This window comes from Hymenobacter glacieicola (assembly GCF_014640315.1).
In the GTDB taxonomy this organism is placed as follows: Bacteria; Bacteroidota; Bacteroidia; order Cytophagales; family Hymenobacteraceae; genus Hymenobacter; species Hymenobacter glacieicola.
Genome location: NZ_BMGS01000007.1, coordinates 1 through 57,671, shown reverse-complemented (window position 1 = coordinate 57,671; position 57,671 = coordinate 1). Strand labels below are relative to the sequence as shown.

The window sequence follows — 57,671 nt, the reverse complement described above, 5'->3', positions numbered from 1 at the left end:
GCAGCCCGGCATTGCTGCCCACGAAAACCGCTGGATTATCGGCTTTATCGTCTTGTCGACCCTGCTGTTTGTCACCATTGGTAAGCCCGTGAGCGTGCTGCTGTGGGCCGGCGCCCTGAACGGCTTCATCCTGCCCATCACCCTCGGCACCCTGCTCGTGGCCGCCTACCGCCCTAGCGTCATCGGCCGCTACCGCCACCCGCTCTGGCTAACCGTGTTTGGGGTGCTGGTAGTGGGCATCATGACGCTAATGAGCGGCAAGGTGCTGCTGGACCAGCTAGCCGGTTTATGGAAATAAATGAAGAACAATTAGCTAGGCCGAGTGGATAGTCAGGGCTTATAAATTCCACAAGGTCGTCATGCAGAGTCGGAGGCACCTTGCTTGGCTGACATGTGGTAACTACCTCAACCTCAGCCAAGCGAGATGCCTCCGGCTCTGCATGACGGCCTTTCATAAACCAAAAGATTATACTGTCCACACAGCCTAGAAGAACGATACTAAAACTAGTTCCCCTCTCCTTTTCCGGAGAGGGGCTAGGGGTGAGGCGAACTACCGCTAGGAAACTATACGCTAAACTAACGTTCAACGCTCCGCTCAACCACCCCCAACCTAGCTCTCGAACCTTCTAGTATACTAGCGTGATGAAACTGCTACCCCGCCTGCTTGGCGTAACCCTGCCCCTACTCGCCGCCGGCTGCGCGGGCCGCCAAACCCAGCCAGCCTACGACCTGGTCATTACCCACGCCAACGTGGTGGACGTGGAAACCGGCCGGGTGCGCCCGGATCAAACGGTGGCTGTTTCGGAGGGGCAGATCCGGCAGGTAGCCAATACCAGCCGCCAAGCCCCCGCCGCCAAGCGCGTGATGGATGGCACCGGAAAATACCTGATTCCGGGCCTCTGGGACATGCACGTGCACTTTCGGGGCGGCGACTCGCTGGCTGCGGCCAACCGCAACCTGCTCCCCCTGTACCTGGCCCACGGCATCACCACCGTGCGCGACGCGGGCGGCGACCTGACGCCGAGCATCTTCGCGTGGCGGGAACAAATCCGGGCCGGGCGGCTGGCCGGGCCCACCATCTACACCTCGGGGCCGAAAATTGACGGGCCGAAAGCCTTTTGGGCCGGCTCCCTGGAAGTCGAAAATCAGGCTCAGATTGACCAGGCTCTGGATTCCTTGCAGCGCCTGAAGGTCGACTACGTGAAGATTTACGAAAGCACCATCTCGCGGGAAGCCTTTCTCAACACCATTGCCGCCGCCGAAAAGCGCGGCATGACCACCACGGGCCACATGCCCTACACTGCCACCCTGCGCGAAGCCTCGGAGCGTGGCCTGGATGCCTCCGAGCATCTGTACTACGTGTTCAAGGCCTGCTCCAGCAAGGAAGACAGCATTACGGCGGCCGTGCAGCGCAGCCTCAGCACGCCCAAACCGCTGGGCCTGTTTGCGGTGCTACCCGCTGTTTACCGCACCTACGATGCGGCCACGGCGGCCCGCCTCTACCGGACGCTGGCGCAACACAAAACGGCCGTTGTGCCCACCCTCTACATTCAGAAGCTGCTGGCCGAGCTGCCCGAAACCGACCACTCCCGCGACACCCTGCTGGCCTACATCGACCCCAAGATTCAGGCTACCTACGCCCGCCGCCTGGCCGGGGCCCAGGCTCAATCGGCCGCTACCCGCGCCTTCAATAAGCAGCTCGGCGCCAAGTTTATGACCCTGGTGCCAGCCCTGCAGCAGGCCGGCGTGACGCTGCTGGCCGGCTCCGACAGCGGGGCCTCCAACTCGTACGTGTACCCCGGCACCTCCCTGCTCGGTGAACTGGAGCTGCTGGTGCAGGCGGGCCTTACGCCCGCCCAGGCCCTGCAAGCCGCCACCATCAACGGGGCCCGCTTCCTCAAAGCCGACCAACACGCCGGCACCATCCGCGCGGGCAAAGACGCCGACCTGGTACTGCTGAATCAGAATCCGCTGGTCGACATCCGCAATCTGCGCCAGATCAACGCGGTAGTCACGCGCGGCCGCGTGTACACCGCCGCGGAGCTGCGCCAGATGCTGCAGGCTGTGAAACACCGGTAGCGGGGGCTCTGCTGGGGAGGCGCCCTGGCCGGCTGTATGATTTGCGCCACGACCCTACTTCGCTGCAAACACAGCTGGGCGGCGGTGCGGGCTAGCCCTCTCATTCCTCTCGGCTGGTGGGTTGGGCGGCGTGCCTGGCATGTGCTTTACAAAAAGTTGTCCTTCCGAGCGAAGCGAGAAATCTGGGTTCACCATCCAACGGCTAATTCAGATTCCTCGCTTCGTTCGGAAGGACAGCTTTTCGATTTATGACTGCTTAAGAAACGGCCTATCTACTACGCAGAACCGGCCTGTTACGGCACGGGGCTAAGGGGTTGCAACCGGACCACGCGGGCTTTCCGGGGGGCCGAGGTAGCTGGGTTTCAGGCCGCCGAGGTCAAGGACGAGTTTTTCCAGTACCACGCCGGGGTCTACGCGCCAGAACCGCAGCACATGCTCGCCGGGCGCGGCCACGGTGTGGGTGGACGTTTTGATGATGATGTTTTCCGCCACGGCCTTCTCCCAGGGCCGGTTGCCGTTGTCGGCTACCAGGCCGGTGTGCAAGTTGACAATCTGGGGAGCTTCGTTATCAAACGACACGGCGTAGCGCAGGCCGCCCTGGTTGTTGAAGTCCAGGGTGGGGGCCAGATAGGCGTGCACGGTTACGGGGCCGCGGCTGGTGAGCTGCACCCGGTATTCCAGGCAGGGGCCGCCGGCGGTCGGGTTCTGGGCCGGCGCGGTGGGCGGGAACGTAGTGACGCCCGAGAGCGTGCGGCCCAGGTCCGGAATCGTCTGCCAGCTGACTGGGCCGGCGTTTATGGCCCTGCTGTAGTGCTCAGCTTCCATGCTCACGTAGCCATCCGCTTCCACGAAACCCACCCCGGATACGGCGGCAGGCTTGGGCGGGGCGGCGGGGGTAGGCGCGGGTGCGGCGGCCGACGCGGTGGTGGCAGCCAGTGTTTTCACTTCGGGCATTTTTTGCTCGTTGGGCTGCTGCCAGTAGGTGTAGCCGATGTGGGTCTGGTCCATCATATGATTCCACTTGCCCCCGGCCAGGGCGTGGTAACGCTTCGTAATTTCTGCATCCTTGGCGTACAGGGCCTTGGCTTTTTCGGCTAGCTCGTTGGTGTTGGCCTGGCCTTTCTGGGCCGCGTCGTGGTTCAAAGCTACGGTGTAGTACAGCTCGTTGAGGTTGGCGCAGGCCGCCACCGGGTGCAGCACCAGCTGGAAGTAGGCGTCCTGGTGCTGGGCGGGCAGTTGCCGGCCGATTTGCTCAGCCTGGGCTAGCAGGGCCTGATAGTCAGCTACTACCGTCTGGAACTCGTGGTAATTCGTGAGGCTATAGGTAGTAGGGCTCAGCAGCTCCGGCTTCCGGCGGGCATTATACTTGGCGTACTGGGCCAGGATATTGGCAATACCAGCCGCGTGTTTCTGCCCGAACTGCTGGGTTGCCCACTGCCGGGTGTAGGCGCCTACTTGGCCGGCGGGCAGGCGGGCGGGGTTCCAGGCATAGTCCAGGAAGAAGCTGATGGGCAGCTCCATGGGCTTCAAGTCGCCCACGTTTACAATCCAGATTTGGTTGGCGCCGTATTCGTGGGCCAAGTGCATTTGCTCCCAGATGCGCGGTAGCGGATTCGTATTCAGCCACTTGTAATTGCGCGGACCGCCCACGTAGTCGAAGTGGTAGTAGATGCCGTAGCCGCCAGCGCGGGGCGTTGAGCCGGGCTTGGGCAGCTTGCGCAGGTTGCCCCAGTTGTCGTCGCAGAGCAGCAGGGTCACGTCGTCGGGCACGCGCATGCCCTTGTCGTAGTAGTCCTGCACTTCCTTGTAAAGGGCCCAGAGCTGGGGCGTTTGCTCGGCGGGCTTGCCGGTGGTTTCGGCAATAATGCGGCGCTGGTCGGCCACGATGCGCTCCAGCAGGGCAATGTTGCTTTCCTGACTCATGGGCTCGTCGCCGTCGCCGCGCATGCCAATGCTGACGATGTTTTCGCGGGTACCCATGCGCTGCATGCCCCCGCGCCAGAATTCCTGGAGCACCGCCGCGTTGGTCTGGTAGTTCCAGGGGCCTTTGCCGGCGTGCTTCCACTCCTCGTGGGCTCGCGTGAGCGGCTCGTGGTGGGAAGTGCCCATTACAATGCCGTACTCATCGGCCAGCACCGGACTTTGGGGGTCGTCCACGTTAAACATGTTGCCCCACATGGCCGGCCAGAGGTAGTTGCCCTTGAGCCGCAGAATCAACTCAAACATGTGGGCATACATTTTCGAGTTGACGCCGCCGAACTTCTCTCTCGACCAATTCTGCAGGGCCGGTGCTTCGTCGTTGATAAAGATGCCCCGGTACTTCACCTGGGGCGTGCCCTGCGTATGCTTGCCCGCCGCTACGTACAGCGCCGACTGAGGCTTGGTAGGCACGTCGGCCCACCAGTACCAGGGCGAAACCCCAATCTGCTGGGAGAGGTCGTAGATGCCGAAGATGGTGCCGCGCTTGTCGCTGCCGGCAATGACCAGGGCCTGCTCTACGCCCGGCAGGGGCTTCTCCACCACTTCCACCACAAAGGTTTCCCACTTGCCGGCCACGCCCGCCACGTTCAGCTTGCCCGCCTGCACCAGCCCGTCAATCAGGGGGCTTTTGCCGAGGGTGCCGATCAGCACTACCTGCTTGCCGGCCGGCGCCTTATCGGTCGTTAGCGAGGGCGTCAGCGTGGTCACGCGGTTAATATCGGCCTGCAAATCCCGGGCGGCCCGGAGCACACCGGGCCAGTCGGCGGAGCTGGCGTACAGGGCCGCCGCGCGGCGGCTAGCTACCAGCGGGAAGCTGCCCTTACTTTTTTTACCGGAGACGTAGGCCTCCGCCCCGGGCACGGTGGGCTGGGCCCAGGCCGCTGGGCTAGCCAGCAGCAACAGCAACGCCACCAGCGCCCCCCCAAACCGGCGGGCAGCAAACGGGTAGCGGAAAGAAAGAACGGACATGATGGGTAGGAAAGGGGTTGACTGATCGGGCAAAGCGTGGCTACGTCTAGCTTGTCTCTCGAGTAAGGAGGCAAGCTAGCGGCTAGAACTTGACGACTTCCCAGTAGGCTTTCTTGGGCTTCTGGTTCTGGTCGAAGAGCAGAGGGTAGTTCTTGCGGCCCGCCACGGGGTAGGTATCCAGCCAGCTGTACTTGTCCGACACGTTCCAGAAAGTAACGCCGGTCAGCACGTTCTTGTAGTCGCGGAAGACCTTGAAGAACATCTTGTACTGCGCGGCCTGCTTCTGCTCCAGCTCGGGCGTGTAGGCGTCCGACTCGCCGGGGCGCTTGGCGCGGCGCTCCTTTTCCCAGGGGTAAATGGACACGTCCAGCTCGGTAATCTGCACCTTCAGGCCCAGGGAGGCGTACTGGTCAAGGGCCTGGCGCAGCTCGGCCTCGGTAGGCTCCTGCAAGGACCAGTGCCCCTGCAGCCCCACGCCGTCGATGGGCACGTTGGCGTCCTTGAGCTTTTTGAGCAGCTTCAAGATTCGCTCCCGCTTCTCGGGCCGCTCGGTGTTATAGTCGTTGTAAAACAGTTGGGCCTTGGGGTCGGCTTCGTGAGCGTACTCAAAGGCCTTGGCAATGAAATCCTCTCCGCAGATCAGGTACCACTCGGAGTTGCGCAGAAATTCCTGGGGGTTGTCGGCAATGGCTTCATTCACCACGTCCCAGGCGTAAATCTTGCCCTTGTAGCGCTTTACTACCGTGAAGATGTGGTCATGCAGGCGCTGGAGCAGCACTTCTTTGCTGACTTGCTTGCCCTGGGCATCCTTGAACAGCCACTTGGGCGTCTGCTCGTGCCAAAGCAGGTTGTGGCCGCGCACGCGCAGCTTGTTTTTCTGGGCGAAGTCCATCAGGGCATCGGCATCGGTCCAGAAGTAGCGGTTTTCCTCCGGATGAATGGGGCCCATCTTCATGGCATTTTCGGGCGTGATGCTGTTGAAATGCTGCTTGATCAGCTCGCCCTCGGCCCCCTGGATGGACTGCCGGCCCACCGCCACGCCCACGGGAAAGTAGTTTTTGTAATAATCTTTCAGGCCTTTGTCGGCGGCGGGGCGCTGGCTGCTAACCAGCCCGGCGCTGCTGACCAGCAAAGCCGCCAGGGTAAATTTTCGGATGGAGAAGACAGACGTTTTCATATTCTCAGAAAAAAGCGGGAACCGGTGAAAAATGTGGCGGCAGCAGGCCGCACGGCGGCCGTCCTGGTGCCAGCGCGGCAAGGAAAATGGGGCGGCCTACCCCGCCGGGCGCGGGACATACGCAATAAAAACCTCGTTCCGGGCAGTAGGCGCGGGCCTGGCTGCTGACTCCGGAAAACAGGCGCGCAGCAGAGAAGCGCCCCAAGTTGCGCCTCCCTGCTGCGCGGCCGTTGTTGCCTACCGGTTTTACCGGCAGGCTTGCCGCTTTACCCGCGGCTTACCAGTAAATGGTGTAGAGCACCGTGAGCAGCACCATGATGACCATGGACCCGATGGCGAAGTTGCGGTCGGTTTTAAACATGCTCCGGTCTACTTCCAGACCGTTGGTAACCACGCCGCGGCTGGTTTGCACCAGACTGATAATCACCATCATCACCACGCAGATCAGGAATACGAAGCCCATTCGGTCGAGGAAGGGGATTTCGTAGACGCCGGCTGCGTTGGGTACGGCAAAGCCCAGGGGCGCCAGGAAAGACAGGTCGGCGAAGGTGGGCAGGAACTTGAACAGCACCGACAGCAGGAAGCCGCCAATGGTAGCAAACAGGGCCGCCGTAGAGGTCGTTTTCTTCCAGAAGAAGCCCAGAATGAACATGGCAAAAATGCCCGGCGACACAAAGCCCGTGTACTCCTGAATGTACTGGAAACCACCCTTCTTGTCGATGCCCAGATGGGGAGCAATCAGCACGCCCAGAATCATGGCCACGATAACGGCAATCTTGCCTACGTTCACCAGCTTCTTTTCCGAAGCCTGGGGGTTGAGCACTTTCTGGTAGATGTCGAGGGTAAAGATGGTGGCAATGGAGTTGGCTTTACCGGCCAGCGAGGCCACTACGGCCGCCGTAAGGGCGGCAAAGGACAGGCCCTTCAACCCCACCGGCAGAATGTTCAGCAGCACGGGGTAAGCCCGGTCGGGGTTCAGGTCAGCCCCCTGGCCAAACTCGGCGGCTCCGAATACATCTTGCTTGTAGAGCACGTAGGCGGCAATGCCGGGCAGCACCACGATAACGGGCATGAGCAGCTTCAGGAAAGCAGCAAACAGCAGGCCACCGCGGGCCGTGGGCAGGTCGGCGCCCAGGGCGCGCTGGGTGATGTACTGGTTGCAGCCCCAGTAGTTCAGGTTTACAATCCACATGCCGCCCAGTAGCACCGTGAGGCCGGGCAGGTCGATATAGTTCGGGTTGTCGCGCTTGAAGATCATCTGGAAATGGTCCCCAGCCTGCTCGGTCATCAGATTGAAGCCGGCCAGCACGCCCGACTGCCCGTAGTGGTCAGCCACCATGTTCAGGGCCAGGTAAGTGGTAGCTAACCCGCCCAGAATCAGGAAGAACACCTGAATTACGTCGGTGAAGCCGATTACCTTCATGCCCCCCAGGGTAATGAGCACGGCAAAGAAAGCCAGCGCGTACAGGCAGAACTCCAGGTTGAGGCCGGCGATGCTGCTGATGGCAATGGCCCCGAGGTAGAGAATTGAGGTCAGGTTCACCACCACGTACAGGGCCAGCCAGAATACGGCCATAATCATGGCCACCGTGCCGTTGTAGCGCTGGTGCAGGAATTGCGGCATCGTGAAGATTTTGTTCTTCAGGTACACCGGAATAAAGAACACGGCCACGATGATGAGCGTCAGGGCCGCCATCCACTCGTAGGTAGCAATGGCCAGGCCCATCTTAAAGCCCGAACCCGACATGCCCACGAACTGCTCGGCCGAAATGTTGGAGGCAATAAGCGAGGAGCCGATGGCCCACCAGGTCAGGGAGCCTTCCGCCAGGAAGTAGTCCTTGGAATCACCCTCGGCGGTGCCGTCGTGGCCGGTTTTGCGCCGGTAGATCCAGATGCCGTAGCCGGAAACAATTAGAAAGTAAATGAAAAAGACAACGTAGTCGAGGGTCGCAAGTTGATGTTGCATGTGGGAGATAAGCAAACCCCTCCGAGGAGCGGTTAAGCGAGAAACAAGTGAAATACCGCCTCCAAGCTACCACCTAAGGCGGCGTTTGGCAACAGGCTCGCAAACATTCCCGGCCGGCCCCTTCCCTTGGGTTCCCACACCCTACAGTAGACCAGCCGGGTTTGTTTGAGTTGTTAGCAGGTAGCAAGTAGCTGGTTGTCAGTTCTTCGGTAGAAGCGGCGGGAACTGGTAGCGGCTAAATCGACGCCACTCTTGCTAACCACCTCCCGTTAACCATCAACTGACACCCGGCCACCAATAACCTACCCCACCCCTCTTAGATGTACTGGTTGATGATGGCCTCCAGCCACTCCTGCTTGCCGCTGCGCAGCACTGGCTCGCCGCTTTCGTGGGCAATGCGGCGCAGGTCTTCGAGCGTAAGCTGGCCCTTCTCGAAGGCGGCGCCGTGGCCGGCATCAAAGGAGGCGTAGCGCTCCTGGCGGAACTTACGGTAGGGCGACTTTTCCAGGATGTCGTTGGCCACTACCAGGGCCCGGGCAAAGGTGTCCATGCCGCTGATGTGGGCAATGAAGATGTCCTCCAGGTCGGTGGAGTTGCGGCGGGTTTTGGCGTCGAAGTTGATGCCGCCCGGGGTAATGCCGCCGTGCTCCAGAATGATGAGCATCGACTCCGTCAGCTCGTTGAGGTTGTTGGGGAACTGGTCGGTGTCCCAGCCGTTCTGGTAGTCGCCGCGGTTGGCGTCCATGGAGCCCAGCATACCCGCGTCGGCGGCTACCTGCAGCTCGTGCTGGAAGGTGTGGCCGGCCAGCGTGGCGTGGTTTACTTCCAGGTTCAGCATGAAGTCCTTCTCCAGACCGTACTCCTTCAGGAAGCCGATTACGGTAGCAGCATCGAAGTCGTACTGGTGCTTGGTGGGCTCGGCGGGCTTGGGCTCAATAAAGAACTTGCCCGTGAAGCCCTGCTTGCGGGCGTAGTCGCGGGCCATAGTCAGGAAGCGGCCCATGTGCTCCAGCTCGCGCTTCATGTTCGTGTTGAGCAGGGTCATGTAGCCCTCACGGCCACCCCAGAACACGTAGTTTTCGCCGTTCAGGGCAATGGTAGCGTCCAAAGCATTCAGGACCTGGGTGCCGGCGTGGGCTACTACCTGAAAGTCGGGGTTGGTGCTGGCCCCGTTCATGTAGCGCGGGTTGGAAAACACGTTTGCCGTGCCCCAGAGCAGCTTCACGCCGCTTTCCTGCTGGTGTTGCTTGGCGTACTCCACAATGGCCTGGAGGTTGCGCTCGTACTCGCTCAGCGAGGCGCCCTCGTCCACCAGGTCAATGTCGTGAAAGCAGTAGTAGGGCGTGCCGAGCTTGGTGAAAAACTCAAAGGCGGCGTCCATCTTATCTTGGGCGCGGCCGATGGCCTCGTGGTGGGCGTCCCAGGCAAACTGCTTGGTGCCGGGGCCGAACGGGTCGCCGCCGGTGCCGGTGAAGGTGTGCCAGTAAGACACGGCAAAGCGCAGGTGCTCCTTCATGGTTTTGCCGGCTACCACGCGGTTCTCGTCGTACCACTTAAAGGCCAGCGGGTTGTCCGATTCGCGCCCTTCGTACTTGATGGGGCTGATACCCGTGAAGAATTCCGTTTTAGAAAGCGTGCTGAGCGACATGGTGGGTAGAGCTAGTGGGTGAAAGAATCTGTTGGGTGAGGGCCTGGTGCCAGTGGGCATAGGCCGAGTGGTACTGCTCCTGCAGCGCCGGGGTAGGCTCCAGTGTTAGGATGCGCTCCAGGCCAGTGAAGGCTTCGGCGGGGCTGGCGTAAAGGCCAACCCCTACCCCGGCGCCGCGGGCCGCGCCCTGGGCGGCATCGGTGTTGTAGAGCTCCAGCTCTACGTTGCCACTGTTCACAAAAGCCTCGCGGAACACCGGACTCAGGAACATGTTGGCGTTGCCGGCGCGCACCTTGCGCACCTGCACCCCCGACTCGCGCATGATGTCCATGCCGTAGTTCAGGGCGAAAACGATGCCCTCCTGGGCGGCGCGCAGCACGTGGCTCCGGCCGTGAATGTTGAAGCTGAGGCCGCGCAGCTCGGCGGTGGTAGGGCGGTTTTCCAGCACCCGCTCGGCCCCGTTGCCGAAGGGCAGGAACTGCAGCCCCTCCGCGCCTACCGGGGCCTGGGCCGCCAGCTGGTTCATTTGGTCGTAAGGGATTTCGCCGACGACCTTGCGCAGCCAGCTGTTGAGAATGCCAGTGCCGTTGACGCACAGCAGCATGCCGTTGCGGGGCTGGGCCGGGGTGCTGTTCACGTGCGCAAAGGCATTCACGCGGGAGCGGGCATCCACCACCGGCTGGTCGCTGATGCCGTAGACGACCCCCGAGGTGCCGGCCGTGGCGGCTATTTCGCCGGGCTGCAGCACGTTGAGGGAGAAGGCGTTGTTGGGCTGGTCGCCGGCGCGGTAGGCCAGGGGCGTGCCGGCGTGCAAGCCCAGCTCCTGGGCCGCTTCGGGCGTCAGGCGCCCCTGCTCGGCGAAGGTGTCGACTATCTCGGGCAGCAGCTCGCGCGGGATGCCGTAGTAGTCCAGCAGCTCCTGGGCCACGGCCTGCTCGCGGAAGTTCCAGAACACGCCCTCCGACAAGCCCGACACCGTGGTGCACAGGCGGCCAGTCATGCGGAAGGCAATAAAGTCGCCGGGTAGCTGAATTTTGTGGACCTGCTCGAAGATGGCGGGCTCGTTTTCCTTGACCCACTTGAGCTTGGAAGCCGTGAAGTTGCCGGGCGAGTTCAGCAGGTTCTGCAGGCAGTACTCCTCCCCCAGCGCCTCGAAGGCCTGGTTGCCGTAGTCCACGGCCCGGCTGTCGCACCAGATAATGGCGGGGCGCAGCACGTGGCCGTTTTTATCCACCAGGACCAGCCCGTGCATCTGGTAAGTAATGCCGATGCCGGCTACCAGCGACGCGTCGAAGCCGTAGTTCTGCTTCAGCTCGTGGGTGGCATTGACGACTTCCTGCCACCACCGCTCGGGGCGCTGCTCGGCCCAGCTGGCCAGGGGCGCCGAAATTTCCATTTCCTTTTTAGGGGAAGTGACGCTGGCCAGGCAGCGGCCAGTATCCGCATCCAGCAGCGCCACTTTAATGGAGGAGCTGCCAATATCGTACCCGAGGAGGTAGTTCATGGTGGGAAGGGTAAGGAAAGTTCGGGGAAGAAAGTCAGGGCGTACGTTAGGTTGAACGACGGGCAGTTCGAAGAGGAATAGTTCTATTTAGGCTTACTGGCTAGGGTGCCGAAACCGTCCAAGCCCAACAATAAGCGGGCATCCATTTTAAGCTACTATTCTCCGAATATACAGTGAGTGGCTACACACCCACTACCGTCAAATCGGCTCCCATTCATTGTTTTCCAAATAAACCTATCGAAACCGTTTTCGAACACGGTTTCGATAGCCCGCAGCGCTTAATTTTATTTTCTTACTTATTATCTAAATAGTCAAATAGCCGCTTCAGCTGGCATTACGGCGGAAACAAGTGCTTTAGCTGAAAAAATTCTATTCGTTTACATGCAGCTAGCACGTCGTGAGGTTTCTCCTAGGCTGTGTGGACAGTAAGAACATTTGCTGTCAAAAAGGCCGTCATGCAGAGCGCAGCGAAGCATGACGGCCTTTTGAGTCACTGTCCACACGCCCTAGTTCGTAGTAAGCTTCCGAAATTGTATGGCTCCGAGGTGGAGTGTGCTAGCAGGCTCCCCCTCTCCAAAAGGGAGAGGGGGAGCCTGACGTATTCAGGCCTAGGAGGTACGCTGCCAGGGGTGTTTTGGGGGCGGTTATTGGTGCCGATGCCTGCCCTTATTCTACCAGTAGCTTGCCGGTGGTGAAGCCTTGTGCGTCGTGCAGCTGCACAAGGTAGAGGCCAGCAGCTACGGGGAGCTGTAAGTTGATGGTTTCCTGACGGTTTACGAGGCGTTCCTGCACCAAGCGGCCCTGCAGGTCCAGTACGCGCACGGTGGTCAGGTGGCTGGCGCCGCTAAGGGTGAAACGCCCGTCGGCGGAGGGGTTGGGGAAGATGTGCACGGCCGTGGCGCGCGCCGATTTGGCGGCTAGCACCGTGGCTTGCACGTAGCTGCGCAGCCACACCAGGGCCGAGCGTTCCGTGTTGTCGGCGTTGGCCAGGAAGGCGCCCTGGGCCGTGCGCCAGTGGCCGGGACGGTAGCCCCAGAGCGTGATGCCCTTCACGGCCGGGTGGGTCCAGAGGGCCGGAAAGACCCGCTGATATTCAGCCAACTGCACGGCATCGTCGAGCTGGTTGGCGGAGTTGACGCCGTCAATATCCAGCTCCGTGATGTAGAGCGGCTTGCCGGCCGTGGCCAGCACACTCAGGTTGGCTTGCAGGGTAGCGGCCGGAATGTTGCGCGTCTCGAAGGCGTGGCCCTGAATGCCTACCCCATCGAGCAGGTTGCGGGCCGTGAGCAGGTTGATGAGGGTGAGGTAGCGCTGGGCGTTGGTGGCGGTGGTAATAACTCCGTAATCGTTGATCAGAAGCTGGGCGTTAGGGAAATGCTGCCGCGCCAGCTGAAACGACTTGATAACCCAGTCCCAGCCGGTGGCGCCGGCCCCGCCCAGGGCCTCGTAGTAGTTGCCGGCCCCGCTGCCGGGGGTGTTCGGGCCGTTGGGGCCGGTGGAGCCGTTGAGGGGCAGGTCGTTGAGCGCCTCGTTGACCACCTCAATCTGGTCGAGGTTGGGGTAGCGCTGGGCCACGGCCGCAAACCACTCGTTGATTTCGGCGAGCTGCTCGGCCGCCGGCAGGGTTTCAATCCAGACGGGTTGCTGCTGCCCCCAGATCAGGGTGTGCATCTTAAAGGGGTAACCTTTGGCGCGGGCCAGGGCGTAGGCCGAATCCAGCTCGGTCCAGTTCATCTGGTTGCGGGTGCCCTCCACGCTGCCCCACTTGCCGGCATTTTCGGGCGTCACCTGGTTGAAGTAGGCGTTGAAAAACGTCTTCTGGGGCTGGCTATACACCCCGCCCAGAAATTTGGGCTTGCCGGTAGCCAGGGGAGGTCCGGCGGGCGTGAATACCACGGGCGGCGTGGTAGCGCCCTGGGTGCCAGCGTCCAGGTTGGCTACCGTAAAGTAGAGGCCCGTGGCCCCAAACACCAGCTTGTCGATGTCGAGGCCGTCTTCCCGGGCTCCAATCTGGAAGGTTTGGGTGAGGCTGCCGGCAGCCACCGTGAAGCTGACAGGCGCCTCGCCCCCGTTGAACTTCGACAGGTTTATCCACTTCCACACGTTGTTGCTGGCCCCGCCGCCGCCGTCCACGGCCACGTTGCCGCTGGTGTAGCCCACCGAGTTCAGGTTGTTGACGGTAATCCAGTTGGTGTCGTCGGCGGGCAGCTTGGTACCGAAGCCGTTGCCGTAGAAGAAGCTGTCGTCGTTGGCGGCGCCGGCGCCTACCCGCATGCGGGCGTACAGGTCGTAGGAGCCTGCCCCCGGAAACGCGACGGAGTAGGTAATGACGCGGGCCGCCGTGCCAGGGTTCTGGGAGTTGATGGTAGCCGTGGGCGTAACCGTAACGTACTGCACCCCGGCCTGGGTCGGGCTGGTCCAGTCGGCGCCCAGGGTGCCGGTTTCGGCTTGTTGGGATACGGGCGCGTTCTGCGCCAGGGCGGCCGGGCTGCCAAGTAAGGTCAGCAGCGCCCTTGTAAGGAGAGTAGAGGTTCTGAACATGATAGATAGGAAAGGATGGGTTGTTGGGTTACGGTTTCGTTCTGGCGGGATGCCTCACCCCTAGACCCTACCCTCGCTTGATGCGCGACATGAGGGAGAGAGGACTAGTTTCTATGAGGGAGAAGGCAGTAGGGCACACGTTAGAACTAGTCCCCTCTCCCTTTTCGGAGAGGGGCTAGGGGTGAGGCAACTAGAGCTAGAACACTAGTTTCTACCGCACCGTCAGGGTGGCGGTGGCGGGCTTACTGGCCCCCAGGGTCTGGCTGCGGGCCGAGGGTAAGGAACCGCCCACCGCCACGCTCACGGGGCCGGTCGGGGCCACCGACTTGCCCTGAGCATCAATCAGGGCAAGTTGCTCGGGAGTAAGCGTGAACTTGACGGTAGTGCTGGCACCGGGCTGGAGCTGCACGCGGCGGAAGTTCTTGAGGGCGTAGCGCGGAATCTGCTGGCCCTGGCGCGGGGTGTGCGTGAGGTAGAGCTGCACGACTTCCTCCCCGGCCACTTTGCCGGTGTTGCGCACGGTAGCCTCCACTTCTACCGGCTTGTTTTTGGCCGCCCGCTTCGGCAGCTTCAGCCCCGAATACTCGAATTTGGCGTAGCTCAGGCCGTAGCCGAAGGGGTACATCGGCTCCTGACTCATGTAGCGGTAGGTGCGGCCCAGCATGCCGTAGCTTTCGTAGGCGGGCAGCTGGTCGAGGCTCTTGGGGAAGGTGATGGGCAGCTTGCCGGAGGGCGACACCTTGCCGAACACCACGTCGGCAATGGCGTTGCCGCCTTCCTCACCGGGATACCAGGCTAGCACCACAGCATCGGCCAGTTCGTGCACCTCGGCCAGGTTCATGGGCGAGCCGCCGGTGATGATGGCTACCAGGGGCTGGGTGTTGTTTTTGCGCAGGCCGCGCAAAAAGTCAATCTGATTCTGGGGCAGGTTGTAGTCGAGCCGGTCGCCGAACGTGGGCGAGGAAATGGATTCGCCCTCCTCCCCTTCCAGCAGCCCGTTGATGCCCAGCACCACAAACGTGGCGTCGGAAGTGCGGGCCGTGCCGCTGACCCAGTCCACGCCGTTCTGGTTGGGCCGATCGAGCAGGGCGCCGGGGCGGTACTGCATCTGGCTGGCGGGGCTCACCCCGGCCACCAAGCCTTCCAGAATGGTTTTCATTTCCGGGTTCACGCCGTAGTAGTTGCCCAGCAGGGCATCGAGGTTGGCGGCGTTGGGGCCGGTCACGAAGTACTTGGCCAGGTCGTTGCGCAGGGGCAGCACGCCGTTGTTCTTGAGCAGCACAATGGATTTTTGGGCGGCCTCCCGGGCCAGGGCGCGGTGCTGGGGGCTGTTGATGACGCTGGCGCCCAGCTGGTCATAGGGGCTGCTGCCGGGCGCATCGAACAGGCCCAGCTTGAACTTGGTGCGCAGCAGAATGGCCAGGGAGCTGTCCATCTGGGCTTCGGTGGTTAGGCCTTTGCGCACGGCTTCGGGCAGGGATGGGTACACGCTGCCGCAGTTCAGGTTCACGCCGCGCTGCAAGGCCAGGGCGGCGGCCTCGGCGGGCGTTTTCACCACTTTGTGACCCTGGTAGAAATCCACCAGCGCCCAGCAATCCGACACAATGTGGCCCTTGAAGCCCCACTGCTTGCGCAGCACATCCTGGAGCAGGTACTGGTTGCCGCAGCACGGCTCGCCGTTGGTGGCGTTGTAGGCGCACATCACGGCTTCCACGTCGGCATCCACCAGTTGCTTGAAGGCGGGCAGGTAGGTTTCCTGCAAGTCCTGGGGCGAGGCCACAGCGTTGAACTCGTGGCGCAGCTTCTCCGGGCCGCTGTGCACGGCGAAGTGCTTGGCGCAGGCCGCTACCTTCAGGTGCTGGGGGTCGGGTCCCTGCAAGCCCTTCACGAAGGCGACGCCCAGGCGCCCCGTGAGCGTGGGGTCCTCGCCGTAGGTTTCCTGGCCCCTACCCCAGCGCGGGTCGCGGAAGATGTTGATGTTGGGCGTCCAGAACGTGAGGCCGCTGTACTGCTGGCGGTAGCCCTTGGCCACGGCCGCGTTGTACAGGGCCCGGGCCTCGTCGGAAATGGCCGTGGACACGCGCAGAGCCAGGTCGTCATCGAAGGTGGCGCCGAGCCCGATGGCCTGGGGAAACACCGTGGCCGCACCCGCCCGACCCACGCCGTGCAGGGCTTCGTTCCACCAGTTGTAGGCCGGGATGTTCAGCCGCTCAATGGCCTTGCTGTTGTACATCATCTGGTCGGCCTTTTCCTCCAAGGTAAGGCGCGAAATCAGGTCCCGCACCCGCACGTTAACGGGCTGGCGGGGGTCGAGGTAGGCGGCTGGGGCTTGCTGGGCGTGCGCCTGGGGCAGGCTAAGGCAGGCGAGCAGCCCGGAAAAAATCAGATGTTTCTTCATAGGGTGGGAAGGGTGGAAAATATGAAGGGATAGGCCTGGAAGTGGTGGCTTTGAGGGAAGTGGTAGCTGTGGGGTGCGCCACTGGGTGTGTAGAGACGCGACCTTTCGCGTCTCAAGCGTCGCGGAGCTTGTTTGTCATTCCGACGCAGGAGGAGTCTGGGTCAAGCCCTTGGAGTCCAACCCAGATTCCTCCTGCGTCGGAATGACCGGTGGTCTTGGTTGTTCTCGGCCAGGGGTTCTGGCGCCGAGACGCGAAGGGCTGCGTCTCTACAGCGGGTCTGCTGTTACTTCTGGCACCTCAATAGCCAGTAGAGTTGGTCTATAATTAAATCAAGACTGTCATGCAGAGGCGCAGCCGAAGCATCTCGCTCGAATCGTTGGGGTAGCCGGGCAACATCAGCCCGCGAGATGCTTCGGCTGCGCCTCTGCATGACGTTTCGCTACCTGTTGGTCTTATGTTTTAAGGAATGTCCACAACCCTAAGGCAGCACCGGTGCTAGGCTGGCTTGGAAGGAGGAAGCGGGTAGCCCTTCTTTATTGTAAAGATTCGCCCCTTCCGGGTTGTCGGCCCAGGCGTAGCGCACGGCCACGGGCGCCGGCACGGCATCACTCCAGACCACCACGGTGTTGCCGTCAATCTGGGCCTGGGCCCAGACGAATTTCTTGTCGGGGCCGGCCACGGCGAAGTGCCGGAGCGGGCCGCCGCCTTTGGCCATCAGGCCGCTACCCACGCTAGAAAAGCGCAGCGTGACCTTGTTGCCACTGACCTGCATGGATTGGTAGAGCGGCCCGGAGGCCACTCCCTTTTTCTCGCCGTAGGCTACCTGCTGGGCCGCCAGCGCCAACCGGTGCCCCACGGTTTGCTTGTCCAGGGGGTGAATGTCGTTCCACTCGCCCGCGTCCAGGGCCACGGCCATGCCGGTGCGCGGCACGGCCAGCGTCCGGCGCTGGGCCTCGCGCACTTCGGCCCAGCCACTCTCGCCGGGCTCCGACTTCACGGCCATGAAATTGGCCAGCTGCACGTAGAGAAACGGCAAATCGGGCCGCTGGAAGTGGGTGCGCCAGTCGCTGATCAGGCTGGTCATCAGGGCCTGGTAATCCTGGGGGCGGCCCGCGTTCGACTCGCCCTGGTACCAGAGCACGCCCTTGAGGGCGTAGGGCAGCACGGGCGCAATCATGCCGTTGAACAAGGCCCCGGGCTGAAACTGAAACGGCGTGGTACCAGGTGTGGGCGGCAGGGTAGCGCCCAGCTTGTACTGCCACGGCCCGCGCAAATCGATGGTTTGGCCGCCCGCCCGCAGCTGGTAGTTCTTGTCGAGGGTGAAGCCGCCGCGCCCGCCGTTGCTGATCAGGCGCACGACCACCACATTTTTGCCGGCCTTCAGCACGCCGGGCTTCACCTCGTACTTGCGGGGCGGGTACTGGTAGCCCGTGGTGCCTACCAGCTGGCCGTTGAGGTAGGTAGAATCGGCATCGACCAGGGTGCCCAGTTCCAGGCGGGACGGCTGGCCCACCATGGCGGCGGGCACTTCTACCTCTTTCCGAAACCACACAACTCCGTTCACGGGGCCCAGCGGGGTTTGGTTGGCCCAGTAGCCGGGCACGTTCATGCTGGCCCAGCCGCGGGCATCATACTCCGCAGCCGACCACTTTTGCTGGCCGCGGGCCTCGCCCTGGTCGGCCTGGTAGAGGCGCTGGTACCAGCTGGTTACGGCCGCGCCTTCCTGCCGCCGTTGCTCGGCCACTTGGGCGCTGTCCCGGTACTTATCAGCCTGCTGCACGTACTTTGGAAACTGGCGCAGCGCGTCGGCGCTCAGCCAGGCTTCGGCCGGCGAGCCGCCCACCGCGTCCTTAATCAGGCCCACCGGCACCTGGTATTTGGCGTTGATTTCCTTAGCAAAGAAGTAGCCCACCGCCGAGAACTGCAGCACGGTCTGGGGGTCGGCCGCTATCCATTTGCCCCCGGCGACGTCGGTGCGCGGCTTTTGCAGGGTGTAGGCCATGGGCACCTCGTACTGCCGGATGCGCGGGTTGGCAGCCTGGGCAATAACTTCCGGAAACTTGTCGCGCAGGCGCAACATGGGCGTTTCCATGTTCGACTGCCCCGACAGCAGCCACACGTCGCCCACCAGCACATCCTTCAGGGTGATGCGGTTGCTGGCCGTAATATCCAGCTGGTAAGGCCCCCCGGCTTTCAGGGCGGGCAGACTGAGCTGCCATTTGCCATCCTTGCCCGCGGCGGTTTGGTAGGTCTGGCCGTTGAACTGCAGGACCACCTTCTCGCCGGGCGCGGCCCAGCCCCAGATGTTTACTTTGGTGTCGCGCTGCAGCACCATCCCGTCGCTGACCAGCCTGGGCAGGCGCACCTGCGCGTTGGTTTCGGTGGGTACCAGCAAACAGCTACCGAGTAAGGCAAGCACCAGGCCCTTCTGACCCAAGGTAACTGGCCTGGCAAGCATAGGGCTAGAAAAGAGAGGATGTATCATATGAGTGGTTTATTAATCCGTGTACCGTTCGATTTGCCGCGCGGGGGACTTCCGTGCTCAGCCCTCGGGCGACCCTAGCTACTTCACCGGCGCTACGCCCTCGGTCGTCTGCACTATTTTCTGGATGGTGCCGTCGGGGTTGTAGCGCAGGTAATCCACGCAGATGGAGCGCCGGTAGCTGCCGCCGGTGGGCAGGGCACCGTTGTGGTAGAAAAAGTAGCTCTTGCCCTTGTAGTCGATGATGCCGGGGTGCGTAGTAAAGCTGTTGGGCACATTTTCCTGGATGATGCCTCGGTACGTCCAGGGCCCGGTGGGGCTGGGAGCCGTGCAGTACTCTATCATTTCGGGCTTGGTGCCGGCGCTGGCGTACACCAGGTAGTAGAGCTTTTTGCGCTTATACACCCATGGGCCTTCGATGTAGTTTTTGGGCGTAATCACCTGGATGGGGCCAGCCAGCTCGGTCATGTTATCCTTGAGCTTCACCCAGCGGCAGCTTAAGTTGCCCCAGTACATATACACCTGCTGGTCGTCGTCCACGAAAACGGTCGGGTCGATGTCGTCCCAGGCGTGGGGCTTGTCCGTGGTCATTTCATTCACGACAAGCGCCTTGCCAATGGCATCCTTGAATGGCCCGGTAGGCCTATCCGACACGGCCACCCCAATGGCTGCGCCGCCCTGGCTGTGGTCGTCTTTCTTGTGAAACGTGGAGACGAACCAGTAGAACTTGCCCTTGCGGTAAACGCACTGCGCCGCATAGGCATCCCCGGTAGCCCAGGCAAACGTGCGCGGTGACAGGCGCTTGCCGTAGTCTTTCCAGTGCACCATGTCGGTGGTGGAATAGATGCGCCAGTCGGGCATTTTGTAATTGGTTTCGCTGACGGAGGCCGTGTCGTGGCCGGCGTAGAGAAACAGCGTGTCGCGGTACACCAGCGGCGCCGGGTCGGCCGTGAATACGTCTTTGATAATCGGGTTTTGCGCCGGCGCCGGCAGGTAGGCCACTAAGCCAAGCAGGGCGACGAGCCAGGTCTTTTTCATGGGGGTCAGGTAGTGGGTGGGAAGACTACATCGGCTCGTTAGGGCCGCTTGGCTGGTGGGCGGGCTAAAACAGCCCCTGGGCAAACAGGTACAAATCGTGGCGCCAGACGGGCCAGGTGTGGCCGCCGGGGTACTCGCTGTATACATACCGGATGCCTAGCTCATCCATTTTGGCCCGCATCACTTTGTTGTTAGCGTAGGCTATATCGGCTGGCCCACCCATCGAGAGCCAGAGCTGCTTTAGGTTGGTATTGATGGTGCCGGCATTGGCTTTCATAAACGCATACTGCGGGTCCGACAAGGCCGTATTATTGGCAAAAAAGCCCGAGCTGAATACGCCCAGGTGCGCAAACAACTCCGTGTTTCTGATGCCGGCATAAAGCGTTTGCAGGCCCCCCATCGACAGGCCGGCCAGCGCCCGGTTAGTAGCCCCCGCCGCCACCCGATAGTTGCTTTCCACCACGGGCAGCACGGTTTGCTTTAGCTCGTCTTCGAAGCGCTTCAGCGTACCCTCATTGAAGCCCGCCAGGCCACCGGGGCCGCCCATGTTGCCGTCCAGCATCACCACGAGCATGGGCTTGGCCTTTTTCTCGGCAATCAGGTTGTCCAGAATCAAATCGGCTTTGCCTTGGCGGGCCCAGCCGGTTTCGTCCTCGCCCCCGCCGTGCAGCAGGTAGAGCACCGGGTACTTGGTGGCCGTATTGGCATCGTAGCCCGCCGGCGTGTACACGTAGAACTGCCGCCACGAGTTGGTGACCTTTGAATAATAGCGCCTCATCCGCACCTCGCCGTGGGGCACGTCGCGCAGGGCGTAAAAGCTGGTGCCGCGGCCCGGAACCTCGATGCCGCTGGCCATGCGGCCCATGCCGTAGAAGGTGGCGCTGGCGGGGTCGGCGATGGGCAGGCCGTCGAGCACCAGGGAGTAGTAGTGCAAGCCCCGGCTCAGGGTATCGGTCGTGACGGTCCAGGTGCCGCTGCTGTCTTTCATCATATCATACTTGCGGCCCAGGTCCAGTTGAGCCTGCTGCACACCGGGCGCTTTCAGGCGAAACACGGCGCGGTTATCGGGCAGAATCTGGGGGTACTTGGCGTTGCGCACGTTGGTAGCGGCGGGGGCGCCCAGCACGGTGTAAGTGGGCAGCGCGGCCACCTCGACGGGCTTGAACAGGAACTGCGAGAACATGTACAGCCCGTTTTTCCAGACCTTAAAATCGTGCCCGCCGGCCTCCAGGTAGTACACGTGTGGCACCCGGTGCTCGTAGAGGTAGTCGTGGGTGCGCTGGCTGATGGGCAGCAGGCCATCCTGGTCGCCGCAGGAAATCCAGAGGAGCTTGAGCTGCTTGGCGGCTTGGGCGGGGTCGGGCACCAGCTGCTCGGGCAGCTTGGTGTTGGGGGCCGACGAAAAGCCGCCTACCCAGGCAAACCTATCCAGGTTGCCCAGCCCAAAGTTCAGCGACTGCCCCCCTCCCATCGACAGCCCGGCCACGGCCCGATTTTCGCGGTTCCTGAGCGCCGGGTACGTCTTTTCGATGTAGGGAATGAGGTCAGTCAGCAGGTCTTTTTCGAAGTTGGCAAAGGCGGCTACCTTATCCGGCCCGTAGATATTGCCAATGGGCCGGTCGTCTGGCATGGCGCGGCCGTTGGGCATTACCACCAGCATGGGCTTGAGCTTGCCCGCCGCGTACAGGTTATCCAGAATCACCTGCGGGCGCCCGCCCCTGAGCCACTCCTTTTCGTCGCCCCCAATACCGTGCAGCAGATAGAGCACCGGGTACTTCTTCCGTTTGGAATACCCCGGCGGGGTGTACACCAGCGCCTTACGCACCGTGCCTACCGTTTTCGAGGGGTAGCTGATGCTGTCTATTCTGCCCGCAGAAATACCGGCCGTGGGCTGGTCGAAGCCCTTGGGCGCTTCCTTCACAGTCGGTTGGGCAAACGTGCTGCCTCCGCTCAGCAGAACCACACCCAACATGATAAGCAATACGTTTCTCATGGCTTAAAAGGCCTTGCAGGCTTAGGTAGCGGGTAGGTGGGAAATCAGACGGATTGCGAGTAGGAGCTTTTTACCTCCTACTCGAATTTCACCCAGTCAATTTCAACGGGCGTGCTTGTTTTGGCGGAAACGACCAGCGCATGCGTGCCGGGCTTGAAGGCAGCTACCGGGGCTTTTACCTCCTGCCACTGGCTGCCCTTGGGCACGGTTACCTGGGCGAGCAGCGGGCCGGTGGCCCCGTCGGTGCGCAGCTGCACCGTGGCGCCAGTGGCGGCCTGCACGCGCAGCATCACCGTTTTAGGGGCCTGCTTGCCGAAAGCCACGCCGTTGTACTGCACCCAGCCCTGGTTATCGGCCAGCACGGTTTTCCAGCCTTGGAAGGGGTTGGCCGGGTCCAGAAAGGCAATGGCAGCGCCGCGGCTGCTCAGGCGGCTGTAGCGGTCCAGCTGAATTTTCTGGCGGGCATCCGTCAGGCCGACGCCGCGCAGGGTGGGCACCACTTTGCGGATGGCCCCATCAGGCTCGAAAAACAGGCTATCCAGCCGGACCGACCGGCTCTTGTCGAAGGCCGGCGACAAGTCGTTGTGGTGGTAGAACAGGTACCACTGGTTGTTAAAGGGCAGCATGGAGTGGTGATTGGTCCAGCAGCCGGTCGGCGACTCGTCCATGATGACACCCTTCACCGTGAACGGCCCCAGGGGGCTGGTGCTGGTGGCGTATTCGAGGCGCTCCGTCTTGTTTTCCACGTGCGGATACGTGAGGTAGTAAATGCCCTGGCGCTCAAACACAAACGGTCCTTCCTTCAGGCCTTTGGTGGGCAGCTCGCCCAGCGTGACGGGCTCTGAGGCCAGCTCCAGCATGTTGGGCTTGAGCTTGGCGGCGTAGATGTTGCCCTGCGACCAGTAGAGGTAGGCCTGGCCGTCCTTATCAATCAGCACGTTGGGGTCGATGCCGCGCACTCCCTTGATGGGTTGCGGCTGCGGCACGAAGGGACCAGCAGGTTTATCGGCCACGGCCACGCCTACCGTAAAGCCCTTGTTGATGGTGGTATCCCGGGGGGTGGTGGGGAAGTAGAAGTAGTACTTGCCGTTGCGGGCAATGCAGTCGGGCGCCCACATGCTGTAGCTGTCGGGCTTCACCCACGGCACCTGGTTCTGGGTCACGATGACGCCGTGGTCGGTCCAGTCGGTAAGGTTCGCCGACGAAAACACGTGATAGTCCTCCATGCAAAACCAGCCGACCTTTCCGCGCTCCGGGGTAGCCAGAATGTCGTGGGAAGGATACACGTACACCCGCCCGTTGAACACCCGCGCCGTCGGGTCGGCGGTGAATTGGTTGGTAATAAACGGGTTCTGGGCCTGCGCAGCGCCTCCCAGCAGCAGGACCAGCCCGCTCAATATCTGTGGTAGTTTACTAGGTAGCATGGGGCCAGGGGTTTACTTGGTTCCGGTAGTGGTGTCCGCAATGCGGAAATAGTCGAAGTCAGCGTAGCCGTCGGCCGTCTTGGTGGCGTAGGTGAATAGCCCAAACCGGTAGCCCATAAAGTGGGGCAGCGTGTAAGCCATTTTGAGCGGGCCGCCAATGGCTTTCCACGTTTTGCCATCGAGACTATAGTAGAACGTGGCCACGTCCTTGCGCTCCGTAAAGTCACATTCCGCCTTGAAATAGACGGTGTTCTGCGTGAGCGGCAGGCGTTGCAGTTCCACAGGTTTCTCCGTTTCGGCGCTAACCATGAAGATGGACTTGGCGCCGTTGCGGGCCTCTACCCCCACCAGGCCGTACCGTTTTTGCAGCAGGGCCAGGCCCGCAAAATCACCTTCTTTCAGGTGCGACACATCCAGGGCCGTGGTGCCGGCGCAGGTTGGCCCGATGGTGCGCTGAGTCAGGGTGTTGCGGGCCAGCAGGAAGGTGGTGTCCAGGCGGCCGGTTTTCAGGCGCAGGTAGCCCGGCCGGTCGGTGAGCGACCAGAGGGAGTTTTCGGGATTATGATTCCACTGCCACACCAGCGGTAGGGCAGGCTCACCCTTACGCCGGGCAAACTCATCCGACGCTACCAGGCCCGGAATCAGGCCTTTGCTGGGGGGTAAGGGTAGCGTCTGGGGCACTTTGCCGGCCGGGCTTCCCAGCACGGGCCAGCCATCCGTCCACGTCACGGGCACCAGGTACGGAATGCGACCTACGGCCCCGTAGTCGCGGAACAGATAGGAAAACCACTGGCCATCGGGCGTGTCGATGAGGCCGCCCTGCGCCACGCCCAGGTCTTGCAGCGCCACCCGGCCTTCGTAGGGGCCCGTGAGCTTGTCGGAGCGGTGCACCACCACGGTACGCATGCCGCCTTTGGGCCAGGTGATGTTGAAGAGGTAGTACTTCCCGTTGATTTTGAACAGCTGGGAGCCTTCGGCGGGCAGGCCGAGGTTGGGGCCCGCCGGGGCACTGGCGTTTTCAATCAGCACCTGCTCCGTGGCGCCGGGCTTCACGCCGGAGGCGTCGGCCGTGAGTTCGATTAGCCGCAGCTTGCCGGCACCATACACCAGGTACACGCGGCCGTCGTCGTCAAAAAACAAGGAATGGTCGTGGTAGCTGGGCTTAAACGCCGCCACTTTCCAGGGGCCTTTTTCAATATTCCTGGTGGAATACACGTAGGTTTTGCCCGTGGTTTGGGCGAAGGTCGAGACGTAGTACGTGCCCTGATGAAACCGTAGGCTGCTGGCCCAGGAGCCGCGGCCGTAGGTGCTCTTGCCGTTGCGGAGCGCCAGCTCATCCAGGCTACCCAGCGTATCGGAGGCGTAGCTGACCAAGTGCCAGTTCACCAAGTCCGTCGACTTCATAATGGGCACGCCCGGACTCATGTGCATGGTGGTGCTGCTCATGTAATACGTCTTGCCCACCCGAATCATGGCCATATCCGGCACATCGGCGAAGATGACCGGGTTTTGCGCCGGCTTCACTTGCGCAGCGAGCGGCGAAACCGCAGCTGAGGCAAGGACTAGCCCGAGGACGAAAGCACTGCGCTTGATGAAGTAAGACATGGCAAAAGCTACCGGGGCAAATGGGTTAGTGATGGGGCGCGGGCTTGATAGCCTGGTAGTTACCGCTCAGGTGCAGCAAGCTAAACAGGTACAGCAGGCCGTCGTAGTAGGGGTCGAAGTAGCCGTCTTCGTAGGGCGCTAGCTTGGCGTTCCAAAGGGCGTGCACAAAGTCGAGCTTCTGCTTGTCCTGACTGGCCAGGGAGGCTGCGGCGGAGGTGGCTACCAGGCCCAGCGAATGCCGGAGCTTCTTGACGTCGCCGGCTTGCAGAATAAAATTGGGCCGGGAGCCATCCACGTTGAATTGGTCCTCGAAGGTGGTGAGGCCCTTGCTGCGCAGAAAACCCTGGAAACGCTGGGCGTACTGCTCTTGCCACGCTTTGTCCTTGCCAAACCACACGTAGTCCATGGCAATGTTCATGGGCACCCGCCAGGAGTCGTAGCGGAAGGCCGGCGGCGCCCACTTGGTAGCGTGGGGCTTGCCGCTGAACTCGGTGTAGTCGTAGTTGAGGCCGGTTACGGGGTTGCAGGCGCGGTGCAGAAATGCCCGCGACGTATCGGCGCAGGCCCGGTAAAACGGCTCGTGCCCATCCTTGGCATACTCGGCCCACACCTCCAGAAAAGCCGGCAGGTGGTACGAGGGGTCGGTCCAGGTATACATGTCCCCGACCGGCACAAAGGATATCTGCTTGTGCTGGGTGTTGATCAGGTTGTACACGTCGCCGGTGCCATCCTTTTTCCACATGGCATCCAGGATGTTACGCGCCTCCTGGTAGTAGTTGATGCCGGTCGTGTTTCCCCAGCGGTTGGCGGCGAACAACAGGCTGGTCACGAAGTACAGCTCGCCATCAGAGGCCGGCCCTTCAGAGTTGAGCTTCATGGTGGTGGTGCTGAAGCTCCAGGCAAAATAGCCCTTCAGGGGCCCTTCCTGGTGCTGCAGGTACTTCTTCGACCAGCGCCAAATGCGGTCAAACACCTCCTTCTTGTTCAGCTGCACCGCCACCATCAAGCCATACGAAACCCCTTCGGTCCGGACGTCGTGGTTCTTCAAATCCGACACGTAGGCCATGGAGTCGCCCACCTCGAAGTACACCCGGTTAGGCCCCTCGAACACGTCGTGGTAGGCCTGCTTCACCTTCTGGTTGATGTCGGCCTGACTATAGCCCGCTTCCCGCAGCAGATTCGGGTACTGCCCCGTGTAAAATGCGCCTTTCCGGGCTGCCTTCGCCGGTTTGGGCTGGCGTTGCGCCATGCTATTGTCTAGGCCTATGCACAGCACACACAGCAGCAGGCAGATGCCCTTACTGCGTTGAAGAAATTTGAGGTAGTAATTCATCGACTAATCAGCTGAATATTACTGCGTGTGCTATTCCGTGAGTGGCCTACTGGCGGCGAGCGTTCAAGTGAGCAAGCCACCGATATAGGCCTAGGGCTGGACGACAAAGCCGCCCCGCGCCGGCAGCGTCACGCTGAGGGTGGGGCCGGTCACGGCCTGGGTGCGGAAGCTGCGGTTGGTAGCGCCGTCGGTGATGAGCGTGCCCTGTTGCAGGCCTAGCTGGCGGAGGTCGAGCCGGATGGTTTGGGGCGCGTCGGTGCCGTTGATGCCGGCCACGTACCACGCGCCGCCGGGTGCCTGGCGGGCCAGCACGGCGTACTGACCGGGGTAACCAGCCAGAAATTTGACGTCGGCCCAGCGCGGCGGCAGCTGTTGCACGAACTCCCGCACGTAGGCCGGCTGCGCGGCCATGCCCTCGGGCACCTCCGCGTAGTGCTGAATGCCCGACTGAAACAGCACCGCCAGGGCCAGCTCAAAGGCATTGGAGGTGCGGCGCTCCTTACCCCTGATTTCGGAAAACGCCATGGGCGTAAAGTCCATGGGCCCCACCGCGTTGCGGGTGAAGGGCAGCACGGCGCAGTGGGTAGCCTCCTGGTCGGTGTTGGCCTGGTCGAAGGTCAGGAACTCGAAGCCGCGCACGGCTTCCATGGTCACCAGGTTGGGGTAGGTGCGGTTCCAGCCGCGTGGGATGGTAGCGCCGTGGAAATTCACCAGCAGCCCAGCCTGGGCGGCATCCACGAGCAGGTCCTGGTAGTAGTTCATGAAGGACTGCCCATCCCCACCGAAAAAGTCGATTTTCACCCCCGCCACGCCCATTTGCTTAATGCGGGCAAATTCCTGGCGGCGGCTTTCGGGCTCAAACAGCACGTTGGTAGGTGTTTGCGGGGCCTGGTTCCAGTGGCCGTTGGAGTTATACCACACCAACAGGCCTACGTTTTTGCTGCGGGCGTATTGGGCCAGCTCCTGCATCTTGTCGTAGCCGATTTGCTTGTCCCAGAGCGCATCGACCAGGCAGTACCCCCAGCCCATGCTAGCCGCATAGTCGATGAAGCGGCGCTGCACGTCGTAGGTGGTGTTTTGGTCACCCATTAGCACCCAGGACCACGACGATTTGCCGGGTGCTTCCGTGAGCACCGGCGTTGTAGCGGGGGCGCTCAGATCCGTCGTCAGCGTCGATTCTACGATGGGCCGCAAGGAGTTGCCCACTACCAGCACGCGCCAGGGTGTGCGCCAGGGTAGGCGGCTTTCGGGCAGCAGCGCGGCCTCGGGGGTAGTGCGCTCCGGGGCCTGCGGAAAGGCGACGCTGTACTCCGCATCGGGCGACTCGTGGGCCAGGTGGGTGCCGCTATAGGTACGGCCCATGCCGGCTTCGGTGAGCAGCACCCAGTGCCCGCCCACCTCAAACAAGGCCGGAAACGACCACCCCTGCCCTATTGTAGACGGCGTGCCGGCCGCAATGCCGCGCTGGTAGTATTCCTCGTACGAGGGCTGGGTGTTGGCAAACCCAGTCTGGGCTTTGGCGTGCGGGTGCAGCCAGCCTTTCGCACTGGCCGGCAAGTGAAACGTGGTGGCTTCCGCTGTAATACGCTGCACTTCCTGGCTGTTGCCTTCCACCAGGTACTGAAACGCTACCCCATCGTCGGACACCTGAAACACCACGCTCAACTGCGGCCCTGTGGCCTGGCGCTGGAAGTGCACCACGCGCCGGTTGGCCCGGTAGCGGCAGTTGGCCCGCTTGTCGGTGGCGAGCTGGTAGTCGTCGGTTACGGCCGTTTGCTGGTCGGCTTTCGTCAGCTTGAGGCCCTGCGTGAGGTCGGCGCTGGCGAGCTGCAGCCCCAGGCGCGAGGGGCGCAGCAGCTCCGCCTGCCGGTAGCGCACGGCGTAGGTCGGCTGGCCCTGGGGGGTTACGTCTACGGTCACCTGCACCGCCCCATCCGGACTCGTAATGCGGATGGGCTTGGCGGCCTGAGCCGCGGCGAGGGGTAGCACAAGCAGGCAAATGAGTGGGGTTAAGCGCATAGAAGCAGGAGGATGGAAGCGTAGCTAGCGGGCCGCGGATTACTTCTTGTACACGGGGTCGTGGCCCTCGTACTTCAGCCACGTAAAGGAGGCGGTATTGGTGGTTGGCTGCCCGGCCGAGGTGCCATACATGCCGTACAGGCAGCCGATAAAGCCTCCCGCTACCTGCGTGCTCAGAAAGCGCGCATCCACCTTGTCTTTCAGCACCGTGTAGGTTTTGCCATCCTCCGAAAAGCGGAAGCTGTAGGTGTCACCGTCGGCATTGATACGCAGCTGCACCTTGCTGGCCGCCGCCTTCAGGGGCGCTTTCGCCAGCAACTCCGGGTTCTTGATATCGGCCGTGCTCTTGAACAGCTGCACGACGGGCTTGCCATTCTCTACCGATTTGCAGAGGTAGTAGAAGTGCTTCTCGTCTTGGAAAGCTACTAGGCCAGCCGTTTCATTCGGCGCCTTAGCTGCAAACGTCAGCTCGGTTTCGGCGCTGCCAACCATGTGCTGCTGGCGCTTGCCGATGAAGGCAGGGTTACCGAGTTCGGCGCACGTTTCAGGTTTCAGCTTCAGGGTGAGGCCTTTCGCCTTACTCAGGGAGAAACTGGAGCTATCCACGGTGCGCAGAAACAGCAGCGCCGGGTCCAGCTGCTTCTCGAAGGTGAGCGTGTAGCCAAAGTTGCCGCTCTGCGGCCGGGCGCCGGGCTGCTTCACCTCGGGGAAGTTGGCTTGGTAACTGTACTGTACGCCGTTAGGCCCCGGGTCCATGACGGGCCACTCGTCTTTCCACACCACGGGCACAATAAAGGTTTCGCGCCCCGTATTGTAGAAATTTCCCTCGTAGGGCCGTACGGCCAGGAAGATGGCGTAGGTCTTGCCATCCGGCCCTTCTACAAACTGCGCGTGCCCCGCCGAGGTGATGGGGTTTTTGCGGTCTTTGGGCAACTCGCGCTGCGAGAGAATGGGGTTTTTCTCGTAGGGCACAAACGGCCCCAGCGGCGCCTTGCTGCGGAACACTACCTCCGTGTGGTTAACCGACGTACCGCCTTCCGCCGCGTAGAGGTAATACCAGTCGCCTCGCTTCATCAGGTGCGGGCCCTCAATCCAGACGGGCTTTTTGCTCAGGTCTACCCCACCGTTGACCACCATTTTGGCTTCACCCACGGTTTGCAGCGTTTTGGGGTTCAGCTCAATCATCTTGATGGAGCGGTGACCGTCGTAGAGCGGCTTGTTGTCGGGCGGGTCGCTGTTGTAGATGACGTACGCCTTGTCGCCCTCAAAGTACAGGGAGGGGTCGATGCCCTTTACCTCGGGCAAGAAAATGGGGTTGCTCCACGGCCCGGCGGGGTTTTTGGCCGTCACCACGAAGTTGCCCTTGTGGTCGATGAGCGTGCAGGTGACGTAGTAGGTGCCGTTGTGGTACTCAATGGCCGGCGCAAATAACCCACGGGTCATCCGGTCGCCCATGAAGGTCATTTGCGAAGGCCGGTCAATCACGTTCCCTACCTGCTTCCAGTTTTTCAGGTCGCGGCTGTGCATGACCGGGATGCCCGGAAAGTAGGAAAACGTGGAATTCACCAGGTAGTAATCCTTGCCCACCTTAACAATACTCGGGTCGGGGTAAAAACCCGTCAGAATGGGGTTAACTAACTCAATCGATTGTGCAACTAAACTGGTGCTGTGCAGGAGTACGGCAGCAGTAATACCCAGCCACGCTTTCATGTTGGTTTGTCTCATATACTCTCTAGTGGGAAGTAACGGCAATGGGCTTGGTGCCTAGGCCACTGTAACAGTACCGGGGCCACAAGCAGGGTGCAGAAAAACTACTACCTGCTCAGGCCTTGATAGGCAGAATAAACATATTGCCGACAGTACCCCTGAGCCGCGCGAGTTCGGGCTCAGTACTACTGCCGGCAATACATTACGCTAGCGTACTAGCTACTAACCAGACTATTGCGGATAGCCAGGGTTCTGCGTGATTTTACCACCCGTGCGGTCAATTTCCTGCCGCGGAATGGGGCGCAATACGTGGTAGGGCTGGATGTTAGCGGCAGCGTTAGAGCCGTAGTTATCCGTTACCCCGGGGATGGGGGAAGGCTTGGAGTTGATCAAAGCAGGCACATATTTCTTCACGCGCTCCACCAACTTGCCCGTGCGCACCAGGTCGTACCAGCGCAGCTGCTCGCCGGCCAACTCACGGGTGCGCTCATCCAGGATGAAATCAATATTGAGCTGGCTTGCCGTAATTTCCATCTGAGCGGCTCTACCCGGAGCGGCAGCCCGGCGGCGCACTACGTTGATGAAGTCGCGGGCTTTGGTCATATTACCCAGGTACATATTCGCCTCGGCTGCAATCAGGTAGGTTTCCGACAGACGCATCAGAATCAGGGGCCGGTCTGAGCTTGTGTTAGCAGCCGGGCGTGTGGTGTCATCAAACTTGTTGATGAACGGCGAAAAGTTGGTGGTATAGGTGCTGGGAGTACCTACCACGAACGGGCCGTTGGGACGGGCCGCGATGCGCGCACGCTCGGCGGCCGTAAGCTCACGGCCCGCATACCAGGCAGCGGTATCTCCTACTACTCTATTCGGATTGAAGTTCCGGCCACCGTTGATGAAGGTCGTGTTATTCACCAACCACAGCGTGGTGAACCACTTGCTGTAGCGGGTGTCGGTCGTGCGCCACTGCCGGGGGGTAGTTTCCGAAGGCAGAATGTACGATTCCAGCAAGTACGGGGTAGAGGTAAGGCGACCAAAGGGCCGACCATAGACAATGCTACGCTCTACGTTGGGCAGCAAGTCGTAGCGGCCGCGAAACAAGTAGTTGGTTTGGTTCTGACCGGCCCCACCGGCCCCATTGTCAGATATACCCGTAAAAGTAGGGTCGGTGTTGAACTGTACGTTCATCAGAATCTCCTTGCCGTTTTCGTTACCCTCTCTGAACACATCAGCTGGGTCGGCCTCCAATCCTTTCCCGTACTTAGTGGACGCGTCCCGGATGAGCTCTTCCGCAAACTGCGCCGCTTTAGCGTAATCGTCGGCTTGCTTGGCCGTGGAGGTAGCCCGAGTAAGGTGCACCTGCGCCAGCATGTGCAAGGCCGTAGCCCGCGTTACACGCCCGGGCTGCGCGGCCGTGTTAGCAATTTTTGTCAATGCGTCGTTCAGATCCGCCACAATAGCATTGTACACATCGGCTATAGGAGCCCGCGTATAATCCTTCGTAGGCTGATCCACGAAAGAGAGCGTCAACGGCACATCCCCAAAGGAGCGTACCAGGCGGAAGTAGTACCAGGCGCGAAGCACTTTGGCTTCTGCTTCCGCCTGCGCAACAACAGCCGGTGAGACTCCCTGGGCCTGGGACGCATATTGGATAACGCCGTTAGCCGTATTGATGGAGCGGTAGTAGCTGCTCCAGGTATTGGCTATGTTGCCGTTGGTACCGTTAAGCTGGCCGGCATTGTAATCCTCGAATCCTTCCGTGGCGGCAAAGCCCCGCATGAACTCATCGGTGCCCTGGGAGATAAAAATGGAGCCACCTTGGTCGGCGGTAGCATTGCGCAGGCCGGAGTACACGCCCGCTAAACCGGCCTGAATACCTTCAGGCGTACCGAGGAAGCTAGGCACCAGAATGGAACGCGGGGTTTCGTCCAAGGTGTCTTTGCTGCAGCTGCTGGCGGCTAACAGGAGCGCCAGTGCCGAACCAGTAAGCAGAATCTTTTTCATATAGTTGAGTACGCGCGCGGCGTCGAGAAAAGTTTACGATTAGAAACCTACATTCAGGCCCACAATGAAGGCACGGGTGGTGGGGTAGTTGGTGCCCGCCAAGCCATCAAAAGAAACCCCGCCGTTAACAGAGGTATTGCCGCTGAATCGGGTCGAATAGGACAGGGCGTCCGGGTCAATGGCCTTGTTTTTCTTGTAGTACTCCACTGGCGACCAAATAAGCGGGTTCTGCACTTGCAGGTAGATGCGCGCGGTGCTCATTTTGGCTCTTTGGATGATGCTGGCCGGCAAAGTGTAGCCCAGATCAATGCTACGCACCTTGATGAAGGTGCCACTCATGTACGACAACGTTTGTGCGTTCAGCACGAAATCGTTGAAGTAGTTCTGGTTCGGCTGGGGGTAGCGGTTCTCCGGCGTAGCGGGCGTCCAGTACGGTAAGTTGAGCTGATTGCGGCGCCCACTAAAGGTTGTGATGTAGTTAGAGGGAAACAACAGCGGATCCACCACGGTAGCCCCCACGCGGGTTAGCCCCACAGCCGTCAGGTCGAAGCCCTTGAAACGGAAACGCTGGGTCATGCCGGCCTCAAATTTTGGCTGGCGCGTACCGATGATTTGCCGATCCGCCCCATCGACCACTCCGTTGCCGTTAAGGTCTTCTATTTTGACTTGTCCGACCCGAGTACCCGCTTTTGCCGCCGCGGCGGCTTCGTTCTGCTGATAAATGCCGGCGTACTTATAGTCGTAGAAAACGAAGAGAGGCTGGCCAATGAAGCGCTGGTTGCTGATGTCGCTGCGGGGGTTGCCGTTTTCGTCATCACCCAAGCCCAGATCAAGCACTTTCTCCCGGTTGATGGTGAAGTTCCAGTCAGTGCTCCACTCAAAGCCACTGGCAGAGCGTACGTTAACCGTCGTTAAGCTAATCTCCAGGCCACGGTTTTGGGTTTGGCCAATGTTGCGCGTAAAGGAGCCGTAGCCACTCGTAGTGGGCAGGGCATCGGGCAAGAGCAAGTCGCTGGTGCGCTGCTGATACACTTCTACGGCACCGGTAAGGCGGTTGTTGAACAAGCCAAAATCAAGGCCGAAGTTGGTGGTGGCCGTGTACTCCCAGCCCAGGTTGGGGTTCGGAATAGTGGCCGGAATGGCCCCCGCTACCCCGGTTCCCCCAAAGTTATAGTAGCCATTGCCTAAGCTAGACTGCAGGGAACCCAGGGTCTGGTAGGGGTTTACCGCCGTGCTGCCCGTACGGCCGTAGCTGGCGCGCAGCTTCAGGTTGTTTACCCACGCATTGTCTTGCAGAAACGACTCATTGGCAATGTTCCAGGCCACGGCAGCCGAGGGGAAAGGCTTGTACTTGTTGCCGGGCGCCAGGCGCGACGAGCCATCCACCCGCATGGTCAGGGTAGCGGAGTAACGGTTATCGAAGGCGTAGTTCAGGCGGCCCATGTAGGAGATAATATCCCACCGGCTCTGGTTGCTACGGGCAAACGAGGGCGTACCGGCCCCTAGGTTAAACGCCTGCTGGTAGTTGGTAGGCAGGTTCTGGGCGCCGGTTTCAAACCCGTCCGTGCGGAACTGCTGCCAGCTGTACAAGCCGGTGAAGTTCACGTCATGCTTCTCGGCAAAGGTGCGGTTATAAGTCAGCAGGTTTTCAACCAGCAGGTTAAAGGCAATGCTGTTGTTGCGGGTGGCTGCATTCTGGCCCCCGGCGCGGGCCGGCGTGTTCGACGCAAAAAACGACTCGTTGTTTTCCGTACGACCGTCGAGGCCCAGGTTCAGCCGGTAATCCAGCCCCTTCAGAATGTTTACCTGCCCGTAGAGGCTGTTGAAGGTGCGCAGACGCCGACGCTGCTCAAAGTGCGCATCCTCCGTGTAATAACTGAGCGGGTTAGCCTGGGCGTTGTCGGCGTTCGGGAAGAGGATAGGCAGGCCGTTGGCATCATAGGGCGAGGCCAGCGGGCTGCTCGTGAGAATGTTGTACGAGATATTCAGGCCCGGATCATTCTGGCTGGTAAAGGAGTTGAGCGTGTTCAACCCAACTTTTATCCGCTTGCCAATCTGCTGATCCAGCGTGCCCCGCAAGGAGTAGCGCTTGATGCCTTGCACGGGCACAATGCCCGTTTCATCGTAGTAGCCCAACGAGGCCGAATATTGGGTTTGTTCGCTGCCACCACTCACGCCCAGGGCGTGGTTTTGAATCCGACCGTTCTGGAACAGCAGGTCCTGGTAGTCGAAGCTTCTACCAGCGGCGTAGTTGGCCTTCTCGTCGTCGGTTAGGAAACCCGCGGCGCTGTTCGGATCCTGGCCCGCGGCGCGAAATGCTTCTGCCCGGTAGTTGTAGTATTCCTGGCCGTTCTGCAAATCATAGAGGCCGTACGGTTTTTTCACGCCATAATAGGCGCTGTAGGTTGCGCGCGGGGCGCCTGCCTTACCCCGCTTGGTCGTAATCAGGATGACGCCGTTGGCGCCGCGGGCCCCGTAGATAGCCGTCGAGGAGGCATCTTTCAGTACTTCCAGGGAAGTAATATCGTCGGGGTTAAGGTCATTCAGGTTCCCATCAAACGGCACCCCATCCACTACCAGCAGCGGGTCGTTGCTGCCCGCAAACGAGCGGTTGCCGCGGATACGGATAACCGGCGCCTGCCCAGGCGCGGTGCTGGTGCTGGAGATGTTCACGCCCGCAGCCCGACCTTGCAGGGCCTGGCCGATGTTGGCCACCGGCACGTCGCGCAGGGACTGCTCATCCACGGAAGAAATAGCGCCCGTTACCTGGCTTTTCTTCTGCACGCCGTAGCCCACCACCACTACCTCGCTCAGGGCTTTGGTGTCGGTACTCAGGGGCACGTTGAAGGTGGTATTCGTGCCAATGGGCCGCTCGACGGAGGTGTAGCCGATGGCTGAGAAAACCAACGCGGTTCCTCCGGCCGGGGCCTGCAGGGTAAAGGAGCCATCGGTGCCGGTAGAAGCCCCGGCGGAGGTGCCCTTCACCAACACCGTGACGCCCGGAATGCCTTCGCCGGTAGCCTGGTCAGTTACCTTACCCGAGATAGTGCGGGCGGCTTGCGCCTGCGCCTGCGCGGGGGCCAGGAGTGCGCCGGCCAGGGGCAAACCGGAAGCCAACAGCAGCGGCCAACCCAGCCCAAGTGCCGATTTTCGTATAGTTGAGTGCATGGAGTGTGGGAACTTTAAAGTGTGGGATATTACAGGTAACCCGGTCGGGGGCGGGCGCTAAAAGCCAATGGAATTGCCCCCATCCACGGGCAGCGAAGCCCCGGTGATGTAGCGGGCGGCCTCGGAGGCCAGGAACACGGCCGCGTGGCCGATATCAGAAGGCTGGCCGAACTTGCCCATGGGCGTGCGGCGCATGGCCCGGTCGCGGCGGTCGGGGTCGGAATTCATGGCCGTGCGGCTCATTTCGGTTTCGATGAAGCCCGGGGCAATGGCATTCACGCGCACGTTGTGCTTGGAAAACTCCGAGGCCAGCACCTTCACCATGCCCTCCACCGCCGACTTCGAGGCGGCGTAAGCCACTACCCGATCAATGCCGTAGTAAGCTGCCATCGAGGAAATCATCAGAATGACGCCGTTTTTGCGCTCCACCATGCGCTTAGCGCATACCCGCGTGAGGGCAAACACGGCGTTCAGGTTGGTGTGAATAATGCGGGTGAATTCCTCGTCGGTGACTTCCAGCGCGGGCTTTTTCATGTTGATGCCGGCGTTGTTGACCAGAATATCTAGGGGGCCGTGGGTGGCTTCAATCTGGGCTACCAAGTCTTCCAGGGTGTCCAGCTCGCAGACGTCGTTGGTGAGGTAGTGCACCGAGGAGCCCAGGTCGGCCACGGCCTCCTGGAGCACGGCCTCGCGGCGGCCCGTAATGATAACCGTAGCGCCGGCCGTAGCCATGCAGCGGGCCATTTCCAGCCCAATGCCGGTGCCGCCGCCCGTAATAAGGGCCAGCTTGCCCTCCAGGGAAAACGGATTGAGCTGCCCGTTGGGCTGGAGGTGCGGAGAAACGTAGGACTCGATGTGTGCCATGCCGAAAAAAATGAGGCTGTGCGAAGAAGAGTTAGCGCAGTTGATAGAGGTCGACCAGCTCCTTGACCTCGGCCAGGGGCCGGGTGGGTGGCGTGAGCGTGGGCGGAATGGGCCGCTTGGCGTAGGTCTGGAAGTAGAGCACGCAGGCGTCGCGCCACCACAGGGCCTCGCGGTGCTGAATGCGCAGGCGGGCCGCCACGTCGGCGTGCAGCTCGGGGTCCACGGCCGGCTTGGCCTGCTCCCACTGCCGCTGCATCCAGAGCACGGAGTCGGCGCCGGTGTAGTAGCGGGTGGTCAGCTCATCCCAGAGGGTGCGGCCGGTACTCAGCTGCTGCCCCCAGCCCACGTGGTGAAACCAGAGCAGGTAGTCGGGCGGGCAGGTGGCGGGGTTGCTCCACACCTGCCGGGCGCCGGGGGCGTAGAGGCTGAGGGCGTTGGAGCCGCGAGCGGTGCGGTCGAAGCCCAGGCCTTCGGCGTCGGCCTTGTGGTAGTACACGGAGGTCCAGTCGGGGCGGGCGCTTTTCTCCAGCCAGGGCTCGGGGCCGTAGTGAATGCTCTGGCCCATGATGTGGTGCAAGCCCAGGGGCGTGGTGTAGCGCACATAAATGTCGCGCGACTGATTGAGCACCGGTAGAAGGCTGGCCAGGGCCTGGGACTCGCGCGTGAGGGTCATTTTGGTCCATTCTTCGGCAATGGCCGCGGAGCTAAGCGTGTGGTCCCAGGCCAGGCGACCGTAGGCGTACCAGTTGGCCTGCCCCACCAGGTGGCCGGTCCAGTTCCGGTCGGAGCCGATGTTGGCTACCCCCGCAATACCGCTCACGCTGTGCTTTTCCAGGGTACCATCCACCACCTTGGCTACCGTCGAGCCGGGGCCCTGGGAGTGCGTATCGGCTTCGAGGCATTCCTTAATGAGGGGACCCAGGTACACCAGGTGGGTCGCGAAGCCCAGGTACTCCTGGGTTAGCTGCACCTCCAGCACCAGCGGGGTGCGCGGCATGGCCCCGAACAGCGGGTGAAACGGCTCCCGGGACTGGAAGTCAATCGGGCCGTTCTTCACCTGTACCAGCACCTTGGGCGAAAACTTGCCGTCGAGGGGCTGGAATTCTTCGAAGGCTTCCTTGAACCGGTCGCCCTTGGAGTTGGCTTTGTATACAAAGGCCCGCCACATCACTACCCCGTCGTGGGAGCCCAGGGCCGTAGCCAGCATGTTGGCGCCGTCGGCGTGGTTGCGGCCGTAGTCCTGGGGGCCGGGCTCGCCTTCGGAGTTGGCCTTCACCAGAAAGCCCCCAAAGTCGGGAATGGTCTTATAAATCTCGTCGGTTTTAACTTTCCACCACTGCGCCACCTTAGGGTCCAGCGGGTCGGAAGTGGGTAGCCCGCCAATGACTTTGGGCGCGGCCCAGAACACGGAGAGGTAGACCCGGATGCCGTAGGGCCGCATCACGCCAGCCAGGGCGGCTACTTTTTGCAGGTACTCTGCCGTGAGGTAGCGGGCACTGGCATTCACGTTGTTGAGCACTACCCCATTGATGCCAATGGAGGCATTGGCGCGGGCATAGTCCTGGTAGCGCGGGTCGAGGCGCTCGGGCAGTTCCAGCCACTTCCAGATGGAGGACCCCGCGTAGCCGCGCTCCACGGTGCCGTTGGGGTTGTCCCAGTGGTTAAGCAGGCGGTACTGAATGCGGGGCTGGCTGCTGAGGCTCAGCTTGTCGGGCAGCTGGCCGGTCTGCGCCTGCCGCAGCAGGGCAAAGCAGCCGTAGAGCACGGCCGCATCGGTGGGGCCAGTAATTTCCAGCCCATTTTTCTGGCTCGTGATGCGGTAGCCTTCCCGGCCCAGGGCCGGGTCGGGGGCCACGCGTAGCCGAATGCTTCCCTTGCCGCCCGGCACCGCCCCTACCGGCACCGGGCGTCCCAGCAAGCCTTGCAGCCCGAGTTGCAGCTCGTGGGCGGCGGTTTGCAGGGTGGGAGTTGCGTTGCCTTCCACCACAATACCCCGCGCCTGGGCCTGCCAGGCCTTGCGCAGGCCCGCCTCGGGCAGCTCATCGTACTTCAGCCACAGACGGTAGCCATCATCGGCGCGCCCCGGCAGAACAAGACCGAAGCAGAGCAGCGCGAAAAGCAGCGAAAAGCGAGGTAGCATAGGTGGGAATGGAAGGTCGGCGGGTGGAAACAGGGCTGGTTAAACGAAGCGGGGGGCGGGGGCTTCAACGACTTCCGCGGGGGTAGCCGCCTCCGTGGCTTCCAGGTTGCGGCGGATGCCGAGCTCCAGACCCCGTAGCTCGGCCAACCCCCGTAGCCGTCCGATGGCCGAGTAGCCGGGGTAGGTGCGCTTTTCCAGGTCGTCGAGCATTTGGTGGCCGTGGTCGGGGCGCATGGGCAGGGTAGGGTTGCCTTCGCCGGTGCGGGCCCGGCGCCGCTCCTCGCGCACCAGTTCCTGCACCACGGCGTACATGTCCACGTCGCCGGTGAGGTGGTCGGCCTCGTGGAAGTTGCGCGGGTTTTCCTCGCGCTTGGTGGCGCGCAGGTGCACAAAATGAATGCGGCTGCCGAGGCGCCGCACGATGCCGGGCAGATCATTATCGGGCCGCACGCCCAGGGAACCAGTACAGAAAGTCAGGCCATTGGCCGGCGAATCATACGCTTGCAGCAACCCCACCAGGTCGGCCTCGGTGCTCACTACCCGGGGCAGGCCCAGCAGCGGGAAGGGTGGGTCATCGGGGTGAATGCAGAGGTTGATGCCCACTTCCTCGGCCACCGGCCCCACCTCCCGCAGGAAGTAGTACAGGTTCTGGCGCAGGGCATCGGCATCAATGGCGGCGTACTCGTTGAGCAGCTCCTGAAAGCCCTCCAACGCAAAGGCCTCCTCCGAGCCGGGCAGCCCCAGTAGCACCACGTTGGTCAGGGTAGCAATTTCCTCGGGCGATAAAGTGGCGAACTTGGCGCGGGCCGCGGCGGCTACATCGGCTTCGTAATCGTTTTCGGCGCCAGTGCGGCGCAGAATGCAGAGGTCGAATAGGGCGAAATCTTCCCACACGAAACGCAGGGCGCGGGAGCCGTCGGGCATTTCGTAATTCAGGTTAGTGCGCGACCAGTCCAGCACCGGCATAAAGTTGTAGCACACGGTCTGAATGCCGCAGGCAGCTAGGTTGCGCAGGCTCTGCTGGTAGTTGCGGATGTACTCGGCGCGGGCCGGGCGGCCTTTCTTGATATCCTCGTGCACGGGCAGGCTTTCTACCACGGCCCAGTGCAGGGCTGAGTACCGGTCGTTGTCGGCTTCTACTAGCTGCTGGCGGGCCCGGATGTCGTCCTGGCTCCACACGGCGCCTACGGGCAGCTGATGCAGGGCCGTCACCACGCCAGTGCAGCCAGCCTGCCGAAGAGCGAAAAGAGAAACCGGGTCCTGGGGCCCGAACCAGCGCATGGTGTGCAGCATGGTAAAACGCAGCGTTACAGATTAAGAAAGTTCAATTTATCAGTTACCCTTTCCCATTCTTAGCCAGTAGCTAGGCTATGCGCTAAAGCAGGGGTTAGGGAGTACTTACTACCGAATATAAAGCAACAGTTGGGATAGGTAGCAATCTAAAAACTGCCTTAAACGACTGTATTTCAACAAAAAATACCGAAAACGTTTTCGAAAACGTTTTCGGTAGGTGAAAGTATTTCCCGGAAGAGTAAAAAAAATACGTAGCTTAATTCCGTTGGCCAAAAATCAGTTATGGGATTGGGTTTCTCACTAGGCCTGCTCATCTTTGGAATAATTCAATTCATTGCCATGATCAAATGCACGAAGTGCCACCTGGCCGATGCCGTGATGCGGGCGGGCTTTATTCGGGGGCGGCAGCGCTACCACTGCAAGGCCTGCAATTACCACTTCACAGACGATAAGGGCGCCGTCGTACCGGAGAAAAAGCGGCGGCAAACCACCATCAGCGACGTGGCCCGGGAGTTGGGCGTGGCACCCTCCACGGTGTCGCGGGCCCTTAACGGCCATTCTGATATCAACATCAATACCCGGCGGGCCATTATGGAGGTAGCCCGCCAGCTTGACTACCAACCTAACCTGCTGGCCCAGAGCCTGAAAAGCAGTGAAACCAAAACCATTGGCGTCGTTATTCCCGATATTGAGCGGCCATTTTTTGCTACGGCCGTAAGCGGGATTCAGCAGGTAGTAGCCGAGGCCGGCTACCGGGTGATGATCTGCCAGTCCAAGGAATCCTACGAAATGGAGGTCAGCAACGTGCAGGCCCTCATTGCCAGCCGCGTCGACGGTTTGCTGATCTGCCACTCCCGGGAAACCGAGAACTTCGACCACGTCAAGCAGCCCGCCACCCGGGGCATCCCCATCGTGCACTTCGACCGGGTGTGCAATGAGGTGGACACGGCCAAGGTGATTCTGGACGACTGGAACGGGGCTTTCCACGTAACGGAGCACCTGATTGAGCAGGGGGCGCGCCGCATTGCCATTCTGGCCGGGCCGGAGGGCCTGCTTATCAGCCGCAACCGCCTGGCGGGCTACCTCAGCGCCCTGCTCAAGCACGGCCTGCCGGCCCACGATGAGCTGCGCACCCACATCCACTTTCGGCCCGAGTCGGCGGTGGCCGCCCTGGATGCCTGGTTGGCCCTCCCCCAGCCCCCGGACGCCATTTTTGCCATCAACTACACCAATGCCTTCGACCTGCTGGTGGCCCTGAAAGCGCGCGGCATTCGGGTGCCCGAGGACATTGCCGTGGTCGGCTTCGGCGACGAGTTCATGGCTTCCATGATAGAGCCGGGCTTAACCACGGTAAACCTGCACCCCTACCGCATCGGGCAGCAGGCGGCCCGGCTGTTTCTGGAGCAGGTGCAGGAGAAGGAAGCTTTCCAGCCCCGCACCTTCGTCATTACCGGCGACCTGGTGATTCGCCAATCTTCCCTGAAAGCCAAGGGCGAAAAACGCAAGCCCGAGTTTTTTAAGCTGGATATCTAGCTCCGCGCTCCTACCCTTCGAAGGCCCGCCCGAACTCGCACAGAAAACCCCTGCCGCACCACCTGAAACAGGCGGCGGCAGGGGTTTATTACTGCTGCCCGAAGAGCAGGACGAGCCTACGGATTGATGGTTTCAATGCGGCCGTCGGGTTGGCGCTTGAGCTCCGTAACTTTCACGTTGCGCAGCCACGTTTTACCCGACAGCTCGGTGTCGTGGTAGAAAATGTACCACTTGCCGTTTACTTCCACAATGGAGTGGTGGGTAGTCCAGCCCTCCACGGGGTTCATAATGACGCCCTGGTAAGTGAACGGGCCGTAGGGCGAATCGCCGGTGGCGTACACCAGCAGGTGGGTGTCGCCGGTGGAATACGAGAAGTAATATTTGCCGTTGTACTTGTGCAGCCAGCCGCCCTCAAAAAAGCGGTGCTTGTTGTCGCCCGACAGGAAGGGCTTGCCATCGGCCCCCAGAATCTGGACCTCCTTCACGGGCTCCGCGAAGGTGAGCATGTTATCCGAGAGGCGCGCCATTTTGGGTCCCAGGGCCGCTTCCTGGGGGCCAGGCTCCTGCTCTTTGGGCTTGCTGGCATCGTACTTGCCGGTGCGCCAGCGCTGGAGCTGCCCGCCCCAGATGCCGCCCATGTACATGTAGGTCTTGCCATCGGTGTCCGTAAACACGGCCGGGTCGATGCTGAGGCTGCCCGGAATGGGTTGGGGCTGGGCCTTGAACGGACCGGTAGGCGACTTGCTGGTGGCCACGCCAATGCGGAACACGTCCTGCTTGTCCTTGACCGGAAAATAGAGGTAGTAGGTGCCGTTCTTAAAGGCCGCATCCGGAGCCCATAGCTGGCGGCCGGCCCAGGGTATATCCTTGGTATCCAGGGCCACGCCGTGGTCCGTGACCTTGCCGCCGATACTGTCCATCGACAGGATGTGGTAGTCGCGCATGGCGAAATGGTCGCCATTATCGTTTTCCGGCATCCCCGTCTCGATGTCGTGCGAGGGGTAGATGTAGATTTTGCCGTTGAAGACGTGGGCGGAAGGGTCGGCGGTATAGATGTCCTTGATGAGGGGCCGGGCCAGGTATTTCCGACTGCCGGAAGCAGCCGAATCAGGAGTGGTAGTGGTCGGTGCAGTGGCTGGCGTAGCGGTAGCCTGAGTTTCCGGGCGCTTCTGCTGGCAGGAACTCAGCAGGGCCGCGGGCAGCAATAGGGTCAGGGCCGGGATGGTAGTGGCAGCGAGAAGGTGGGGGTGGCGCTTAAACAGCACGGGCGGGAGGTTAGAAGGTGGACGAACTAGCCAGGAGCTGCGAAAGTGCCCCTGGAAAAACAGCAAGTCGGGAGAAGCGGGCGGCAGCCGGCAGCGCGGGAGCCGGCAAACCCAGGAACGGCAGGCCAGCCACCGGATCGGGGAGCTGCACGGTTTGCCCAAATATAGATTCCGTCGGGACTGGCTGACGCGCCTGGCCGCTACAATTGCCGAAAATAAACTCTGTAATCGATTGTGGTAGCAAGGGGATTTACTGCCCCCACATGAAACGTGCTATCTTCCTGTTTGTAAACGATCCTACCCTTTTATGCCCATCCGCGACATTCTGCAACTAGGCCACCCACTCCTGCGCGCCGTGGCGGAGCCCATAGCCGAGCCTACCGCGCCCGAAGTAGCCGACCTCATAACCGACCTGACCGACACGGTAGCCCACTGGCGCGACACAACTGGCTACGGCCGGGCTATTGCCGCCCCCCAGATTGGGGAGTTGCAACGCGTGATTCTGCTGCGCCTGCCGGGCCGCCCGGTCTGGCCGCTCATCAACCCCAACATCGTGGCCCACAGCCCCGAGAAGCTAGTGGTCTGGGATGCCTGCCTCTCCTTCCTGTCCATTTTCATGCAGGTAGAACGCTACGCCTGGATTCAGGTGCGCTACCAGGACCCGTAGGGCCAGTGGCACGAAGCCCACGCCGGCCCCGAGGACGATCTGGCCGAACTGCTCCAGCACGAAATCGACCACCTCGACGGTATCTTATCTATTGACCGCATGGTTGATGTGAAGTCGCTCTGCTCCCGCGAGGAGTTCGAGCGCCAGCACCGCGCCGGCAGCCCGTATGGCCGCAGTACTGAAATAGTGAGTAGTGAGTAAGTGAATGAAGCTAGCACCGGCACCCCAATAGCCCGTCATCCTGAGCGCCGCGAAGAACTTTATCACGCTGAAACGATAATCGTAACAACGACTCGTGCTGACGTAACAAGGTCCTTCGCGGCGCTCAGGATGACGGGCTATTGGGGTGCGGTGACATGCTATTACCGGCCCCTACCCCTACCTTGCAGCTTATGGCCAATACCTATCATCCCTTCCTCGTCTACGACCTGCAGGAGCACGCTACCCCGGAGCGCCAGTATCGCATTGTGGTGGATTTATCAGAAATGGACGACTACTACGCCGTGTTCGAGAAGCACGGATTCAGCGGCAGTGGGGCCTCCTGGGCCGAGCACATCGAAACCATCGTGGAAGAGCACAACCCGGAGCTACTGGAGCATATTGAAGTAGCCGGCGAAGGTGAAATCTTCCGGGCCTATGCCGACAGCAGGGCCGCCACCCAGCAGTTTCTGCACCTCGTCCACCCCATCTTCGCCGACCTGGGCAGCCTCAACAAATACCTCAGCCAAGCCGACCCTGGGGACTTTTTTGAGTAGAGCAGGTCAGTATTCGGCTAGTTATACAGGTCGTTATTCAGCTTGTTCTGTAGCTCCAACAGTTCCTGACGTCGTGCTCGGTAAATGGTGTTAGCTAGTTCATGCTCCATCCATGTCTGAGCTTCCTGCCGACGACCGTACACAAAGAGGGTTTCAATGGCGAGGGCTGAGCTGGGCTCTTTTTCCAAAATAAGTTGCTCCAGAATATCATCTATCCCGGTTACCCGGTCCATGTATGGCAGCACGTAGCTACTCATATCCTGCTCTACTGAGTGCAACACTTGGTCGAACTCCGACGGCTCTAACAACTCGTACCATTGGTTGTGAGAGCTTTTGAGCCGGCCTATTCGCTTACGAATCAAACAGCCCGGCTCTAGAAATCTTTCGTCGGACGTACGCCCCATCCAGAGCCGTTCTGCTTCCGGCAGGTACAGACCCGTATTAAGCGTAAAGCTGATGCTGTTTCGGTCACCGAAAACGCTTTTCTGGATGTTTAGAATCTTGCCCCAGCCAGCTGCGTCATAGTAGCGAAAGTTGTTTCCAGCTCTATGATAGCCACGCTGCTTGAATTCAGGCCAGATGACCTCGGATACCAGCTTGTCAAATTGTAATTGGCTTTCCGTTTTGGGCTTGCTCACAATTATAAGTAGATGTATAAAAAGCTGTTCACTTTACTTGCATTGGCAGCCTTAGCCTCCTGCCAGCCGCGCAAATACTGCCTTAAAGACTTAATAGATACTGAGGCCATCGACTCGGTTACAATCCATAATAACAGCGGAGACTACCAACTTAGTCCTACCGAGTTACGCGCGTTCCGAGGTACGCTTGGCAAGATGCGCTACCTTCCGGAAGCAGACCTGAAGATGGGCACTATAGGATTTAGCGTTTACTTAGATGGTAGGGGTTACTACGCAGCTACCCGGACTCATGGCCAGCATATTAAAATACACCGAGCTCTGGTTGACGATCAACACCGCTTTGTCTTCCCGGTTTTTAGCCCGATCAAAAGTGAAGAGTTACTCTTTGAACTTGACGGAGCGGTTAACATAGACAACTTTCGCAAGCAGCCCTAATTAGGTAGCATGGAGAGTAAAAAGGACTGTCATGCTGAGCGCAGCCGAAGCATCTCTACCGCTTCGTCCTCACATCAGAAGTTAGCCAGAGGTAGAGATGCTTCGGCTGCGCTCAGCATGACAGTTCTTACGTATCTGCCATCTGTAACTAGCATTTAAAATCCCGAGCAGCCGTCCTCGCTGCCAATGGGGGCGCCATCGGGCATGGGCAAGGCGGGGGCGGGCTGGAATTTCTCGGGGGTTGCTTCGAACTGCTGGATGGTGCGCAGGGCGGCAAACATGGTGGCTTTGCGGTTCTCGTCTTTGTTTGACTTTACTTCCTTTTGCAACCAGGTTTTCAGCTCGTCCACTTTCAGGGCGGTCAGGGCCTTTACGCCGGAGGGCGCTTGCGGAGTGGCGGCCAGGGCCAGCAGGCGGTGCAGGGTGAGCGTGTTCACCAGGCGCTGCAGTTCGCCGGGGTAGCCGGCTTCGGGCTTGGCCTGCCAGGTTTGCTTCACCAGTTTGTCAAGCACGGCGGCCAGGCCGGGCTGCTCGGGGTGGCGGGCGTGGTACTCTTCGAGGCGGGCGGCGCGCTGGGGGTTCAGCAGCAGCTCCAGGGTAGTAGCCGCCGCCGACTCGGCCGCGCCGGTGGGGTCGAAGGTCAGGCCGGTGCGGGCGCTGAAGGTTTCGCGGGTGCGCGGGTAGTTCACGGGCCGGGGCGGAATCTTGGTCAGCAGCTCCTCCGAGAGGGCCAGTTCGCGGGGCGAGATGGTGCGCAGCAGCGCGTCGAAGGCTTTCCACTGCTCGGCGGGCTCTACCAGGCGGGTTACGGTCTGGCCGTCGCCCTTCACGGCGTAGGTGTAGTAGAGGCCCCCGAGCACCTTGGCGGCGGCTTCAACCTGGTAGCGCTGCAGCAGGTACATGGGCACCAGCACTTCTTCCAGGGTCGCCATGGGCTGGCCGGGGGCAATGGCTTTTTCGGAGAAGCGGTCCAGCACGGCCCGGCGCACGTCCATGACGTGGTTCAGCGCGTCGGCGGCGCTGGTGCCGTCGTCCCAGAGGTGGGCCAGCGGGTGGGCCCCGCCCTGGGCCCGGGCGTCGGCGTCGGCCATGAACACGTAGCCATCTTGCAGCGTCTGGGTGATGATGCGGCGGAGGGCGGCGGCTTCGTCGGCCTGGGGGCCGAAATCCTGGTAGCCGTAAAGGATGGCGCGCTTGTCCCAGGCCCCGATTTCGGTGGTGTAGGCCTCACTCAAATCCACGGTGCCATCGGGGCGGAGTTTGAGGCGGGGCACGGGGTAGTCCATCACCGACGACCTCTCGCGGGTGCTGGCGGCGTAGTTGTGGTAGAGGCCCAGGGTGTGGCCTACCTCGTGGGCGGCCAGCTGGCGCAGGCGGGCCAGGCTCAGGCGCAGCATCTCGGGGCTGGTGGGCTGGCCGTCCTCGTAGGGTTGCAGCAGTCCCTCGGCAATCAGGTAGTCCTGCCGCTCGCGCAAGGAGCCCAGCGACACCTGCCCCTTGAGGATCTCGCCGGTGCGCGGGTCCACGATGGAAGAGCCGTACGACCAGCCGCGGGAGGAGCGGTGAATCCACTGAATCAGGTTATAGCGGATGTCCATGGGGTCCACGCCCTCGGGCAGCATCTTCACCTGAAAGGCGTTGCGGTAGCCGGCTGCCTCGAAGGCCTGGTTCCACCACGCGGCCCCTTCCAGCAGAGCCGAGCGCACGGGCTCGGGCGTACCCCGGTCGAGGTAGTACACGATGGGCTCCACCGGCTCACTCACGGCCGCGGTGGGGTCTTTCTTCTGGAGGCGGTGGCGCACAATCTGCCGTTTCTGGATGGGCTGGTCGATGGGCGCAGCGTAGTCCATGTACTCGTTGGCGAAGTAGCCAGCCCGCGGATCGAAGGCCCGGGGCTTGTACTTATCGTCGGGCAGCTGAATGAAGGAGTGGTGCAGATGCACCGTCACGGCGCTGGGGTCGGGCGTCACGGCGTTGATTTCGCGGCCTTTGCCCTTACCCGTGAGCGTCACCACGGCTTCAAACTCGGTGTTCTGCGGAAACGATTTGGTGTTGGGCAGAAATACCGCCGAGCGGCTTTCCTCGGCCTTGTAGGTGCCCTGCTTCAGGTCCTCGAGCTTGTCGGCGAGCTGGTGGGAATCGCGCAGCAGAAAGGGCGTCAAATCAATGAGCACCCGGTTACCTTCCTGGGCTTCGGCCTTGAAGCCCCAGAGCACCGACTGGGCAAAGGAGTTCTCGACCGACTGCCGCTCCTCGGCATTCGGGCTCACGGCCCGGAAATCGTAGTTCGGCTGCAGCAGCAGCACCTTCGGGCCGCTCTTCACAAACTTCACGATGCGCGTCTGCCCGATCTGGCCGCGGTCCAGGCCCAGGTCGTTGGAGCCCACCCCGTTGGGTAGCGTGCTGACGTAGAGGATTTCCTGGTCGAGTTTGTCGATTTCCAGCAGCACCCGGCCCGTTTTATCGTCCCAGTAAAACGGGAAAAAGCCTAGCGACTTTTGCATGCCTTTAGTTTTCTCGGCCAGACTTTGGGCCGACACCAGATGGGAGCTAACGAGCAGGGAGCCAACCAGGAGCGAGTAGAGTTTTTTCATGCAGCGGAGAGGTAAGGAAGCCGGCGGAAGGTAGCGAGGGATGCGCAGTATTCAGCAAAAGCAGCCGCCCGCAGTGCGCAGAACGCGTACTTTTCCGCTCAGCAGCTAGCCGCCCGGAGCTACCCCCGCTTTGCTATTTCAGTCGTCTTCGCTCCACCCGAACTGTCATGTCGAGCTTGCCGAGACATCTCGCGTGCTTGCGTGCTGACGTTGAACAGTCCTGCAGAGGCGTAGCCGAAGCATCTCGCGTGCTGACGTCCGAATTACTACCCCAACCTCAGCACGCGAGATTCCTCGCTCCGCTCGGAATGACAGTCGTTTATTCGGCATGACCGTCTTCATTCGACCTGACATCTTATGCACATGTTCTACCATAGCTGCAGTGTAAGCCCAGCCTGTATATTGGCAACCCAAGGCCTATTTTGCGTTGTACCTCTTATTGAATATGCCCGCCTGCAGCCTACCGCACTTTACGTTCAACCCCAACGCTTACACCCTGGGGCTTTTCGAGCAGAAGGACATTGTCTGCGAGTGCTGCCATCAGCCGCGCACGTACAGTTATGCCGGACCGATTTACTGCGAGGCCGAGGTGGACGCCCTGTGCCCGTGGTGCATTGCCGACGGCAGCGCGGCCGCGAAATGGGACGCGGAGTTTCAGGACTGGGCTTCCGTAGAAGGCAATTCGCCCGATCCGGCGGAAGCATCGGCTCCTACCAACGCTGCCTCCCTGGAGGAAGTAGTGTCCCGCTCGCCCGGCTACAACTCCTGGCAGCAGGAAGTCTGGCTGACGCATTGCCAGGATATGTGCGTGTTCCTGGGCTACGTGGGCGGCGAGGATATCCGCCCGCTGCTCCCGGAACTACGCCCCGATTTGCAGGACTGGCCCGATGAAGAGTTTTTACTCCGGAGCCTGTCGGCTGATGGCGGCCTGACGGGGTACTTGTTCCAGTGCCGCCACTGCGGGCAGCACCGGCTCCATATTGATTGTGATTAACGTAGTTTTCGGCTCCCCATTCCCTACCCTCTGCCGTGTCTTCAACCTCTGCTGCCCGCTGGAAACTGGTGCTGGGCTCCTCCGCCGACGCCGCCAATGAAATTGCCCTGTCGCCGGATTACGGCCGCATGGATGAAGTGCTGACCCAGCTCTACGACAATAACGGCGAGCGAAAAGCCGGCCTGGGCGGCTCGGCCCCCAAGGTCAGCCGCTGGCTCGGCGACATCCGCACCTACTTTCCCTCCTCGGTGGTAGCCGTGATGCAGCAAGATGCCATGGACCGGCTCGGCCTGCACCAGCTGCTACTGGAGCCCGAAGTGCTGCGCACCGTGCAGGCCGACGTGCACCTGGTGGGCACGCTCCTGTCGTTGAGCCGGGTGATGCCCCAGAAGGTGAAGCACACGGCCCGCGAGGTAGTGCTGCAGGTAGTGCGCGAACTGGAGCAGCAGCTGGCCAACCCCTTGCGCCAGGCCGTGCAGGGTGCCCTGAGCCGGGCCGTGCGCAACCCGCGCCCCCGCTACCACGAAATCAACTGGGGCGCTACCATCCGGGCCAACCTCAAGCATTACCAGCCCCAGTACAAAACGGTGGTGCCGGAAAAGCTCATCGGCTACGGGCGGCGCGGGCAGGCGCTCAAGGAAATTGTACTCTGCGTAGACCAGAGCGGGTCCATGGCTTCCTCGGTGGTGTACGCCGGGGTGTTCGGGGCCGTGCTGGCCTCCATCAAGGCTGTGAAAACCCACATGGTGGTGTTTGATACGGCCGTGGTCAACCTCTCGGAAGACCTGCAGGACCCGGTAGACCTGTTGTTTGGGGTGCAGCTCGGGGGCGGCACCGACATCAACTTGGCCCTCACTTACTGCCAGCAGCTCATCACCCGCCCCACCGATACCATCCTGGTGCTCATCAGCGACCTGTACGAGGGTGGTAATGAGCGGGAAATGATCAAGCGCGCCGCCGCCCTGAAAGCCGCCGGCGTAACCGTAGTGGCCCTACTGGCCCTCGCCGACGATGGCGCCCCTTCCTTTGATAGGCGCGTGGCGGAGCAGTTCGCCGCCCTGGGCGTCCCGAGCTTCGCCTGCACCCCGGCCCAGTTCCCGCAGCTCATGGCCGCCGCCATTCAGGGCCAGGAATTGAAAGCTGCACCGTTGTAGTTTACCTAAATCGAGTCTACCATACTTAACACAGGCGAAACTAGAGGACCGCGTTATGCTGAGTGAAGCGGTGCATAGTCGAAGCATCTCTACCTCTGACTGACTTCTGCTACTTGCTCAGGCGAAGCGGTAGAGATGCTTCGACAAGCTCAGCAGGACAAGTACTTTGGCAACGTCAGCACGCGAGAGTCTACCCTACCGTTCTGCATGACGGGTTTTGTGCGCTGTTCACTTCTCTGCTCTGGCATTCCAAGCCTTCGTCCCCCTGACCGGGAGCTGGCCGACCTGGAGCCTTATTTCAAACCAAGTTGGACCTTCGCAAACTACCGGTAACGTTTTCGGTAGAATTTCTCCACTACCGGTGTTAGCCTAACTTTATAAACTACTGGCTTATAGCTTATAGCAAGCCGGAACGCCAAGCCGGTGGTAACAGCGTCCAGCCTTTTTCGGCGTTTCTTTGTAGCTGTTTACGTATCGGTTTCCCGGTGCGTATTCGTCCGTATTGCTTTACTCCTGGCGCTACCCTACCCGGGGCGCCTTCTGCTTGCTTTTGGCGTTTATGATGAAAATAAAGAAGGCGGTGATTACCGCAGCGGCCCGCGGCGAGCGGCTCTATCCCGTAGCCGACACTATTCAGAAAGCCATGCTGCCGGTGGTGGACGTGGATGGTCTGCACAAGCCCGTTATCCAGATTATTGCCGAGGAGGCCCTGAGCAGCGGCATCGAGGAGCTGTGCGTGGTGTGCGCCCCCGGCGACGGGCCGCGCTACCTCGAAGCCTTCGGCTCCCTGCGCGACAACCTGCTCAAGTCCTACCAGGGTATCGACTGGGCCCGCGAGGAAGCCGAGAAAATCGACCACCTGCTCAGCCGCCTGCAGTTTGCCGAGCAGCACGAGGCCCGCGGCTACGGCCACGCCGTGTACTGCGCCCGCGAGTTTGTCGGCCAGGAGCCCTTCCTGCTCCTGCTCGGCGACTACCTCTACGTTTCCGACGTGCCCCGGCAGCGCTGCGCCGCCCAGCTGCTGGCCCTGGCCGCGCAGGAAGGCTGCTCCGTGTCGGCCGTGAACCCGACTATCGAGCACCAGGTAAGCCGCTACGGCACCATCACGGGCAAGCACCTGGCCGGGCAGGTTGGGGTGTACCAGATTGATAAAATCATCGAGAAGCCCTCGTTGAGCCTCGCCGAGTTGGAGCTGCAAACGCCCGGGCTGCGGGCCGGCTACTACCTCTGTTTCTTCGGCATGCACGTCCTCACGCCCGCCGTGTTCAGCATTCTGCAGCCCCAGATGGAGGCGGGCGGCCCAAACGTGCTACTCACCCCGGCTCTGCAGGAGCTGGCCACCACCGAAAAATACCTGGCCCTGGAAGTGAAAGGCAACCGCTACGACCTCAGCCGCAAGCAGGGCCTGCTCCGCGCCCAAATTGCCCTGGGCCTGGCCGGCGAAGCCCACGACGAAACCCTCACCACCCTGGTAGAGCTACTGGCCGAAGCCAACAGCCGCAAGGGGAAGTAGTTAACTACTACTCTAGCAACTAGTTCCCCTCCTCATCTGAGGAGGGGAACTAGCTGCTAGTTTTAGCTCTGGGCCACTCTTACTTGGTCTATACTTATCTAAATCTCGCATCTGCATGAATGCATTCATAGATACCATTACCTCCCCGGAACCGGCGGCGCGCAACCGCTCGTTTTACGAGCTGAGCCGCGGGCTGCCGGCCCGGGAGCTGCTGCGCTACCTGCGGGAGCTGGACGAGTTCCGGAAAGCTACCCCCAACCTCTACGACAAGGTGCGGGCCATCCTGTTCCTGTACGCCGGCTTCCGGTTTTTCCTGCAGGAATCGGCAGAAGTAGCGCCCGTGGGCAAGATTCCGTACGCGGGCTTCGAGGATTTGCTGGGCCGCCGCTTTGAGCATGCTATCAGCACCTTTCTGCGGGAGCTGGACGCGCACGGACCCAACGCTACCCTGTTCAGCGCCCTGGCCGAAAGCTACCACCACCTCTCCTTCCAGATCCTCGCCGACCAGGTGCGCAAAAGCGTGCGCTCCAGCAAGGGCAACCAGTGGATGTTCCGCGTCGGCCACCAGGAAGAGCACCCCATCCGCATTCATCCGCAGCTGCTGCAGCGCCCGGAAGGCACCTTGTTCTACCCCATTCTGCACGAGAGCACCTCCGTGCGCATGGACCTGACGCACAGCGGCTGGTCGGATATTTTCTTTCTGGGCATGGACTACCCCGAAGGTGCGCGGGTAGTGAACCTGTCCATCGACCTGGGCGTGTTCGGGCGCGACAAAGACATTCTGCCGCCCCTGCACGCCTACGTGCGTGTGATTCCGGACCCGGTGCTGCGCCTGACCAGCATCGACCTGAACACAACCAAGGACGTGCACGACCTGGCCGACCTGTTTAACTTCGGCAACGACTACCTAAGCCTGGTGAAGGCCGGCGTAATTGCCTCGGGCCTGATTCCGCCCTCCTTTGAAGGCACCAACCAGAGCCTACCCGATATTCTGGCCCGCATGGTGGCCCCGGGCATGGGCATCGAGCTGGTGACCAAGGTAAACGACATCCCGAAAGGCTCGCGCTTTGCCGTTTCTACCAACCTGCTGGGTTCCATTATCAGCCTGCTGATGCGCGCCACGGGCCAGACCCGGCAGCTCACTGGCGGCCTCGACGAGAGCGAGCGGCGGCTGGTGGCCTCGCGGGCTATTCTGGGCGAGTGGATTGGTGGCTCCGGCGGCGGCTGGCAGGATTCCGGCGGCGTGTGGCCGGGCATCAAGGCCATTCAGGGCACGTTTGCCCAGCCCGGCGACCCGGAGTACGACATTAGTCGTGGCACGCTGCTACCCCGCCACCGGGTGCTAGAGGGTGAGGAAGTGCACCCCGAAATCGGGGAGAAAATCATGAACTCCCTGGTGCTCATGCACGGCGGCATGGCCTCCAACGTGGGCCCCATTCTGGAAATGGTGACGGAGAAATACCTGCTCCGCGGCGAGCAGGAATGGGCCGCCCGCCAGCAAACCAACGAGGTATTTGACAACATTCTGGCCGCTATTCGGGAGGGGGATATTCAGAAGCTGGGCGCCAACACGGCCCGTAACTTCGAGGGGCCTATCAAAACCATTATTCCCTGGGCGTCTACGTACTTCACCGAGCAGCTCATTGCCAAGGCGAAAAAGGAGTTCGGGGCCGATTATTACGGCTTCCTGATGCTCGGCGGCATGTCGGGTGGCGGCATGGGCATGTTCGTGAACCCCGCGCACTACGAGGACTACAAGCTGCGGGTGCTGGAGCTGCTGCGCCAGACCAAGCAGGAGCTGTCGGCGGCCCTACCCTTTGCCATGGAGCCGGTGGTCTACAACTGGAGCATCAACCAGCGCGGCTCCTGGGGTAGCCTGCACCAAGGCCCGGAGGCCCTGATGCCGGAGCAGTACTACGCCATTCACGTCTCGCAACTCGTGAAGCAGGAACCGGAAACCATTTCCTACATCCGGCGGGCCGAAATCGACTTTTTCACGACCTACTGCGAGCAAAACAACCTGGCCTACCCCCTGCTGCGCACTATTGTCAGCAACCTGTTCAAGGTTTCGGACCCCACGGCCCAGGGCAACCGCAGCACGGAAAACGAGAAGGCCGAGCAGATCAAAAAGGAAAACGGCTTCGACTACATCCAGCACGAAGATATCCGGGAGGAACTGCAGAAGGGCCGCATCGGCCTCTCGCGCAACCGCCTCTCCGCCGAAACCACCATCGAGGACGTGCAGCCCCCGGACGTTGTGCAGTTTGAGGCCCTGGCCGACTACGCCGAAACCGGCGCTGCCGCCATCCGGGCGGGCAAGGTGGCCGTGCTCAGCCTGGCCGCGGGGGTAGGCAGCCGCTGGACCAAGGGCGCGGGCGTCATCAAGGCCCTGAACCCCTTCGTGGAAATGGCCGGCGTGCACCGTAGCTTCCTGGAGATTCACCTGGCCAAAACGCGCCGCGTGGCCGAGCAGTACGGGGCCGTCATTCCGCATCTGGTGGCCACCAGCTACCTCACCCACGAGCCTATTCGCCAGCAGCTGGCCGCCACCGGCAACTTCGGGTACTCGGGGCCGGTGTACCTCTCGGCGGGCCGCAGCATTGGGCAGCGGTTTGTGCCCACGGAGCGGGATTTACGCTTTATGTGGGAGGAAATGCCCCAGGAAACCCTCGACGAAAACAAGCAGAAGGTGCGCGACGCAGTGCGGGGTAGCATGATTGCCTGGGCCAAAGGCAAGGGCGAAGGCACCGACTACGTCGACAACATTGCCGCCCAACGCTTCTCGCCCCTGGGCCACTGGTACGAGGTGTCGAACCTGTTGCGCAACGGCACCCTGGCCCAGCTCCTGCGCGAGCAGCCCCAGGTGGAAACCATCATGCTCCACAACATCGACACACTGGGTGCCGACGTGCACGCGGCGGCCCTGGGCTACCACCTGGCCTCCCGCAACGTGCTGACCTTCGAGGTGATACCGCGCCGCATTGAGGACCGCGGGGGCGGACTGGCCCGCGTGAACGGCCAAGTGCGCCTGCTCGAAGGCCTGGCCCAACCCCACGAGGAAGACGAGCTAGGCCTGAGCTACTACAACACCATGACCACCTGGATTCAGGTGGATGCGCTGCTGGAGCTCTTCGGCCTCACCCGCCAGGATTTGCAGCAGGGCGACGAGGCCCAACTGGCCCGCGCCGTGCGCAGCGTGGCCCAGCGCATCCCTACCTACGTGACCATCAAGGACGTAAAATACCGCTGGGGCCACGGCCAGGAGGACATCTACCCCGTTGCACAGATTGAGAAGCTGTGGAGTGACATGTCGGCCCTGCCGGACGTGCCCTGCGGCTACCTGGTGGTGCCCCGCAGCCGCGGCCAGCAGATGAAGGACCCCGCCCAGCTCGATGCCTGGGTAACCGACGGCAGCAAGGACCACGTGGCTTCGCTGGCGCAGTTTACGTAAGTCAAGGAAAGCGTACGGCGTGTCAATGAAGCGGGCGCAGCAGGGAATTGCTTATATAAGCAGCTCCCTGCTGCGCCCGCTTCATTTTTCAGCTTCCTACCGGCCCGAGCACTGCTCCTTGCACTAACAAGCTGAGCCACAAGACACTTTTGCCCGAGCCCGCAGTTACTAGAATCTGGGGCGGGGCCTAACACCGGCGGCCTGCCCCGCGTATTTCCTGCGTCCACCACCAACCACCTTTCTCATGGCTACTTCCCCTTCTCCTGCCACTACCTTCCGCCTGGGCGGCGAGTTGACCATCAACCGCATGGGCTACGGCGCCATGCGCATCACCGGCGACGGCATCTGGGGACCACCCCAGGACCACGACGAGGCCATCCGGGTGCTGCAGCGGGCCGTGGAGCTGGGCATCACCTTCATTGACACCGCCGACAGCTACGGCCCCAACGTATCGGAGGAGCTGATTGCCGAGGCCTTGCACCCTTACAAGGCAGGGCTAATTATTGGCACCAAGGGCGGGCTGCTGCGCACCGGCCCCAACCAATGGCCCATTGACGCCAGCCCCAAGCACCTGCGCGAGGCCCTGGAAGGCAGTCTGCAGCGGCTAAAGCTCGACCAGATTGACCTCTACCAGCTGCACCGCGTTGACCCCGAAGTGCCGTTTGAGCAAACCCTGGAGTTTCTGCAACAGGTGCAGGAGGAAGGCCTGGTGAAACACATTGGCCTCTCGGAAGTAACCGTGGAGCAGATTCAGCAGGCCCAGCAATACGTGAAAGTAGTGTCGGTGCAGAACATGTACAGCGTGGACAACCGCAAGTGGGAGGCCGAGCTGAACTTCTGCGAGAAAAACGGCATGGCCTTTATTCCGTGGTATCCGCTGGCCGGCGGCAACGAGGAGGCCCTGAGCAAGCTCACCAAAATCGGGCAGAAGTATAACGCCAGCAAGCAACAGGTGGCCCTAAGCTGGCTGCTGCACCGCTCCCCCAACATCCTGCTGATTCCGGGCACCTCTAAGGTGAAGCACCTGGAAGAAAACGTGCAGGCCGCTTCCCTGGCCCTCACGCTGGAAGACATGGCCGAGCTGGAAAACCTCGGCGGCTCTTCGGACCCGGAATAAGCCGCCCACTGTAACCTCATGCCCGGTTCGTACGAAGCACTACCGTAGTTCTTCGCATGAACCGGGCTTTTTCGTGGCCGCCCGTGTTGTCAGTGGCTACGAAAATGCCTCTACCCTTTCTTTTTCCCTACCCCCTTCTCAGCTATGAACCACTTTCTTCTCACGAGCCTCGCGCTAAGCGCGAGCTTGCTGGCGCACGCGGCCACCGGACAAACGGCCGCCAAACCCGCCGCACCCAAGTACGTGCGCACGCCCACCGGCTTTCTGATGGTGCTGCGCCAGGGCGACAATGTACTGCAGGAATTAGAGCAGTTGACAAGCCGGGAAAAGATTCCGGGGGCCAGCCTGGCCGGCATCGGGTTCGGGCACCCTACGTTCGGCTTTTGGAATGCTCAAACCAAAACCTACGACCCCAAAGCCTTCCGCGACGTGGAAATGGCCAGCCTCACCGGCAGCATAGCCTGGAAGGAAGGCAAGCCAGCCCTGCACCTGCACGGCGTAGCCGCCGACAAAACGTTTGCCACCGTCGGGGGCCATATTCTGGCGCTGGAAGTGGGCACGGGCTCCATGGAAATTACCGTAACTGTGCACCAGCAGCGTCAGATCCGAGAAATAGATGAGCGCAACGGTGCCACGGTGATGAGCTGGTAAAGTCCCCGCACCCACTAATCGGTAGCGGCGGCGTGCGTACCTTGCGTAGTGGTTAGGCCGCCTTTATCTGGCCTGACTGCCGTGTTTAGATGAGTAAAACTATACAGATTGGCGGGTTGGCCGTGGAAGTAGTGCGCAAGGCCATCCGGACCATGCGCGTAACGGTGTATCCGCCGGAAGGCCGGGTGCGCGTGGCCGTGCCCTTGCGCCTACCCGAGGAAACCCTGCATCAGTTTGTCCTTTCCCGCCAAGACTGGATTAAGAAGCACCAGGCGCGGTTTGCCGCCCTACCCCCGCCCGCAGCCCTAACCTATTGCACCGGCGAAACGCACTTCTACCAGGGTCGCCCCTACGAGCTACGGGTGCATGCCACCACCAGCCGCCCCCGCGTGGTTCTCACCGAAGAGCATCTGGACCTGCACGTAGCGGAATCGGCTACTGCTGAGGAGCGCGCCGCCGTACTCAGCGCCTGGTACCGCGCCCGCCTGAAAGAGCAGATTCCGGCGTTGCTAGCTCACTGGGAGCCGATTGTGGGTGCGCGGGCTGAGGCCTGGGGCGTGAAGCAGATGCGCACCCGCTGGGGCACCTGCAACATTGGAGCCCGCCGCATCTGGCTGAGTCTGGAACTAGCCAAAAAGCCTCCGGGCTGCCTTGCCTACGTGGTGGTGCACGAGCTGGTACACCTGCACGAGCGCCTGCACAACGCCCGCTTCTGGGGCCTGATGGACCAGTTCATGCCCGACTGGCGCCAGCATAAAGCCGCCCTGCAAGCCAACCCCACCGGCCAGCAACCCACCGGCGACGACGCAGACTAAACTTAAGTGGGATAAGTAGCATTGAGGCAGGCCAGCCGAAGGAGTTGAGCGAGAAATAAACGAACGTCATGTCGAGCTGGTCGAGACATGACGTTCGTTTAATATTCACAACCAGGGCTTTATCACCTAGTTGCTCCAATCCCTACCCTTGCCGATTATCAAACCCGCCGCTCGCCACGGCGCTGTCGGCCGCCGGTGCGTACATACGCCCAGTGTGTACTCTATAACTGCAAGGGCATGGCCTCAACAACCGATTTGCAACGCTTTCTGGACGCCCAGCGCACGGACTACCCAGTGGCGTTGGCCGAAATAAAAAATGGCCGCAAGCGCAGCCACTGGATGTGGTACATCTTCCCCCAAATCCGAGGCCTGGGCTTCAGCGAAACCTCGAAGTTCTATGCTATCCGCGACCGTGCCGAAGCGGAGGCCTTTCTTCAACACCCCGTACTAGGGCCGCGCCTGCTGGAAATATCCCGGGTCCTGCTCGACCTCCCTGGCTCCAACGCCACCGCCATCTTCGGCAGCCCCGATGATGTGAAGCTGAAATCCTCCATGACGCTGTTTTCCTGCGTGCCCAACGCCGACCCCGTCTTTGAGCAAGTGCTGGACAAGTTTTTCCACGGCGACCCCGACGGCAAAACCCTACAGCAGCTTAGCCGCACTTGAGTTTGCCCGTCACTATATATTTAAAAATTTGGCAGTGGTAAAATAGCAGGTGAATGTTATCTTGATGGATGCTTCAGACGACTCTCACCTGCC

Annotated in this window: 35 protein-coding genes and 1 pseudogene (1 of these 36 running past the window's edge); 13 read left to right on the top strand and 23 right to left on the bottom strand. The window is 61.3% G+C overall.

Annotated elements, in window-relative coordinates:
- Positions 1–298, top strand: the end of a protein-coding gene (locus IEW18_RS13670; protein ID WP_188558424.1) for an NRAMP family divalent metal transporter. It extends 893 nt beyond the left edge of the window; only the last 298 of its 1,191 coding nucleotides appear in the window; its start codon lies beyond the left edge, outside the window; its stop codon occupies positions 296–298.
- A gap of 344 nt (positions 299–642) precedes the next feature.
- Positions 643–2,079, top strand: a complete 1,437-nt coding sequence (locus IEW18_RS13665; RefSeq protein WP_188558423.1) for an amidohydrolase family protein — start codon at positions 643–645, stop codon at positions 2,077–2,079.
- 306 nt (positions 2,080–2,385) lie between these two features.
- Here the strand turns inward: IEW18_RS13665 and IEW18_RS13660 are convergent, their stop codons facing one another.
- From IEW18_RS13660 to uxuA, 20 genes are all read right to left on the bottom strand, one after another.
- Entirely contained in the window at positions 2,386–5,028 is a 2,643-nt protein-coding gene (locus IEW18_RS13660; RefSeq protein WP_188558422.1) for a glycosyl hydrolase 115 family protein, read from the bottom strand.
- Positions 5,029–5,110: 82 nt separating this feature from the next.
- Entirely contained in the window at positions 5,111–6,205 is a 1,095-nt protein-coding gene (locus tag IEW18_RS13655; protein ID WP_188558421.1) for an endo-1,4-beta-xylanase, read from the bottom strand.
- 277 nt (positions 6,206–6,482) lie between these two features.
- Positions 6,483–8,171 (bottom strand): sodium/sugar symporter, encoded by a 1,689-nt coding sequence (locus tag IEW18_RS13650; protein WP_188558420.1) that lies wholly within the window; start codon positions 8,169–8,171, stop codon positions 6,483–6,485.
- A gap of 316 nt (positions 8,172–8,487) precedes the next feature.
- Positions 8,488–9,819 carry a xylose isomerase gene (xylA, locus tag IEW18_RS13645; RefSeq protein ID WP_188558419.1) on the bottom strand — a complete coding sequence of 444 codons (1,332 nt, stop codon included), beginning with the start codon at positions 9,817–9,819 and terminating at the stop codon, positions 8,488–8,490.
- On the bottom strand, positions 9,797–11,323 hold the full coding sequence (locus IEW18_RS13640; protein WP_188558418.1) for a xylulokinase: 1,527 nt from the start codon (positions 11,321–11,323) through the stop codon (positions 9,797–9,799). Before IEW18_RS13640 ends, xylA begins: the two co-directional genes overlap by 23 nt.
- A 666-nt stretch (positions 11,324–11,989) precedes the next feature.
- The gene (locus tag IEW18_RS13635) at positions 11,990–13,864 is read right to left on the bottom strand and encodes an endo-1,4-beta-xylanase (protein ID WP_188558417.1); all 1,875 of its coding nucleotides are present in this window, start codon (positions 13,862–13,864) and stop codon (positions 11,990–11,992) included.
- Between the two features lie 211 nt (positions 13,865–14,075).
- Positions 14,076–16,262, bottom strand: coding sequence for a glycoside hydrolase family 3 N-terminal domain-containing protein (locus IEW18_RS13630; RefSeq protein ID WP_188558416.1), 2,187 nt, complete (start codon positions 16,260–16,262; stop codon positions 14,076–14,078).
- Between the two features lie 479 nt (positions 16,263–16,741).
- The gene (locus IEW18_RS13625; protein ID WP_188558415.1) at positions 16,742–18,721 is read right to left on the bottom strand and encodes a sialate O-acetylesterase; all 1,980 of its coding nucleotides are present in this window, start codon (positions 18,719–18,721) and stop codon (positions 16,742–16,744) included.
- A 105-nt stretch (positions 18,722–18,826) separates the two neighbouring features.
- Positions 18,827–19,783 carry a glycoside hydrolase family 43 protein gene (locus IEW18_RS13620; RefSeq protein WP_188558414.1) on the bottom strand — a complete coding sequence of 319 codons (957 nt, stop codon included), beginning with the start codon at positions 19,781–19,783 and terminating at the stop codon, positions 18,827–18,829.
- A gap of 64 nt (positions 19,784–19,847) precedes the next feature.
- Entirely contained in the window at positions 19,848–21,776 is a 1,929-nt protein-coding gene (locus tag IEW18_RS13615) for an alpha/beta hydrolase-fold protein (RefSeq protein ID WP_188558413.1), read from the bottom strand.
- Positions 21,777–21,853: 77 nt separating this feature from the next.
- On the bottom strand, positions 21,854–23,200 hold the full coding sequence (locus IEW18_RS13610) for a family 43 glycosylhydrolase (protein WP_188558412.1): 1,347 nt from the start codon (positions 23,198–23,200) through the stop codon (positions 21,854–21,856).
- Positions 23,201–23,212: 12 nt separating this feature from the next.
- Positions 23,213–24,805 carry a glycoside hydrolase family 43 protein gene (locus IEW18_RS13605; RefSeq protein ID WP_188558411.1) on the bottom strand — a complete coding sequence of 531 codons (1,593 nt, stop codon included), beginning with the start codon at positions 24,803–24,805 and terminating at the stop codon, positions 23,213–23,215.
- A gap of 25 nt (positions 24,806–24,830) precedes the next feature.
- The gene (locus tag IEW18_RS13600) at positions 24,831–26,138 is read right to left on the bottom strand and encodes a family 8 glycosyl hydrolase (RefSeq protein WP_188558410.1); all 1,308 of its coding nucleotides are present in this window, start codon (positions 26,136–26,138) and stop codon (positions 24,831–24,833) included.
- Positions 26,139–26,228: 90 nt separating this feature from the next.
- Complete coding sequence (locus IEW18_RS13595; RefSeq protein WP_188558409.1) at positions 26,229–28,157, bottom strand: glycoside hydrolase family 97 protein; 1,929 nt, start codon at positions 28,155–28,157, stop codon at positions 26,229–26,231.
- A gap of 39 nt (positions 28,158–28,196) precedes the next feature.
- On the bottom strand, positions 28,197–29,882 hold the full coding sequence (locus IEW18_RS13590; protein WP_229728746.1) for a glycoside hydrolase family 43 protein: 1,686 nt from the start codon (positions 29,880–29,882) through the stop codon (positions 28,197–28,199).
- 213 nt (positions 29,883–30,095) lie between these two features.
- Entirely contained in the window at positions 30,096–31,865 is a 1,770-nt protein-coding gene (locus tag IEW18_RS13585; protein ID WP_188558408.1) for a RagB/SusD family nutrient uptake outer membrane protein, read from the bottom strand.
- Between the two features lie 39 nt (positions 31,866–31,904).
- Complete coding sequence (locus IEW18_RS13580) at positions 31,905–35,033, bottom strand: SusC/RagA family TonB-linked outer membrane protein (RefSeq protein ID WP_188558407.1); 3,129 nt, start codon at positions 35,031–35,033, stop codon at positions 31,905–31,907.
- 57 nt (positions 35,034–35,090) lie between these two features.
- Positions 35,091–35,897 carry an SDR family NAD(P)-dependent oxidoreductase gene (locus tag IEW18_RS13575; RefSeq protein WP_188558406.1) on the bottom strand — a complete coding sequence of 269 codons (807 nt, stop codon included), beginning with the start codon at positions 35,895–35,897 and terminating at the stop codon, positions 35,091–35,093.
- 31 nt (positions 35,898–35,928) lie between these two features.
- A complete protein-coding gene (locus IEW18_RS13570; RefSeq protein ID WP_188558405.1) occupies positions 35,929–38,037 on the bottom strand; it encodes an alpha-glucuronidase family glycosyl hydrolase in 2,109 nt (702 codons plus the stop codon).
- 39 nt (positions 38,038–38,076) lie between these two features.
- A complete protein-coding gene (uxuA, locus tag IEW18_RS13565; RefSeq protein WP_229728745.1) occupies positions 38,077–39,330 on the bottom strand; it encodes a mannonate dehydratase in 1,254 nt (417 codons plus the stop codon).
- Between the two features lie 339 nt (positions 39,331–39,669).
- On the opposite strand from uxuA, the gene IEW18_RS13560 reads away from it, so the two are divergent.
- On the top strand, positions 39,670–40,863 hold the full coding sequence (locus tag IEW18_RS13560; RefSeq protein WP_188558404.1) for a substrate-binding domain-containing protein: 1,194 nt from the start codon (positions 39,670–39,672) through the stop codon (positions 40,861–40,863).
- Positions 40,864–40,979: 116 nt separating this feature from the next.
- On the opposite strand, the gene IEW18_RS13555 is transcribed toward IEW18_RS13560, so the two are convergent.
- A complete protein-coding gene (locus IEW18_RS13555) occupies positions 40,980–42,128 on the bottom strand; it encodes a glycoside hydrolase family 43 protein (RefSeq protein ID WP_229728744.1) in 1,149 nt (382 codons plus the stop codon).
- A 307-nt stretch (positions 42,129–42,435) separates the two neighbouring features.
- Here IEW18_RS13555 and IEW18_RS13550 point away from each other — a divergent pair.
- Positions 42,436–42,996: pseudogene (locus IEW18_RS13550) on the top strand (peptide deformylase).
- A 191-nt stretch (positions 42,997–43,187) separates the two neighbouring features.
- On the top strand, positions 43,188–43,550 hold the full coding sequence (locus IEW18_RS13545; RefSeq protein WP_188558403.1) for an Imm51 family immunity protein: 363 nt from the start codon (positions 43,188–43,190) through the stop codon (positions 43,548–43,550).
- Between the two features lie 17 nt (positions 43,551–43,567).
- On the opposite strand, the gene IEW18_RS13540 is transcribed toward IEW18_RS13545, so the two are convergent.
- Both IEW18_RS13540 and IEW18_RS13535 read right to left on the bottom strand, forming a co-directional pair.
- Positions 43,568–44,188 (bottom strand): DUF4304 domain-containing protein, encoded by a 621-nt coding sequence (locus IEW18_RS13540; RefSeq protein ID WP_188558402.1) that lies wholly within the window; start codon positions 44,186–44,188, stop codon positions 43,568–43,570.
- Positions 44,189–44,778: 590 nt separating this feature from the next.
- Positions 44,779–47,217 (bottom strand): zinc-dependent metalloprotease, encoded by a 2,439-nt coding sequence (locus IEW18_RS13535; RefSeq protein ID WP_188558401.1) that lies wholly within the window; start codon positions 47,215–47,217, stop codon positions 44,779–44,781.
- Positions 47,218–47,662: 445 nt separating this feature from the next.
- Between IEW18_RS13535 and IEW18_RS13530 the strand changes: the two genes are divergently transcribed.
- The 8 genes from IEW18_RS13530 (at position 47,663) to IEW18_RS13495 (ending at position 57,578) form a co-directional block, all read left to right on the top strand.
- Complete coding sequence (locus tag IEW18_RS13530) at positions 47,663–48,211, top strand: CbrC family protein (RefSeq protein ID WP_188558400.1); 549 nt, start codon at positions 47,663–47,665, stop codon at positions 48,209–48,211.
- 35 nt (positions 48,212–48,246) lie between these two features.
- On the top strand, positions 48,247–49,365 hold the full coding sequence (locus IEW18_RS13525) for a VWA domain-containing protein (RefSeq protein WP_229728743.1): 1,119 nt from the start codon (positions 48,247–48,249) through the stop codon (positions 49,363–49,365).
- A 559-nt stretch (positions 49,366–49,924) separates the two neighbouring features.
- Positions 49,925–50,878 carry a UTP--glucose-1-phosphate uridylyltransferase gene (locus tag IEW18_RS13520; RefSeq protein WP_229728742.1) on the top strand — a complete coding sequence of 318 codons (954 nt, stop codon included), beginning with the start codon at positions 49,925–49,927 and terminating at the stop codon, positions 50,876–50,878.
- A 115-nt stretch (positions 50,879–50,993) separates the two neighbouring features.
- Positions 50,994–54,329, top strand: coding sequence for a UTP--glucose-1-phosphate uridylyltransferase (locus IEW18_RS13515; RefSeq protein ID WP_188558399.1), 3,336 nt, complete (start codon positions 50,994–50,996; stop codon positions 54,327–54,329).
- 244 nt (positions 54,330–54,573) lie between these two features.
- The gene (locus tag IEW18_RS13510) at positions 54,574–55,446 is read left to right on the top strand and encodes an aldo/keto reductase (protein ID WP_188558398.1); all 873 of its coding nucleotides are present in this window, start codon (positions 54,574–54,576) and stop codon (positions 55,444–55,446) included.
- Between the two features lie 144 nt (positions 55,447–55,590).
- Positions 55,591–56,097, top strand: a complete 507-nt coding sequence (locus IEW18_RS13505) for a PPC domain-containing DNA-binding protein (RefSeq protein WP_188558397.1) — start codon at positions 55,591–55,593, stop codon at positions 56,095–56,097.
- An 89-nt stretch (positions 56,098–56,186) separates the two neighbouring features.
- A complete protein-coding gene (locus IEW18_RS13500; protein ID WP_188558396.1) occupies positions 56,187–56,912 on the top strand; it encodes a M48 family metallopeptidase in 726 nt (241 codons plus the stop codon).
- A 237-nt stretch (positions 56,913–57,149) separates the two neighbouring features.
- Positions 57,150–57,578, top strand: coding sequence for a DUF1810 domain-containing protein (locus IEW18_RS13495; protein ID WP_188558395.1), 429 nt, complete (start codon positions 57,150–57,152; stop codon positions 57,576–57,578).
- Positions 57,579–57,671: the final 93 nt, after the last annotated feature.

Excerpts from the sequence above, each read along its gene's own strand:
- IEW18_RS13615 (WP_188558413.1), bottom strand. The coding sequence starts at position 21,776 with ATGAGAAACGTATTGCTTATCATGTTGGGTGTGGTTCTGCTGAGCGGA.
- IEW18_RS13510 (WP_188558398.1), top strand. The coding sequence starts at position 54,574 with ATGGCTACTTCCCCTTCTCCTGCCACTACCTTCCGCCTGGGCGGCGAG.
- IEW18_RS13495 (WP_188558395.1), top strand. The coding sequence starts at position 57,150 with ATGGCCTCAACAACCGATTTGCAACGCTTTCTGGACGCCCAGCGCACG.
- IEW18_RS13590 (WP_229728746.1), bottom strand. The coding sequence starts at position 29,882 with ATGAGACAAACCAACATGAAAGCGTGGCTGGGTATTACTGCTGCCGTA.
- IEW18_RS13535 (WP_188558401.1), bottom strand. The coding sequence starts at position 47,217 with ATGAAAAAACTCTACTCGCTCCTGGTTGGCTCCCTGCTCGTTAGCTCC.
- IEW18_RS13530 (WP_188558400.1), top strand. The coding sequence starts at position 47,663 with ATGCCCGCCTGCAGCCTACCGCACTTTACGTTCAACCCCAACGCTTAC.
- IEW18_RS13545 (WP_188558403.1), top strand. The coding sequence starts at position 43,188 with ATGGCCAATACCTATCATCCCTTCCTCGTCTACGACCTGCAGGAGCAC.
- IEW18_RS13515 (WP_188558399.1), top strand. The coding sequence starts at position 50,994 with ATGAATGCATTCATAGATACCATTACCTCCCCGGAACCGGCGGCGCGC.
- IEW18_RS13500 (WP_188558396.1), top strand. The coding sequence starts at position 56,187 with ATGAGTAAAACTATACAGATTGGCGGGTTGGCCGTGGAAGTAGTGCGC.
- IEW18_RS13660 (WP_188558422.1), bottom strand. The coding sequence starts at position 5,028 with ATGTCCGTTCTTTCTTTCCGCTACCCGTTTGCTGCCCGCCGGTTTGGG.
- IEW18_RS13635 (WP_188558417.1), bottom strand. The coding sequence starts at position 13,864 with ATGTTCAGAACCTCTACTCTCCTTACAAGGGCGCTGCTGACCTTACTT.
- IEW18_RS13655 (WP_188558421.1), bottom strand. The coding sequence starts at position 6,205 with ATGAAAACGTCTGTCTTCTCCATCCGAAAATTTACCCTGGCGGCTTTG.
- IEW18_RS13665 (WP_188558423.1), top strand. The coding sequence starts at position 643 with ATGAAACTGCTACCCCGCCTGCTTGGCGTAACCCTGCCCCTACTCGCC.
- xylA (WP_188558419.1), bottom strand. The coding sequence starts at position 9,819 with ATGTCGCTCAGCACGCTTTCTAAAACGGAATTCTTCACGGGTATCAGC.
- IEW18_RS13580 (WP_188558407.1), bottom strand. The coding sequence starts at position 35,033 with ATGCACTCAACTATACGAAAATCGGCACTTGGGCTGGGTTGGCCGCTG.
- IEW18_RS13505 (WP_188558397.1), top strand. The coding sequence starts at position 55,591 with ATGAACCACTTTCTTCTCACGAGCCTCGCGCTAAGCGCGAGCTTGCTG.
- IEW18_RS13610 (WP_188558412.1), bottom strand. The coding sequence starts at position 23,200 with ATGCTACCTAGTAAACTACCACAGATATTGAGCGGGCTGGTCCTGCTG.
- IEW18_RS13560 (WP_188558404.1), top strand. The coding sequence starts at position 39,670 with ATGATCAAATGCACGAAGTGCCACCTGGCCGATGCCGTGATGCGGGCG.
- uxuA (WP_229728745.1), bottom strand. The coding sequence starts at position 39,330 with ATGCTGCACACCATGCGCTGGTTCGGGCCCCAGGACCCGGTTTCTCTT.
- IEW18_RS13570 (WP_188558405.1), bottom strand. The coding sequence starts at position 38,037 with ATGCTACCTCGCTTTTCGCTGCTTTTCGCGCTGCTCTGCTTCGGTCTT.
- IEW18_RS13595 (WP_188558409.1), bottom strand. The coding sequence starts at position 28,157 with ATGCGCTTAACCCCACTCATTTGCCTGCTTGTGCTACCCCTCGCCGCG.
- IEW18_RS13605 (WP_188558411.1), bottom strand. The coding sequence starts at position 24,805 with ATGTCTTACTTCATCAAGCGCAGTGCTTTCGTCCTCGGGCTAGTCCTT.
- IEW18_RS13600 (WP_188558410.1), bottom strand. The coding sequence starts at position 26,138 with ATGAATTACTACCTCAAATTTCTTCAACGCAGTAAGGGCATCTGCCTG.
- IEW18_RS13520 (WP_229728742.1), top strand. The coding sequence starts at position 49,925 with ATGATGAAAATAAAGAAGGCGGTGATTACCGCAGCGGCCCGCGGCGAG.
- IEW18_RS13630 (WP_188558416.1), bottom strand. The coding sequence starts at position 16,262 with ATGAAGAAACATCTGATTTTTTCCGGGCTGCTCGCCTGCCTTAGCCTG.
- IEW18_RS13620 (WP_188558414.1), bottom strand. The coding sequence starts at position 19,783 with ATGAAAAAGACCTGGCTCGTCGCCCTGCTTGGCTTAGTGGCCTACCTG.
- IEW18_RS13625 (WP_188558415.1), bottom strand. The coding sequence starts at position 18,721 with ATGCTTGCCAGGCCAGTTACCTTGGGTCAGAAGGGCCTGGTGCTTGCC.
- IEW18_RS13575 (WP_188558406.1), bottom strand. The coding sequence starts at position 35,897 with ATGGCACACATCGAGTCCTACGTTTCTCCGCACCTCCAGCCCAACGGG.
- IEW18_RS13585 (WP_188558408.1), bottom strand. The coding sequence starts at position 31,865 with ATGAAAAAGATTCTGCTTACTGGTTCGGCACTGGCGCTCCTGTTAGCC.
- IEW18_RS13650 (WP_188558420.1), bottom strand. The coding sequence starts at position 8,171 with ATGCAACATCAACTTGCGACCCTCGACTACGTTGTCTTTTTCATTTAC.
- IEW18_RS13640 (WP_188558418.1), bottom strand. The coding sequence starts at position 11,323 with ATGAACTACCTCCTCGGGTACGATATTGGCAGCTCCTCCATTAAAGTG.